Origin of the sequence: Paraburkholderia sp. UCT31, assembly GCF_014397655.1 — a bacterium.
GTDB lineage: Bacteria > Pseudomonadota > Gammaproteobacteria > Burkholderiales > Burkholderiaceae > Paraburkholderia > Paraburkholderia tuberum.
In genome coordinates this window covers 1-56897 of record NZ_VZQP01000018.1, presented here as the reverse complement: position 1 = coordinate 56897, position 56897 = coordinate 1, and the positions used below count along the sequence as shown (strand labels likewise).

Annotated in this window: 52 protein-coding genes and 1 tRNA gene (1 of these 53 running past the window's edge); 21 read left to right on the top strand and 32 right to left on the bottom strand. The window is 59.1% G+C overall.

Features of this window, described 5'->3' with window-relative positions; all coding sequences use genetic code 11:
* Positions 1-666 carry the 3' portion of a class I SAM-dependent methyltransferase gene (locus tag F6X40_RS17050; protein ID WP_187628631.1) on the top strand. 570 nt of this gene lie to the left of the window's left edge, so the window shows 666 of its 1236 coding nt (coding positions 571-1236); its start codon lies beyond the left edge, outside the window; the stop codon is at positions 664-666.
* Positions 667-734: 68 nt separating this feature from the next.
* Here the strand turns inward: F6X40_RS17050 and hfq are convergent, their stop codons facing one another.
* Positions 735-1043: an RNA chaperone Hfq gene (gene hfq / locus F6X40_RS17045; protein WP_187628630.1), complete on the bottom strand. Its 309-nt coding sequence runs from the start codon at positions 1041-1043 to the stop codon at positions 735-737.
* A gap of 269 nt (positions 1044-1312) precedes the next feature.
* Between hfq and F6X40_RS17040 the strand changes: the two genes are divergently transcribed.
* Both F6X40_RS17040 and F6X40_RS17035 read left to right on the top strand, forming a co-directional pair.
* Positions 1313-1618: a S24/S26 family peptidase gene (locus F6X40_RS17040; protein ID WP_187628629.1), complete on the top strand. Its 306-nt coding sequence runs from the start codon at positions 1313-1315 to the stop codon at positions 1616-1618.
* Positions 1619-1776: 158 nt separating this feature from the next.
* Positions 1777-2415 carry a hypothetical protein gene (locus F6X40_RS17035; RefSeq protein ID WP_187628628.1) on the top strand — a complete coding sequence of 213 codons (639 nt, stop codon included), beginning with the start codon at positions 1777-1779 and terminating at the stop codon, positions 2413-2415.
* A 250-nt stretch (positions 2416-2665) separates the two neighbouring features.
* On the opposite strand, the gene F6X40_RS17030 is transcribed toward F6X40_RS17035, so the two are convergent.
* The 5 genes from F6X40_RS17030 to trfA (F6X40_RS17010) all read right to left on the bottom strand — a co-directional run bounded on the left by F6X40_RS17030 (position 2666) and on the right by trfA (F6X40_RS17010) (position 10296).
* Complete coding sequence (locus F6X40_RS17030) at positions 2666-6289, bottom strand: SbcC/MukB-like Walker B domain-containing protein (RefSeq protein WP_187628627.1); 3624 nt, start codon at positions 6287-6289, stop codon at positions 2666-2668.
* On the bottom strand, positions 6276-7085 hold the full coding sequence (locus F6X40_RS17025) for a DUF4194 domain-containing protein (protein WP_187628626.1): 810 nt from the start codon (positions 7083-7085) through the stop codon (positions 6276-6278). The genes F6X40_RS17030 and F6X40_RS17025 overlap by 14 nt, the downstream gene beginning before the upstream one ends.
* A complete protein-coding gene (locus tag F6X40_RS17020) occupies positions 7079-8506 on the bottom strand; it encodes a Wadjet anti-phage system protein JetA family protein (protein ID WP_187628625.1) in 1428 nt (475 codons plus the stop codon). Before F6X40_RS17020 ends, F6X40_RS17025 begins: the two co-directional genes overlap by 7 nt.
* A gap of 160 nt (positions 8507-8666) precedes the next feature.
* A complete protein-coding gene (locus F6X40_RS17015) occupies positions 8667-9119 on the bottom strand; it encodes a hypothetical protein (protein ID WP_187628624.1) in 453 nt (150 codons plus the stop codon).
* Between the two features lie 292 nt (positions 9120-9411).
* Entirely contained in the window at positions 9412-10296 is an 885-nt protein-coding gene (gene trfA / locus F6X40_RS17010) for a plasmid replication initiator TrfA (RefSeq protein WP_187628708.1), read from the bottom strand.
* Between the two features lie 1143 nt (positions 10297-11439).
* On the opposite strand from trfA (F6X40_RS17010), the gene F6X40_RS17005 reads away from it, so the two are divergent.
* Both F6X40_RS17005 and F6X40_RS17000 read left to right on the top strand, forming a co-directional pair.
* Complete coding sequence (locus tag F6X40_RS17005) at positions 11440-11814, top strand: hypothetical protein (RefSeq protein ID WP_187628623.1); 375 nt, start codon at positions 11440-11442, stop codon at positions 11812-11814.
* A 1898-nt stretch (positions 11815-13712) separates the two neighbouring features.
* The gene (locus tag F6X40_RS17000) at positions 13713-15212 is read left to right on the top strand and encodes a replication initiation protein (protein ID WP_187628622.1); all 1500 of its coding nucleotides are present in this window, start codon (positions 13713-13715) and stop codon (positions 15210-15212) included.
* 181 nt (positions 15213-15393) lie between these two features.
* Here F6X40_RS17000 and F6X40_RS16995 read toward each other — a convergent pair whose 3' ends face one another.
* Positions 15394-15654, bottom strand: a complete 261-nt coding sequence (locus F6X40_RS16995; RefSeq protein ID WP_187628621.1) for a hypothetical protein — start codon at positions 15652-15654, stop codon at positions 15394-15396.
* Here F6X40_RS16995 and F6X40_RS16990 point away from each other — a divergent pair.
* Positions 15653-15793 (top strand): hypothetical protein, encoded by a 141-nt coding sequence (locus F6X40_RS16990; RefSeq protein ID WP_187628620.1) that lies wholly within the window; start codon positions 15653-15655, stop codon positions 15791-15793. The genes F6X40_RS16995 and F6X40_RS16990 overlap by 2 nt on opposite strands.
* A gap of 137 nt (positions 15794-15930) precedes the next feature.
* Here the strand turns inward: F6X40_RS16990 and F6X40_RS16985 are convergent, their stop codons facing one another.
* The 3 genes from F6X40_RS16985 to F6X40_RS16975 form a co-directional block, all read right to left on the bottom strand.
* Positions 15931-16332, bottom strand: a complete 402-nt coding sequence (locus tag F6X40_RS16985; protein WP_187628619.1) for a hypothetical protein — start codon at positions 16330-16332, stop codon at positions 15931-15933.
* Between the two features lie 392 nt (positions 16333-16724).
* Positions 16725-17678: a plasmid replication initiator TrfA gene (gene trfA / locus F6X40_RS16980; RefSeq protein ID WP_187628618.1), complete on the bottom strand. Its 954-nt coding sequence runs from the start codon at positions 17676-17678 to the stop codon at positions 16725-16727.
* Positions 17679-18238: 560 nt separating this feature from the next.
* Entirely contained in the window at positions 18239-18616 is a 378-nt protein-coding gene (locus tag F6X40_RS16975) for a hypothetical protein (RefSeq protein ID WP_187628617.1), read from the bottom strand.
* A gap of 657 nt (positions 18617-19273) precedes the next feature.
* On the opposite strand from F6X40_RS16975, the gene F6X40_RS16970 reads away from it, so the two are divergent.
* The 5 genes from F6X40_RS16970 to F6X40_RS16950 all read left to right on the top strand — a co-directional run bounded on the left by F6X40_RS16970 (position 19274) and on the right by F6X40_RS16950 (position 22975).
* On the top strand, positions 19274-20161 hold the full coding sequence (locus tag F6X40_RS16970) for a nuclease-related domain-containing protein (protein WP_187628616.1): 888 nt from the start codon (positions 19274-19276) through the stop codon (positions 20159-20161).
* Positions 20162-20290: 129 nt separating this feature from the next.
* Entirely contained in the window at positions 20291-21169 is an 879-nt protein-coding gene (locus tag F6X40_RS16965; protein ID WP_187628615.1) for a nuclease-related domain-containing protein, read from the top strand.
* A gap of 2 nt (positions 21170-21171) precedes the next feature.
* Positions 21172-21918 (top strand): hypothetical protein, encoded by a 747-nt coding sequence (locus tag F6X40_RS16960; RefSeq protein WP_187628614.1) that lies wholly within the window; start codon positions 21172-21174, stop codon positions 21916-21918.
* A gap of 85 nt (positions 21919-22003) precedes the next feature.
* Positions 22004-22447 (top strand): hypothetical protein, encoded by a 444-nt coding sequence (locus tag F6X40_RS16955; protein ID WP_187628613.1) that lies wholly within the window; start codon positions 22004-22006, stop codon positions 22445-22447.
* A 144-nt stretch (positions 22448-22591) separates the two neighbouring features.
* Positions 22592-22975 (top strand): hypothetical protein, encoded by a 384-nt coding sequence (locus F6X40_RS16950; RefSeq protein ID WP_187628612.1) that lies wholly within the window; start codon positions 22592-22594, stop codon positions 22973-22975.
* 86 nt (positions 22976-23061) lie between these two features.
* On the opposite strand, the gene F6X40_RS16945 is transcribed toward F6X40_RS16950, so the two are convergent.
* Genes F6X40_RS16945 through F6X40_RS16935 form a run of 3 tightly spaced genes read right to left on the bottom strand, consistent with a single transcriptional unit; the run spans position 23062 to position 25846 of the window.
* On the bottom strand, positions 23062-23742 hold the full coding sequence (locus tag F6X40_RS16945) for a glycosyltransferase family 2 protein (RefSeq protein ID WP_187628611.1): 681 nt from the start codon (positions 23740-23742) through the stop codon (positions 23062-23064).
* Positions 23739-25172 (bottom strand): hypothetical protein, encoded by a 1434-nt coding sequence (locus F6X40_RS16940; protein WP_187628610.1) that lies wholly within the window; start codon positions 25170-25172, stop codon positions 23739-23741. The genes F6X40_RS16945 and F6X40_RS16940 overlap by 4 nt, the downstream gene beginning before the upstream one ends.
* Positions 25169-25846, bottom strand: coding sequence for a class I SAM-dependent methyltransferase (locus tag F6X40_RS16935; RefSeq protein ID WP_187628609.1), 678 nt, complete (start codon positions 25844-25846; stop codon positions 25169-25171). Before F6X40_RS16935 ends, F6X40_RS16940 begins: the two co-directional genes overlap by 4 nt.
* A gap of 595 nt (positions 25847-26441) precedes the next feature.
* On the opposite strand from F6X40_RS16935, the gene F6X40_RS16930 reads away from it, so the two are divergent.
* A complete protein-coding gene (locus F6X40_RS16930) occupies positions 26442-27200 on the top strand; it encodes a hypothetical protein (RefSeq protein WP_187628608.1) in 759 nt (252 codons plus the stop codon).
* Positions 27201-27649: 449 nt separating this feature from the next.
* On the opposite strand, the gene F6X40_RS16925 is transcribed toward F6X40_RS16930, so the two are convergent.
* Positions 27650-28105: a hypothetical protein gene (locus F6X40_RS16925; RefSeq protein WP_187628607.1), complete on the bottom strand. Its 456-nt coding sequence runs from the start codon at positions 28103-28105 to the stop codon at positions 27650-27652.
* Between the two features lie 216 nt (positions 28106-28321).
* Here F6X40_RS16925 and F6X40_RS16920 point away from each other — a divergent pair, with 216 nt between their 5' ends.
* Positions 28322-29659: a UDP-glucose dehydrogenase family protein gene (locus F6X40_RS16920; RefSeq protein WP_187628606.1), complete on the top strand. Its 1338-nt coding sequence runs from the start codon at positions 28322-28324 to the stop codon at positions 29657-29659.
* Between the two features lie 304 nt (positions 29660-29963).
* Here the strand turns inward: F6X40_RS16920 and F6X40_RS16915 are convergent, their stop codons facing one another.
* Together F6X40_RS16915 and F6X40_RS16910 are read right to left on the bottom strand one after the other, a co-directional pair.
* Complete coding sequence (locus tag F6X40_RS16915) at positions 29964-31226, bottom strand: LamG-like jellyroll fold domain-containing protein (protein ID WP_187628605.1); 1263 nt, start codon at positions 31224-31226, stop codon at positions 29964-29966.
* A gap of 15 nt (positions 31227-31241) precedes the next feature.
* Entirely contained in the window at positions 31242-31577 is a 336-nt protein-coding gene (locus F6X40_RS16910; RefSeq protein ID WP_187628604.1) for a hypothetical protein, read from the bottom strand.
* A gap of 140 nt (positions 31578-31717) precedes the next feature.
* Here F6X40_RS16910 and F6X40_RS16905 point away from each other — a divergent pair, with 140 nt between their 5' ends.
* The 7 genes from F6X40_RS16905 to F6X40_RS16875 all read left to right on the top strand — a co-directional run bounded on the left by F6X40_RS16905 (position 31718) and on the right by F6X40_RS16875 (position 37201).
* Positions 31718-33259, top strand: coding sequence for a GspE/PulE family protein (locus tag F6X40_RS16905; protein WP_222946099.1), 1542 nt, complete (start codon positions 31718-31720; stop codon positions 33257-33259).
* A complete protein-coding gene (locus F6X40_RS16900; RefSeq protein ID WP_187628603.1) occupies positions 33259-34437 on the top strand; it encodes a type II secretion system F family protein in 1179 nt (392 codons plus the stop codon). The genes F6X40_RS16905 and F6X40_RS16900 overlap by 1 nt, the downstream gene beginning before the upstream one ends.
* Positions 34438-34525: 88 nt before the next feature.
* The gene (locus tag F6X40_RS16895; protein WP_187628602.1) at positions 34526-34921 is read left to right on the top strand and encodes a hypothetical protein; all 396 of its coding nucleotides are present in this window, start codon (positions 34526-34528) and stop codon (positions 34919-34921) included.
* A gap of 68 nt (positions 34922-34989) precedes the next feature.
* Positions 34990-35065 (top strand) — tRNA-Met (locus F6X40_RS16890).
* 110 nt (positions 35066-35175) lie between these two features.
* Complete coding sequence (locus tag F6X40_RS16885; protein WP_187628601.1) at positions 35176-35505, top strand: hypothetical protein; 330 nt, start codon at positions 35176-35178, stop codon at positions 35503-35505.
* On the top strand, positions 35502-36584 hold the full coding sequence (locus tag F6X40_RS16880) for a glycosyltransferase (protein WP_187628600.1): 1083 nt from the start codon (positions 35502-35504) through the stop codon (positions 36582-36584). The genes F6X40_RS16885 and F6X40_RS16880 overlap by 4 nt, the downstream gene beginning before the upstream one ends.
* Positions 36581-37201 carry a sugar transferase gene (locus tag F6X40_RS16875; RefSeq protein ID WP_187628599.1) on the top strand — a complete coding sequence of 207 codons (621 nt, stop codon included), beginning with the start codon at positions 36581-36583 and terminating at the stop codon, positions 37199-37201. Before F6X40_RS16880 ends, F6X40_RS16875 begins: the two co-directional genes overlap by 4 nt.
* 147 nt (positions 37202-37348) lie before the next feature.
* On the opposite strand, the gene F6X40_RS16870 is transcribed toward F6X40_RS16875, so the two are convergent.
* The 6 genes from F6X40_RS16870 to F6X40_RS16845 all read right to left on the bottom strand — a co-directional run bounded on the left by F6X40_RS16870 (position 37349) and on the right by F6X40_RS16845 (position 45574).
* A complete protein-coding gene (locus tag F6X40_RS16870; protein WP_187628598.1) occupies positions 37349-39136 on the bottom strand; it encodes an O-antigen ligase family protein in 1788 nt (595 codons plus the stop codon).
* Positions 39137-39248: 112 nt separating this feature from the next.
* Positions 39249-39710 carry a hypothetical protein gene (locus F6X40_RS16865; protein ID WP_187628597.1) on the bottom strand — a complete coding sequence of 154 codons (462 nt, stop codon included), beginning with the start codon at positions 39708-39710 and terminating at the stop codon, positions 39249-39251.
* A gap of 261 nt (positions 39711-39971) precedes the next feature.
* On the bottom strand, positions 39972-40385 hold the full coding sequence (locus F6X40_RS16860; protein WP_187628596.1) for a hypothetical protein: 414 nt from the start codon (positions 40383-40385) through the stop codon (positions 39972-39974).
* The gene (locus F6X40_RS16855; RefSeq protein ID WP_187628595.1) at positions 40382-41617 is read right to left on the bottom strand and encodes a hypothetical protein; all 1236 of its coding nucleotides are present in this window, start codon (positions 41615-41617) and stop codon (positions 40382-40384) included. The genes F6X40_RS16860 and F6X40_RS16855 overlap by 4 nt, the downstream gene beginning before the upstream one ends.
* Positions 41618-41619: 2 nt before the next feature.
* On the bottom strand, positions 41620-43344 hold the full coding sequence (locus tag F6X40_RS16850; protein ID WP_187628594.1) for a hypothetical protein: 1725 nt from the start codon (positions 43342-43344) through the stop codon (positions 41620-41622).
* Positions 43345-43882: 538 nt separating this feature from the next.
* Positions 43883-45574 (bottom strand): hypothetical protein, encoded by a 1692-nt coding sequence (locus F6X40_RS16845; protein WP_187628593.1) that lies wholly within the window; start codon positions 45572-45574, stop codon positions 43883-43885.
* A 200-nt stretch (positions 45575-45774) separates the two neighbouring features.
* Here F6X40_RS16845 and F6X40_RS16840 point away from each other — a divergent pair, with 200 nt between their 5' ends.
* A complete protein-coding gene (locus F6X40_RS16840; protein ID WP_187628592.1) occupies positions 45775-46053 on the top strand; it encodes a hypothetical protein in 279 nt (92 codons plus the stop codon).
* Between the two features lie 56 nt (positions 46054-46109).
* Here the strand turns inward: F6X40_RS16840 and F6X40_RS16835 are convergent, their stop codons facing one another.
* From F6X40_RS16835 to F6X40_RS16790, 10 genes are all read right to left on the bottom strand, one after another.
* Positions 46110-47237, bottom strand: a complete 1128-nt coding sequence (locus F6X40_RS16835; protein WP_187628591.1) for a hypothetical protein — start codon at positions 47235-47237, stop codon at positions 46110-46112.
* Between the two features lie 45 nt (positions 47238-47282).
* Positions 47283-48293, bottom strand: coding sequence for a type II secretion system protein (locus tag F6X40_RS16830; RefSeq protein ID WP_262421473.1), 1011 nt, complete (start codon positions 48291-48293; stop codon positions 47283-47285).
* Entirely contained in the window at positions 48250-49338 is a 1089-nt protein-coding gene (locus F6X40_RS16825) for a type IV pilus twitching motility protein PilT (protein WP_187628589.1), read from the bottom strand. The genes F6X40_RS16830 and F6X40_RS16825 overlap by 44 nt, the downstream gene beginning before the upstream one ends.
* Positions 49339-49340: 2 nt before the next feature.
* Positions 49341-50192: a hypothetical protein gene (locus tag F6X40_RS16820; RefSeq protein ID WP_187628588.1), complete on the bottom strand. Its 852-nt coding sequence runs from the start codon at positions 50190-50192 to the stop codon at positions 49341-49343.
* A 28-nt stretch (positions 50193-50220) separates the two neighbouring features.
* Entirely contained in the window at positions 50221-50844 is a 624-nt protein-coding gene (locus F6X40_RS16815) for a type II secretion system protein (protein WP_187628587.1), read from the bottom strand.
* 41 nt (positions 50845-50885) lie between these two features.
* Entirely contained in the window at positions 50886-52076 is a 1191-nt protein-coding gene (locus tag F6X40_RS16810; RefSeq protein ID WP_187628586.1) for a type II secretion system F family protein, read from the bottom strand.
* A 10-nt stretch (positions 52077-52086) separates the two neighbouring features.
* The gene (locus F6X40_RS16805; RefSeq protein WP_187628585.1) at positions 52087-53823 is read right to left on the bottom strand and encodes a GspE/PulE family protein; all 1737 of its coding nucleotides are present in this window, start codon (positions 53821-53823) and stop codon (positions 52087-52089) included.
* 4 nt (positions 53824-53827) lie between these two features.
* Positions 53828-54349, bottom strand: a complete 522-nt coding sequence (locus F6X40_RS16800) for a hypothetical protein (protein ID WP_187628584.1) — start codon at positions 54347-54349, stop codon at positions 53828-53830.
* Complete coding sequence (locus F6X40_RS16795; protein WP_187628583.1) at positions 54282-55904, bottom strand: hypothetical protein; 1623 nt, start codon at positions 55902-55904, stop codon at positions 54282-54284. The genes F6X40_RS16800 and F6X40_RS16795 overlap by 68 nt, the downstream gene beginning before the upstream one ends.
* A gap of 20 nt (positions 55905-55924) precedes the next feature.
* Positions 55925-56897, bottom strand: a 973-nt coding sequence (locus F6X40_RS16790) for a type II secretion system protein GspD (RefSeq protein WP_222946098.1), incomplete at its 5' end; no start/stop codon positions are given.

Here is a 56897-nt window from a genome sequence, read left to right as displayed (position 1 = left end):
TTCGAAGGGACGGACGCTCGAGCAAGCATCGTCATCATCCGTGCATGGGTTCCCACCTCCAGGCCCTACCCGGTCCGTGTACTTGACACGCATGGCACGTTGTCTGCACCGTCACTCGCCTATCCAGCCGACGCCGTTAAACACCTCGATGGCTTCGTGCAACGACCTACCGTACCGGGCAGGACACTGGGCGCCTTGCAACCGTCGCTGGTGCGCGGAACGTTCGCCCCTAACCTTCGAGCACTCCTGCCGTTTCCGCTGTTGCATCTCTCCGACCTGCCGTCGTGTCCGCAGGTCTTTGAGGTGCCCCGCGCACTTCGGTTGACTGTACCGCCTGCACAGCACGCTGTCGTCGCGGAAGCGGGTGACATCCTCATCGCTCGCGTCGGGCGAAACCTCCATAAAAAGGTCGTGCTCGTCACAGCCGGCGCGGCTGCCCTGACCGACCATGTCTTTCGACTGCGGCTTGACGTAAGCCTGCGTCAGGAGGTTTTCGCAGCGCTGAGTTCAGTGCGGGGTCACCAGTGGCTTGCCGACGCGGCTCGCGGTGTCGGCGCGCGTCACCTACCGAAGGGGACGTTGTTGACGTTTCCGCTGACTGCTCCTCAGGAGGCACCGGCGGCTCCGCCCAGCAATCCGCTCATGGACGGAATTCATTGGGGCTGATACGCCTGGACCAGTGAGCGAAGCAGCGCCACCTGTCGGTGCGCTAGCGATGCGCTGTTCGCCCCTCTTTACTCGTTGCGCCGGCCCAATATAGTTGAGCGCGGGGTTCGTACCGCGCTGTCGCGCTCGGACAGGGGTGGGCGCTCACGCGACGAACGGCCCGTGTCGGCTTGAATCGTACTGATTGCCGATTTATAGACGAGCTGCACGCCGCTCGTGCTACTGAGCAAGACCGCGAACTTGTCAAAGGATTTGATTTGCCCCGTCAACCTGATGCCATTGACGAGGAAAATGGCCGCATCTTTCCCCTGCTCTATCAGCTGGTGAAGGTACTGCTCCTGCAGGTCCCGGGGTTGGGGCGTATCAGTTGTTGACATCGTATTGACCGACTCTGTTGGGACGCAAGCGCGAACGAGAGTATCTATTCTAACGGCTTCGCCTCTTCTGCGCATCTGAACGTGCCGCGCGAGTCCACGGTCAAGTGGCTTTGCCGGCCAGCACGTGCGTTCGCCCTGGGTTACGCGCACCCGCTTGTCGCGCCCGAGCCAAGGAGAGGAACCGGGCAATGGCCCAAAGTCCGTTGCCAGCTCTGCGAGCTAAACCACTGCGCTATAAGACGCTTTATAACAATTTAACGAGAAAGCCTATGGGCTGGGCCACCAAATACATCGAAGAACTACGCCTGGGAAAGACTATCGTGATACGGCCCAGAGGCCGCTCGATGGAGGGTTTGATTAGCTCCGGCTCCCTGGTCACAGTGGAGCCGCGCGGCATTCGAATTCCGCAAAAAGGCGACATCGTCCTGTGCAAGGTTGCTGGACAGCAATATCTGCATATCGTCAAGGACGCCGACGGGCAGGGTTCTTACCTGATTGGGAACAATCGAGGCGGTATGAACGGGTGGACCTCGCTCAACGAAATATTCGGGTTTTGCGTAGACATCGCGGCGTGACGCGGCGCCTCACGTCGACTGTGGCTTTACAGAAAAGTAAAGCGGTGCCGTGTCGCTTCTGAAAAGCAGGACAAACCGTCTTCATACATAGTGTTTGCAGGCGTTGTAAAGTCAGTATAAAATCGCGCCGTTGCTGACCTCCTGCGTGACTTCACAAAATGCTGACAGACGTTCCTGTTCGTTCCAATGAATTGGCATCCGCCGAAGAGATGGCCGCGCTGCGCTGGTCGGATTACTGGCACGTCGCCTACGAACATCCGCTTGGCTCTGAAGATGGCGGTCTGCACTTTTCCGTGACGCCGGTCCAGGTCGGCGTTGGCACATCGGGCCGCAGGTTCGAGAAACGGCGCCTAACTGGCGCGACCCGTCCGCTTCCGGACGGAACGCTACTGCTGACAGACGAAAATCGAGTGTCTGCATGGCTACCCCATGGCGACCCAGTTCGAGAATTAATGACGTCTCGCCTGCCCCGCCTCATCGACGACCCCTGGGCTGTATTCTCGGCGCTTCGCGTAGCGGAAAAAACGGCAGGATGTGCGCACGGCAGGCTCTCCCTGCCGACTCCGGCGCAACCGGACACGGCCCGTGAGACGATAACCATCCGGCACACGGTGGCACATTGCTATCGCTTCAAGTTTGGGGATTTCGCCCTTGTTCGCACGGTAAGCGAGCTGTCGGTGACGCCGGCAGCTGTTCGAGCAAAAAGCGGCGCGCTCTCGCTAGCCGGCTACGTCGAGCAAACACTATTGTCACGTGTTCTTGCCTGTACGCCAGTTCCCCATAGACCCGCTGCCTGACGACACCGGCCGCTCGCAGCGGCCAGCCCAACCCGCGTAATTCATTCGGCTGCCGCGCACAAGGTCCGGAAAACCTATTATTTGAGCGCCCCTGTCCGTCAATCCGGTTGGCGGCGTCCGGCGATTAGCTCACCGCGAAGTGCTGACAGGCACCCCTGCTACTGACCGGCGGCGCCGGACAGAATTTCCGGGTTCGGCCGCCTTCAGTTGCAAACAGGGGCCGGTGGCGTGGCCGGCCCCTGTTTCGGCGTTAAGCAGCCCGGGAGTCCTCGACGAGCGGTGCCTGCGCCTCAAAGGTCAGGGCAGCCTGCTCCCGGACATGCTCTCGGCGCTTCTCCCACAGCTTGCGCAGCTCGTCCGGGCGAAGGTCCCGCTCGTCCACTTCCGCGACGACATTCAGCTCGCCGTTGTTCGCCGCCGCCGTGGCGCTGAACGACCACTCCTTGTTGAACTCTGGTTTGACCGCGCCGACGTGCTTGGTCGGCATCGCGCTAATCAGCTGCATACCAAGGGTGTTCCGAACGAAGAAAATCATGCTGCGAGCTCGAGCTTCGTCAGTCTTCGCGAACGATTCGTCATTGACCAGCAGCTTCAGGTGCGAACCCTTCTCGAAGTACTTCAGCCGGTTCGTCAGCACGGCGGCACGCACAATGTACGCCGGCGTCTCCAGTTCGCCGCCCGAGCCGGTGCCCCACGTCGAGAGGGCGACCAGATTGCCGTCATCGGACTCACGCCAGATTTCGTACCGGCGGTAATTCCGGTAGTCGGCGATGCGAGCCAGTTCCGATTGCGCTTTTTCCTGGTCTTCTGAAAGGAGCAGCTCGACCAGCTTGTCACGGACTTTTGCGTTCTGCGACGACAGCGCGGTGGATGCAAAGAGGTCATGAGACTCCTGCTCGCTCATCTCACAGGCAGCGCCGAAGAACTCATAATACTCGCGGAACTCCGGTACCCATTCGTTCCAGTCGATGCGGAATTTGTCCGGGCCGAACTTAAGCTTCTCGAGTTCGACATTCAATGACCGGAGCGTCGTCACCCCCAGGTCGACCGCGTTCCGAATCTTGTAGCAGAACTGCTTCGTGAAGACGTCCTTGAACGACGATTCCGCCTGGCGCAATTCAGAAAGGTTCTTCACCGCGCCGATTTCGCGTTGAACCGACAGTTGCGCGTGAACGTCGCCGCCCAGGACAATAATCGCGCTGTAGCGCACGCCGAAGCCGTCGCCGACCGTTGCTTCGGTGTTGAACGCGACGCGCTCTTCGCCTCGTGCGATAGCGTTGTAATTGACGACAGCCGCCTCCGCCTGCGCGAAAGCGCGCTCGCCTTCCTGGCGCTTGCTGCCCATGAGGCGTTGCACGTGGTCAACGCTCAGGTCACCGTCCGCCAGCATCGCGTCGACCTGCTCGAGCCACCTTGTCAACGACAGGGCTGGATTCTTTGCCACCAGCGCCTCGAGGTCATCCATCTTCGCTTGCGCGCTTCCCTGCTTTTGCGCCAGGCCGTCCTGAATCCGCACGATTGCCTTCTCGAGCGAATCGATGCGGCCTTGGAGGGCTCCAATGCGCTGGTCCGCTTCACGAATCTTCTCTTCGACGTCGCGGATGGACTTGTAAAGGGCCTTCGAGTCCTCTTCCAGCTTCGCCACTTCCGACAGGTCCAGACGTGCGAGGTCCTCTCGCGTCGCAGCGATTTCCTGCGCCGCGCGCGCAAGCGCCGCGTCCCCACTGAACGACGGAAGGGTGACGCGCCCCACGAGCGCAAGCGCGCCGGCCAATTCGCGGTGATAGTCCTTCAGCAGCTTGAGGTCCTTTTCAGCCTCGGCGTGCTGGCGCTCCGCAGCCTCGCGGTTGCGGCGCTTCGCGTCGACGCCGAACACCAGCGTGTGTGCGTCGGCGATGTACATCGACCGGCCGCCAGACGCCTTGCCGTCTTTGGTAACCCCGCGCGACGTGTGGCGGAGTTCCTGCTCGTCCTCGACCTTCAGTACGTTGCCATAAAGGTCCTGGAGGTAGGCCTTCGCAATCGGATGGTCCGTACGCAGCTCATGGATGATGGAATCGCCGGCCACGCGGTCTGAGCGCGCATTGCGCAAGCACAGCGAACCCTGAATGATGTTCGCGCGCACATTGTGCTTTCGCAGCAGCCGGATAGCGTCCGACTCCCACTCCGGTTCAACGACCAGACCAAAGCGCGCACCGCCCATGTAACCTTCGATAGCCGCCTGCCACTCGCTACCCGGTTCCGGCTCAATCAGGTCGCACAAAACCTGCACCCGCGAGGTCGGAAACTCCTCCCGAAGCAGATTCAGGGCATTGCTCGTGTCGCGCGGGTAGTCAGTCTTGCCGCCAAACAGCATCGCCTTACGTGCCGCCAGGTCGCGCTCTCGCTTCTGGCCGTTCTCAATCTGGTTATTGACGAGTGCAACCTGCTGGTTCAGCGCCGCTGACAGGCCGTTCTGGGTGTCGGCGATAGCACGATGGAGCGCGCTGAACTTGTCGTTAAGCCCGGCGAAGCTCTTCGACACTTCCACGGCACGCTCGACGTCGAGCTCCTCCGAACGAAGCAACTGCTGCAGCTCTACCTTCAGGTCACCGAGCGACTTCGAGTTTGCGGCCTTCAGCGCGCTCGCTAGCGTCTCAAGAGCATCGCTCACCGCTGCCTGGCCGGCCGGGAATTTCATCCCCGTGAACATGTTTGCCGTGCTTTCGAGCGTCTGGGCCGCTACGATTGCCTCAATCAGCGAAGTGATGGCGGTGCGCGCATCGTCGGCAGCGCCGTCCATGCGTTGCTCGATGCGACTTTTCTGGTCGGCCGCCGGGATGCCGCTGAGAGCCGCCTGAATCTGAACCTGACTGCGGACCAGCCCCTCTTTGCTTTGGACGAGCGTCTCGACGCGGCTTTGTTCTTCGTCAATCTGACCATTCAGACTATCGATTTCCGCCCGATGCTTGACGACAAGGTGCTCGTCCAGGACGAGCGCCTTTTTTGCCAGAAGCAGCTCGAACTGCGCCAGCGACTCGAAGGCGTCGGCTGCCTTCTTCGCCTGGGTCTGGATGGTTTCGAGCTGGCCGATATTCTTCTCAAGCCGCTCGCCGTCGCGACGTAGGTTCGACACCTGGCGCATCAGGTCGCTGATTTGCGAGATGCCTTCGGAAAGCTGCGCGGGGTCATTGTCGAGAATCTGCGTGCGGACCAGAGCGTCGACGCTTCCGATGGGCTGATAGACGATGGAGCCGACCCACGCCTTGGCGGCGGCCTCCGCTTCGCTGAAGCTCACCGACTTCACGCCCCGGAAGCGCCCATACAGCTGGCAAAGGTATTCCCGCTTCGAGTCGCGGAAATTGACGACGGCGCAATATTTGGCCCGCAGGCGCTTTTCGATTTCGCCAACGGCCACTGCCGTCATTGCGCCATCAGCGCCGAAACTCGCGAAGTCGTCCATCGACACTTCGCAGTCGTCGACGATGATAAAACCGAGCTTGCCCTGCACTGCGACTCGGTTCTCGATGAGGGCGGACGCCGATACGAGCGCCGTGAACGGCTTGCTGGTTTCACCTTCGCTCGGGCGGAAGACCGCCGCGATATAGCCATGAGCGCCGTCCGGGCGCGCGAACAAGTTGCCCTTCTGCCCAGCGATGTATGACCACAGCGTGCGCTTGGATTTCCCGTTACGCGCCGACTGACTCGTCTCCTCTTGCCCCGGGTTGTAGCTGAAAATGTGTGTATAGACCGCGCTCATGACCGTCTGCAACGCATCGAGCATGGACGACTTGCCAGCGCCCGAGGGGCCGGTCAACATCGTCATGTTGCCCGCGTTGTATTCCTGGGACGGCAAATTGCCCCAGTTCACCAAAATGAGCTTACCGAGCTTCATCAGCGTTCTCCTGTTCGTTTTCGACTTCGTTATTGGCCGCGTCCGCGCCGACGTCGACCGCTCGCACGGCGCCTTCGCTCGCTGCAGGGACGGCTTCCTCGGCTACGGGAGCATCCCCCTCGACTGCATCCGCCGCCTCTGCGCCGGCCGCCTCACGTTCGGCGTCGTCTGCCTCGAGCGCGGCTTCGAGCACTTCATTGCTGACGATGCCGAGGATGGTCGGTCGAATCGCGATGTACGCGTCTTCGTCCGTCACGGAAAAGTTCGCCGCGTATGTGATGAGGCGGTGGCGCTTCAGCTCGGCCAACAGTTTCAGCTTGTCGGTGACGGTGGCCGGAAGCTGGCGCTTGAGCTGCGTTTGCAGCGTTGTTGCCAGTTCTTCGAATCGAACCAGCACTTCGCCGGTGTCCGTCAGACGGCTGCCGCCTTCGCACAGACCTTGGTTGAAGTGAAACCGGAGTGCGAGCGCGAGCGCTACAAAGTCGGCCGACAATTTCGCCCGCAGACCTGGCACTTCTTCAAGCCCATCCTCAACCTCGCCTGGAACCTGCGCGCCAGGCGCATAGAGCCGGAAGTAGGTATGCCCGTGCGAGTGGACGAGGCGAAAGCCGGCGAGATGAAAGAAGTCGGTCAGCGCGTCCTCGATGCGCAACGCGTCGTCGTACAGCTTTTCCTCCACGCCATCTTCGTCCCGGACCACGATGCCCTGGGAGAAGAGGCGGTTCGTGATTTCCCGGAAACGCTCGGTCGAGATGTTCTTTGCCTGCAGGATGTCGGTCAGGGTCGCGCTTAGCATGTTTCCTCGAGTGTCAGCTCGTAGTCGGAGCCGGTCCAGAAGTTGTTGGAGACTTTGGTAGAAAGGCGGCGCGCCAGGATGCCCGTTGGGTCTGGCGCGCGCACAGCGTCAATGGCTTGCATCAGATAAAGCAGGTCCAGCGCAGTCACAATCTTGAAGTCTGAGAGCCTGAGCGGTGATTGGGCTGCACGCAGCTGGCCGCGCAAGTAGTCCAGAATTTCTTCGTTCGAGATGGCAAACGCTTCGTCCTCAGCCCGCTTGATAGCGGCGGCAAGGCGCGCTTCGCGGCTGATGATAGGGGCGGACGTAACTGTTTGGGCTTTGCGGCGTTCGGCCGATTTCCGAAGGCGGAAGGTCGCCGGGTCAATCAGGCGCACCTCCGCGCATGCCATCGCGTCGCCGATTTTTGCGAGCAAGCTGTCCTGCCCTTGCTGCGGCAACTCGGACATGCGCTTGATTGCCTTTGCAAAGCCTTGACGGTCGTGCGCGCCACGAAGGCTGAACGCCTGCTGCACCAATGTGGCGGCGCGGCGCATGTACCCGTTCATCGACTTGATGAGGTCGGGAAGCTTCGACTCGCATGCGGCCTCAACCATCTCCTCAATACGCTTGAGCATCCACTCAAGTGAGGTGTCGGTCGTACGCTGGTCCTTCGCCCACAGTGCGGCGTCATTCAGCTGGCGCTCGAGCGCGACGGTCCGGTGCTCATCGAGAGAGCGCAATTGCTCTAGCGTTTCACGGATGTATTGACGATGGCGCTCGACATTGTCGGCTGTCAGCTGCTTCTTGAATTCTTTCTCAAAACGCTCGAGGAAGCCGATGAAATGGTCCCAGGGCGTACGCGCCGCCTCAGCGACCACATGGCGCATCAGCTCCTGAAAATAGTCGACACCCTCGCTCAGGTCGGCAATCACGCGCTCGGCATGGTCGTAAGCGTCAATCAGGTCGTAAGCGTCGTTGTTGCGAAAAGCCGCTTCGAGCGAATTGCGGCAGCTGCGCATGCTGCGCTGACGGGTGCGCGCCCGAGGGCGCTCCAACTGCCACAGTACGTCCGCGTGAAGCTTACCCGCGCGCGTGAAGCGGTAGGCGGTCACAAGGCCCGCACGGTCTCCAAATGTCTCGACCCACCCGTCGCGCAGCAACGCCCGGATGATGGCGCCCGTGACCTGCTGTTCATCGGCGAGGTCCACCGCCGCCAGGTCGTCGTCGGACGATAGCGCCTCGTGCACTGACTCGGCACCGAATAACTGCACGACTGGCGACAGAAGGTCTCGCAATGTGTCGCGGGTCAAAGCGGATGAGTAGTCGGCCCCCGGTCCGTGCAGACGGTCGAACAGCAGTCGCAGGCAGGCTGCCACCAGCTCACGCCGCTTACCGCTCAATGGGCGGTAGAAATGCTCTCTTTCAGCCTCAAAAAACATAGAAGGGGGACCTGATGGTAAAGGTGCACCGAATCCCTGCGGAAAATGGGTCGGTATTTGTGCGTTCAGCAATTGTAAAGGATATTTAGCCTTCTGCCAAATTGTGAAGGCTTTACAACCAACGCTTTGCCGGCGGGGAGAGAACCCCTGTGCGACCGCTTTACATTGTGGGTAGCTGTCGTAGACGCACGGTCAGCTCCCATCCACCCACCGGATAATCCGCGAGGGCGCGGGTTCCTGCCTCGATGAGCGCGCGGCGCGCGGTGAGGCGCGCCTCCTTCGGCATTCGGCCTTCCGCATACCAGACGTCTAGCCTGCGGCTCACGAAGTACGCCAGATACCGCGCCGCCAGACGATAGGATAGAAGCTCGTGTTCGTTGCTCCACTCCGCTACGGGGCCGACCGCTGCCCAATACCGAGCGTTATAGTCCGGTTTGACAAACGGTTGGAATGGGTGCGTGACTGCGCGAATGCCTGTTGTTAGTCCTTCACCCACCAGGCGATGTAGCATTTCAAGGCGTTCCGGCCGGACCGGGCGGTTGAAGGTGCCATTGACGGCGGCGGCGAGTGGCTCAGACAGGCGCGCGGCAAGTTCGTCGCGAATCTGCGCCATGGTAAGGGAGTAGCGTCCCGGCGGCTGGCACCAGTGTCGATTTGCCGGGTCGGTCAAGGTATTGCGGTACGCGCGAGGAGTGGGTACCTGTATAACCATCGGGGCGCTACCAATGCGTGGGCATTTGGCCGCCGCGCTGGAGTGGGAAAGGCGGCGGTAAGCCGCCCGCGCGGAGATGGGAATCCGACATGACTTTCCCGGTCGTACGCCGGCGTGAGTCTAAAACTAGTGGTGGGGCCTCCTCTTGAGGCACGCCCCCATTACGCGGCCGAACCGTCTGGTCGATGTTTCCTCAGGCTGGAATGGTCCTTTTTGCCCGCACGACCTGCACCTTGTCGGTTTCATCAAGATACCCTTCGGCGAGGAAGCCAACTTTCGTGAGTTCGTTCAAGGACCGTCTTAGGGTGACACGGAAGTGAGCCAACGACTTGGCCTTCGAGCCACATTGCTGATGGATATATCGAACGGACACGGCATAAGGAACCGCATGGGTGTGGTAAAAGCTGTGCAGCCACTTTGAAAGTTCGGACTTCAGACGCAGCCGCTGCTCTCGCGAAAGCCGCGTGTAGTCGTCGTGACTAAAAAGGTGGGCGATTTCCGGCTCGATGTACGCGGTCCAGCGGGTATTCCCGTCGGTTTCTGTCTCGTCGCCACCCTTCCACAGAAACTTGCGGACCAGCTGGCCCTGAAAGCCCTTCTTTTTTCCCTCGAAGGACACGTTGACCGTACTCTCCTGCAGCCGTTCGATGGTCTTCATCAACCGCTTGTATCCTTTGCCCGAATAATCCCATCCCAACATCTTGAGCATGGCATACCCTGTGAACTCGACCCGCTCCGAAATCTGAGTGTCACGTGCAAGATGCAGGATTTCGAGGAATACATCGGCGTCATCCTGACGAAGCTCCTCTCCCTTGAGTGTGATTGTCGTCCCGTCGACGCTCGCGATTTCCTTCTTGGTGTACTGCTCGCGCGGGGCCGACGCGCGATTTACGTTGAACAGGGCCGAACGCGCCAGAGAGTTTGGCATCCCTCGAACATTCGAGGGCCACAGGGGAATCTGGGTTGGCGCGGCGCGCGCGACAATCTCGTTCGCGGGCGCCAATTCCGCACTGGCCTTGGCCCGTGCTTTCTCTTCGAGCTGTTTTGCCCGCTCCACGGCGGAAATTCGCGTCGTCATGGCGGTCAAGTATATGGAGACCTTTTTTTGTATCAAGTGGGCACTATCGGGTTTCTAACGATGATTCGGCATATCCGCTACGATGGAACTAGGGTCATCGCTAGAAACCCGAGGATGGTTCGCCAAATGCCTGTCACGGTCTCTCGGGTTTCTAGCGATAGCTCCAAGGCCGATGAGTCCTTCGACCGGCCTGCCGAATCGGGTTCCTGGCGATGACACGGCCGGTCGATGCCGTATCGGGTTTGCAGCGATTGTCGAAAATACAGCAACCCTCGGGCTTCTAGCGATGATTTCTGTCGCGCCGGCGCCCGGGTTTCTAGCGATGAGGATGAATCGCAACGATGGACCTACATTGTCCTGTGGATAAGTGTCGGGTTCCTAGCGATGGGTGCCTATCGGGTCTCCAGCGATGCCGTTAGGGTCTCTAGCGATGATGCCCCGGGTTCCTAGCGAGGCAAGCTCGGGTCTCTAGCGATTTGGAGGCTCTTTATTTGTCTTGCAAAACAGGTAGTTAGAGGTTGAACCCACAGTGCTTAATCAGATTTTAATCTTCCTTAATCCCGGGAACCGTCGCTAGAAACCCGAGGCCTCCAATACCAAATTGCTCTCAGAGCCTTGATTGGTGCCGCTTTCAACAGGAATACCCTGCGAAAACCATCGCTAGAAACCCGACCTGCTCATCCAAGAGAAACCCCTCGCTAGAAACCCGTGCCCACAACCCCCTGGTAAGCAATCACTATCGCCAGAATCCCCGCTCGCCAAGGGACGAGCCTGCTGCCCCCGCTTAATCGGTCGTGGACCGCCCTGGTGGAAGGGCGCCACACCCGCCCACAGGCTCCCCAAGGCTTCGTCTTCGGCGTGACGCGCCCCAGCGGAGCTTGCCCCCGCAAGAGAAATATCGATTCAGCACCCGCTGGCGCCCGCGTGCAGCAAGACCTTCGGGCTTCTAGCGACAAGCCACCGCCCCTCCCTAAAGAAGGCTGACCGGTCCACCCTCGCCAGCTATGTTGTCGTCGTAGAGTCGGGTTTCTAGCGATGGCAACGCTCGTTCGCAAGCTCTCCCTGAAGCCGGGTGGACAGCCCTTCGTCCCTATACTTTGCGAGGGAGCAACCTTAACGTACCAGGACAAATGAGAGGGCGGCATGAAGCTGAGTTTCAAGCTAGAGTTTTCTGAGGACCACGACGGCAACGCCGTTTTCGGTTTCCACCACGACGGGTTTTACATTTTTGACCCGTTTCTGGACACGGACGGCATGACCCCCGCCGACCCGATGCAGTACGGCATCTCGCTCGACGAGGCCGCGTTTCTCGCCAAGCTGAACGGCGCGCTCGAGGATGCGACCGAGGCCGCTTTGAACGCCGGCTGCCTGCGCATTCAGGACGCTCTTGGTGTCAAGCATGGTGACTACGCGGGGATACACTTTTCCGGTGGGGTGGCCAAACAGCAGATTCGCCAGACATTGGGCGAATACTTTAAAGCTGAGCTGGAAGGTGGCGACGCTCGACTGGACGACTGATTCGGAAGCGCCCTTGACAACCATCTCGGGCGCTTTTTTTTCGCGCCGCTGCGACTCTTCCTATCCTTGCTCTTGCGCGACCGTCGGGCGACCACGACAGGACTACGCTTATAAGAGTAGGCTTTGCATATGGACGTAGGCCGTATCGCATATAAGCGTAGGCCTGTGCCTCAATATGAACGTAGTCCATGAGCTCAGCGACTACGTCTATATTGGCCGCGCGCATATATCCGTAGTCCCTTGTCCGGATTCTCCTTTTCAAATCAGAGACTTGCCAGTCGTTAACGATTAGATTGGATTTCTTTAACTTAAGGATTCGATTCCTGCCGAAGAAAGAAAGCCAAGAAAAAACCGCACCCAGTGGGCTGGCCCTCCCGCCTACCTCGCATGCAGAGAAGTTCGATGGCCGCCTACCACATCGGACTACGTTTCTATGCGGTGATAAGCGAGGCTCGTCAGCATATTACTGAAAGGACTACGGCTATATGCGAACGCCTGCCCCGCGAACTAGGCGGTTCGAGCGTGAAGCCAGTTATCGGCCTACGTTTATATGCGGTGTGGCGTCGTTGCAGCCAAACAGCCAATACTGTACGGCGCCGGTGAGAACGCACGAAGGCCTTGCCGGTACGCCAGGAGGTCTGCTCGAACGGACTACATTTATATGCGACCAATCCGCTCCTCACGTCCCTCGACTGGTCGTCTTCCCTTAACCGGACTACGTTTATATGCAGGTTTTGACGTGCGGCCAGCTCGCGGCACCAGTCCCCTAGCGGCCCAGTCCTCTAAAAGCCTACGTTTATATGCGGAACGTGGGGGTTGGCCACGATGGGGAGGTCGGACGGGGTCACCGGCAAAGTTTAAAGGACTACGTTCATATGAGACTCGGATGCTCGGCGTCGCGGCAGGGCGCGGCCTTCTCACCGCCGGCCGGCGAACGGCCTACGTTTATATGCGCGAAACTGAACCCGTATCCAGCTGAAATGTGCATTAGGCGCCACGTTTGGTATAAATTTCTATCTGCCGTCGCTCATTCGTGGCAAAATACGCTTCGTTGTAGGCGGAACAGCTCGATACCTCCACGTGCGGCACCGTTTCGACCGGCTGATGCCTTACGCCGCGACGGCTGCTGGTGCTCCGAAGCCTCGCTAGTGAGCGGTTACTAACCGCACCGCTTCGCATATAGCCGTAGTCCTTTCGCAGAGAGCCAAGAGAAAAGCCTATTAAAACAGCGAGTTAGCTCGATACCTTAACGCGGAAGCAGAAGGACGGGTGCTGGGGCAGCGCATATAGCTGTAGTCCATTGAACGAAATCCGCCCAGGCTGGGGCTTGCATTTCCGCATATAAGCGTAGTCCCTTCGCGTTCGACTCGACAGTAAATATAGTTAAAACAACGAGTTACCGACCATTTTGCATGTTGTTTCGAAAGAGACGATGAAGTAGCCCGGGGTCGAGGCCGCCGATTGCGCCCGCGCGCGACGAGCGGACTACGTCTGTATGAGCCTCGAACGTCCTTCGGTGCAAATTCGCCCGCGACCGGCGAGTCCAATCGCTGCGCCTGACAATCCCTCCTTTTCCTCTAAAAAGTTAACCGGCCCAGACACTTACGGGTCGAGGAAGCGGCCTCCTCGGGATGTGTCATATCCCCCACATTGGCAAAATTTTTTCGGCGTCGAATGGGACTACGTTTATATGCGTAGGTCCGTGAAGGGCTTGACGGGCTGAATGCCGAAGCTTGCGCTGGTTTAGCCTTGGCGACCAGCAGAGACCGGCGCTCAATGGACTACGTTTATATGCGCAGGAGCGCTCCAGCACGGGCGAAAGGACTACGTAGCCGGTTTGACAGTGAGACCTTTCGGCTGCATAGTCCGTCGCAACGATAACTGAGAGGACAAGAAAAATGCCGCGAAAAAGCGCCAAGGCCTCCCCGGCGCCATCTGCGTCCATGGAACTTGTGGCATCCTCGGCTGACGTAGCGGCTGGCGGCAAGACGCCTATTGAGCTGCCGGCAATACCGGGGTTCCTTCCCACCGTCGATGCTGAGGTGCTCACAGCGGAGGACCAGGCCGCTTTGGTCGAAACGCTAGCGTCGGATGACCTCGCTCGCTTTTACCTGACCAACGAGTCTGAGGGCCAGCGGCATTACCAGCGCAGTCTGGACCTCTTCGGGGACAAGGTCTCCATTATCGACATCAAGGAAGAGCTTCTCCTTAAGAAAACCAGCGAGCGGATGCGGTTCATCAATCCCCTGAAGCTCCTGCAGCGCCAGCTTTACAACACGCTCCTGTTCGTCGCGCGGCCGAACATGCGCACCAACGAGGTTTTCACGGTTTCGCTTGAGTATCTGAGCTGGTCGGTCGAGCATTCGGTCAACGGGTACGCTTACCTGAAGCAGTCGCTGGAAGAAATGCAGCAGTCGTTGGTACAGGTCTCGATGGGCGGGAAGTGGCTGTCGACACAAATCATCCACGAAGTTGTCATCGACGAAGACACCAAGACATTGCACTATAAGTTGCCGCCTGTTCTGCAAAAGCTGTACGGAGCGCCCGAAAAGTACTATCACGTCTCCATGCGCATGAATGCGCGGTTCAAGAGCAAGTACGCGCATGCGCTTTACGAAATACTTCTGGAAAACGTCTGGCGAGGCGAAACCGGCTTTATACCCCTGCAGGATTACCGCGAGCGAATGGGTATCGTGACAGGCGAGTATCAGGAATTCAAACGGTTGGCCGCGCGTGCAATCCAGTTCCCCCTCCAGGAGCTGGAGGAGCTGGCGGACTACTGCGCGGAGGTGAAGTACAAGACGGAGTCGCGGAAGGTGGTTGCCCTCAATTTCATCATCCGCCCGAATCCGAAGAACATGCTCAAGATTGGCGAGGAAGCCAGTCTGTCGCCAGACACCTTTGCCCTGTTGCGTGAAGAATTCGGACTCAACCCGAAACAAATCACGGAACTCACGCGCGGCTTCAAGGTTGAACGCATAGACGAAATCTGCGACGTCCTCTTTTACCGCTACATCCTCAAACAGAAAGCGGTGAAACACGGGTTTCGCCTTTTCGTCAACGCGCTTGAGGACACCGAGGGGAAATACTTCCTCACGACGCGCGAGAAAACCGAGCTCGCGCTTCTGAAGGAGCGGCGCCAACAAGCCGCGAAGGAAGCCGAGTTTGCAAAACTGCAAACCCAGAACCATCGCAGTCTCTCCGAGCGCTTTGATGAACGCTGGAAAACGATGATTGACGATGAACGGCAAACGCTCTGGACCGCCTTCCTTACAGCGCCCGAGAGCGCCCCACTGCGTCAGGCGCGTAAGCTGCGCGCCGGCGACCCGCCAAACGTTGAGCGACCGTTCGTGCGCGCGTCATTCATGGCGTTCATGGGCCGAACGGGACAACTTTGAGCGTCGCGGCCGTGGGCACCCTTTCTCGTCGGCGCGGATAGCGGCTCAATTGACGCGCGGCACGCCGAGGCCGTGGGTCAATGACTAGGTGTTCGACCGGCGGCGCGCATGGACAGCCCGGTGCGGGTCCTCTGAAATGAAAAAGCCCACCAGTTGGAACCGGTGGGCTTGAATAACTCGTTTAATGCGCGGGGGTTACCCAGTAGCAGTACCCTGCTGCCGTGAACGAAAAGGCGTCCGTCTGCTTCTTCGCATACTCAATCGCGTCCTTCAGCACGCTTTCTTTTTCTTCGTCCTTTTCTTCGCCCGTTGCCATCGATTCGAGCGCGTCGTCGAGCCAGAAAACGATGTTGTCACGAGCGGAGTCGAAGGTTTCGAACTCTGCTGGTTCCGAATCGGGCATGTAACCCGGCATATTGTAGCCGGCAACGTAATTCGTCATGAGCTTGTCCTCAGTGTTGTACGGCATTGTTTCCGAAGGCTCGCTGCGCTTGAGCCTGCTGAACAAACTCGCGAAGCTCCGGAAAGCTGACGAGTTCATCGATGTGATTCACGACTTCTACCTTGATAATCTGCAGTGACCGCAAAACGCACGCGCCGCCCCGAATGGCGTTGGCTGCCGCGTCGAAGACGGTTTCTCCGACGCAGGACACGTACTGACCGCTGAGAAATGTGACCCGTGAAAATGCCATGTTTCTGTTCCTCTTTTTGCCTTGGTTCAGATGCCCAGCCGCTCCATTGCGGCGCTAACGTCCCAGCTTTCTGCGCCCGGGATGGCGTCGAATCGTGCTACCAGTTCCTCGACCGTCATCTCCGCGACCTCGCCCTCTTCCAGGGCGTCGACAACACGGAACCCGTGACGAACATCGAGCTCGTGATAAACGTGGTCGAGTTCCTCGTCGAGCGCTTGACGTGTTTTACGCTGCAGCTCCGGCAAACCAACGTCTGCCGGGATGAAGTACTCACCGCTCGAAAGCTTCGACTTAATGCGCTCCTTCTGCTCCGGCGTGATTGCTCCGCACAGATGGATATCCGTGAATTCCTTCCAGTTGGCCGCGTCGCGGTAGAGGTAGTGCACCGTCGTGTACCGCTGCGGCGGCGACGAAAATGTTGCGTTCATACTGATGTCCTCGGCTGCTCAGTTTCGGAAGGCGAGCGGGCAGACTTGCTCGCCGTACAGTTGCCGGGAGTGTAGGAACCGAGGCGGGTGTGATGGCTGACGCTGAGGACTCCCCCTGCGCGCCGCAGCGGTGACCCTGTCGCAGGTGCGGCGCGTCCAGGTAACTGCCGCCGCTAAATCGAAAATGGGCCGTTGACGGGACGCTTCCTCGCAACCACGACACGTAATGGACGGAGTTATCCGACTAGTGAAGCCCCACGTAGGTCGCGATAACGAGACCGAGGCCCACGGTGCGGATTGCTCGCATTAGTTCTCCGATAGCGCCGAACACATACCGCGATTGCCATGAAGACCGTGTCGATGCCGCCGGTTTATGCCGGCGCTTTCAACTGTCAGGCTGGCACAGCATCAACTACCCGCGATGGCGTCCCCGGTACGCCGGGCACCGGCGCGGGAAACTTGTTGCCGGCCGCGCGTGCGATGTGCACGTAATCCTGCACGATATCGAACCTGTCAATGAAACCCACTTCCTGCAGTTTCATGAGCGCCAGCTTCAGCCTGCGGCGGAAGTCCCTAAGGTCCTTAGACCTGCTACCAGACAGTTCCGCATATTTGGCGACTTTCATGGGGATTGGCTTGCCATGTGTGCCGATGAAGTAGTGGAGCCACTGCGCCAGCGGCGCCCGCCCGCCGATGTTGCGGCGGACTTTCCAGTCATAGAGCGTGTACGTGTCCGGCTGGAACAGGCCCATCATGTTTTTCGTAAGCGTGACAACCCAGTGCTGCAGTTTCTCACCGGCGGCGTCCTTGTAAGCGAATTCCGAGATGAGAGAGCCGGTGTAGCCACCACTGCCGTCGTTCGGGATGAGCTTAAGCGAGGTGAACTGCAGGCGCTCACAGCATTGCCGGAGATGGATGTACTCTTTCTTGTTCAACGACCACCCAAGCTCCTGAAGCATGCTGTAAGCCGTAAATCGAATCGGCTGGCCCAGGGGAATGCTACGTCCGATATGCAACAACGTCATGAAAACGCTTGCGTCGTCCTGGCGAAGTTCAGTCCCTTGGTACGTGACCCGGTAGTTTGCCAGGCTTGCCAGTTCCCGTGGTTCTCGAAAGAACTCGCGCGAGTCGTCACCGTCCGTGCGTGATGCTGTAAAGAGCGAAGTCCGGGCCATTCCGTTCGGAAAGCCGCGCAGGTCTTCCTCCCAGATTGGCAATTGAATGGGGCCTTCGACCACGGGTTTGGCCTGTACAGCCGGCGTGCGTGCCGCCACTGAGGCCGCGATTTCGCGGACCCGGTCGGCGGGGCTTTTCACTGCCGACGCAGTTGTGCTGCGTTTGTTCATTCAGAGAGCTCCACGTGTTCGCCTTCGCTGATGACGCTCACAGGTCGTCAAGCCGTGCGTATCTCGACGGCGACTGTGCAGTCATCGGCGGTCGTTACAAAGCACGCTTTTCAGAGTTGTACGTCGTAGGGGCTGCATTGTATCAGCGTTTTTAGCCTTTGACACTTTTGTTACGCAGGCGGTCATGTCAAGGCCGAAGCAGTTTTCTTGTAAAGATTAAAGTAAAGATTAAAGACAAGATTAAGGGGCTTTGAAAAGCGTTGTTTGTAAAGGAAATTCGGCCTGTTGCGTGACGAGGAAAACTAATAGTCGTGTGGCCCCATGACTATTAGTTTTCGAGCCACATGACTATGCCTGCGTGGGCCAATCCCTATGCCTGCGTGGGTCGAAGACTAATAGTCTTGGACCCGACCTAGTCATCAGCCCACGCGCCAAGCTGACGGTACGTCGAATCGGTGAAAAATCAAAGAGATGGCCTGTGGATAACCGTGCACACGCTGCGCGCGGCGAGCCGTCAAAATCCGGAATTCACGTCACAGGCGGGTCGGGAGACACTAAACCTAGTCATTGGCCCACGTTTCCCCTTCGTCGGAAGCCCCGCAAATGCTCTGTGTGGCCGGCGTTTGCGGCAGTTCGTACGGCGGGTCCGCGCAAAAGATAACCCGTTCTAGAGGCGCGTGACGTGCTTTACAAAATCGGGGGATGCAGTCGTTGGGAACCCCGATTGAGTCTTTATGATTCGTCATCGCCAGGTGTTGGTCCTTGGCACGAAGCACGATATTGCGCTCGGTCGAAATGATTTCTACCGCAAGTCCCTCGCTTGAAACTAGCCGTCCGTACGCTGAGTTCGGCTGGAGATAGACGCCGAGCTTCTTCCCCGCCGCCTGAAAGACACCGGCGAGCTGTCCATAGCTGAACGAACTGGCCGGCATGTACATGGGGATGTCGCTGAGGACAAACAGCTCGCCAGGGCGTAGAGACGCGACCGGGGGGAACCACGGCCCAGCGGTATATCCGTTCGCCGAGGCCGTACCAGTAGTGAGCGTGAACGTCGGGTCGCAAACGGGCGCCTGCGCCGCGTGGGATGCGTTAATGCGCGAATAGAACGAGTTGATAGGGGTTCCGAGGCACAGGTGGTCGAGGCAGTAGTGCTGGACGCACAAGGAGCTTTTTCGCGTTGAGGGCCGTTGCGTTCACTGACAATCGACACAGTAGATATTCCCGCCGAAGCGTTGCTTGTTGCCCCGGCAGTACTTCGCCACCCCTACCCCGACCGGTGCGCGGCATTTGAAGCATCTGTAGGGGTTGTGCGGAACGCGCGTGTCTCTGGACTCCTTCTCGCCCGGGACCAGAATGTCGACTCCGCGTATGCGACGGCGCGTTCGGGAATGGGCTTTGGGCTTCGGAGTGGTCGACTCCGCTGGCGCGAACAATGAGAGGAGGAATTTCAGCATAGTGGGTGGTCGCAGGGCTTGATGGAGGCACTGCGATGTATAGCCGCGCCGCCGGCTAGTTTGCGGGATAGTCGGACACCGACTGCGGCGATAAATCGGCGTACTAGACGAGTCTTCCCCGAGTCCATTCGAATAACCGAGATGATTATCAAAGAGCTAGAACCCTTTCATGGCGGAAATATCTTCGAAACAGCAGGTCGGCGAGCTGAGGAGCAGATGGCGTTCTACCTTCGTCGGGAGTTCGCCAACAACCCGAAGGTATTTGTGATTAACGGGCTGCGTATCGAGCATGACGGGGAGGTAGCTCAGTTAGACCACCTTGTCATTTACCCGGAAGCGTTCGTGGTCGTCGAGAGCAAGAGCGTGTCGACACAGGTCCGGGTCAACGAATTGAACGAGTGGTCGAGACTCGTTGATGGAGTTTGGCGGGGCATGCCTAGTCCTATTGAGCAGGCGAAGCTGCAGCTTGATGTTTTGTTCAACTTGTTGAGGCCCCACAACTCAACGCTTTTGGGGAGATTCTTGCTTCTCCAAAAAAACTGGGGTGCGTTCCAGCGGGAAGTGGTCGTTGGCATTTCGGACAGCGGCATTGTAGAGCGCTCGTCCGCTAGCAGCTTTCCGAATGTGCTAAAAGCCGACCTTGTTACGGGATACCTGGCTGCGATGATTGAAAGGCATGCTAGGGCTAGTGCATACATGGGCTTTAGGAGGAAAAAGACTGACGACGTGGTGCTCAACAACTCGCAAGACGAGTTGTTACGGACCGTTGCGTTCCTCCAGCGCGCTCACAAGCCTCTACTGCGTTCGACCGCGCCCAGCGCACCGGTCGCTATGGCTTCTGCTCCGGTGGCACCCGCTCCGTCTGAAGAACCGGCGATGGAGTCAGGGAGTGACGACAAGGGGAAAAAGCGCTATTCCTGTCAGAAGTGCGGATGCGAAGTAAGTCTAAAAGTCGCACGCTTCTGCTGGTTCAACAAGCCCCGTTTTAGTGGGCTGGTTCTCTGTATGGAGTGCCAGAAGGTGGGGTAGCGCGCTTCCTCGTCGGTGCGCTCCGTATTCTGCAGACCTCGCTCAGGTGTCCGCCCGGCTTTCACGACTCCTCGCATAAACGGCGGCGCTAGAAAGCCCGCCCTCTTAACGCTCTATCAAACCGTCATCATGATTGTCAAAGAGTTGGACGTCTTCCCCGGCGGCGACATTTACGAGGTTGCTGGACGGAAGGCCGAAGAAAACATGGCCTACTATCTTCGCAGGCGTTTCGCCGACGATTCAGAGGTACTCGTACTCAATGGCTTAAGGCTCGAGCACGAGGGCGAGGTCGCACAAATAGACCACTTAGTCGTCTACGAACACGGGTTCTTCATCATCGAGAGCAAAAGCGTGACAACGCAAATCCGAGTCAATGAACTGGATGAATGGTCCCGCATGGTCGACGGCGTGTGGCGAGGGATGCCCAGCCCTATTGCGCAGGCTCGCCTACAGTACCTCGTTCTGGTCAAGAAGCTTGACGTTCGCAGCAACGACTTCCTCGGTAAGCTGTGGAACATCGCACAAAAGAACTTCAGGGCGTACTTTCGTGAGGTCGTCGTGGCTATCTCGGATAGTGGTATCGTGGAGCGCCCTCCCGGCAACGCGTTTCCGAACGTTCTCAAGGCCGACCAGGTATGTGAATATATCCGTACGAAAATAGCTGAGCACGCAACTGCCCATACAGCCCGGTCAATCTTATTCCGCGCGCAAGACAAAATCGCAATGAAGTTTTCTGCGGACGAGATGCTGAAGGCGGTTGCGTATCTCCAAAAATCGCACACGCCGCGCGTACAGAAAGCCGCCCTGGACAATGCGGCACCCTTGCAAAGCGAAGTGATTCTCTTGCCGAGCGAGGTTCCGCCCGCGCGGCAAGAAAGCCAAACGAACCAGTACTATTGCGCGCAGTGCCGAGGGCACGTCGGCATCGGTGTCGCGAAGTTCTGTTGGGGGAACCGAGCGCGTTTCGGTGGACGCGTGTACTGCATGGACTGTCAAAAGCGAGTGTGACAATGAAACTCCCCCCCAGCACCGAAGATTTTCACCAGTGGGTGGAAAATGCAAACTCGTGGCGTACCCGCTTCTTGCGGCGCTTCGAGCCCAAGATAGCCAACGCTTTCGCGGCGAAATTGGCTGCACTCGCGCGGTTCGGTTGGTACATCCCAGGAGAGGATTTCGCGGCTGAATGGTTCTGGGCGGCAGGCGCCGAGGCGGTGGCACTTGAGAAGGCCGCCCGTTTCGACGATGCGGAAGAGGTAGACCGGTACATGTCGTCAGCGGTTCAACATTATCTGAAAACGCTGGAGGACGAGTTGTTAGCGGCTGCGCCGGCAAGGGCGAAGTTGATTAAACAGACGTTCTGCGCGTACGAGCTCCAAATGTTTTCGTTGGCCATCATGGGATTTGTGGCAATAGCGGAAGGGTTAGTTGTTTCGCAGACAGGATTAAGCTTTCATGGGGCCGAAGGACGTGAGCTGAAAAAACACCTGATGGCCAAGTCACCCTTTCCAAACGAGGTACAGCTGCTAGCGCCTCTGTTCTCCAACATGGCCGCGATGACGCTTAGCAGGGGGCAGCGAGAGCAGCGTCCAGCGGGCCTTCCCCGGCTGAGTCGAAACGAGGTAATGCATGCGTTGGTGGAAGACTATGACAGCGGACTGTCTGCGCTGAAGACCGAGTGTTACGCTGCTTACGTTGTCCGGGTCTGCCTCCCGGTCATCCGAAAGTATTCAGACGGTGAGAAGTGGGGCGCTTGTTAAGCGGAGCCGTGTCCTTTAAAAGCCGCCGCGCGTTTCGTGTAATGCCCTGGGTAAGTGCACGATAAGTCGCGTGGCTACACGCCGCATGAAAAACATCTCTCAGTCCCTCAACATTTTCAGCGGAACGCCCGGCCTTGGCGGCGCGCTCACCGCGCCGACTGAGCTTGCCTATCGTAAAGGCAGCATCCAGGCACGCTACCCGGTGGAATACGCCGGCAAGCGTTATCCGGATGTCGAGCTTGCGTACAAGGTACTCACGGCCGCAGGGACCGACGACGAGGACGAACTGTTCGCGAGTCTACTGGCGCACCGATTCGAGCAGCATCCCGCCCTGCTTAACGAGGTTACCCGTCGCGGGGGTGTCGGATTTCTAGAGCGGTGTTCCCACTTGACCGGCGGTAAGAGCGTCGATGCGCTGTCGTGGGAGGGAACCGGCCGTGCCTCGCGATATATCACTGTCCTCATCCGAGCGTACGAGATGGCGATGAGCGGCGAGGTTGAGGCGAAAGGCCAAGTCAGCCTTTTCTAGGCGCGGGCTGTGTGCGGTAGCCCACATTAAAAGTCTTGCGAATGAGCAAAAATGACGCGCTGAATCATCAGCGGAAAGAATGACGTTGCCGTGGGCGGTCCGTCCCGGTACCCTACTAGGGTAAGCCCTAACGGAGCCTTTAGCATGTCAAATGTGCCGCACGTCCTGCCCACGGTAAACGACCACAGGGTTCGAGTGTACGTGCTCACGGTCCTCAAACCGGCACTCGTGATAGCGGTCATCTATTGCGTGCTGTCATCGATGGCCTTCCAGTCTTCTTTCGACGGCTCGTTCCTGATGTACCGGGCGGCCCAGCTCGGGCTGGTGAACTCGACGTATGCGGCGCAGCACGAAACCGACGTAGTGCTGTTCAAGCAGGTCGGGCCGGCAACTTTTGAATACCGGGTGCGCCAGCCCATTTTCGGCTATGCGGGGATTCCGTGGTTAGTTGTGCACCGGACAACTATCGACTTGGATAGGCTCTGCGACGCCCCCGGGGCCACTGGATGCGAACTTGCGCGCGAGTAACTGTCGAGAGCGCCCGGCTCCGCGATTTACCCGCGAGAAGTTCATCGATACCGGCACGAAGATTTCACTCGAAAATCCCCCTAACCTCACGATGGTTGGAGGTGCCGGATGGGGGCAAGCGCGAGTCGCAGCAGCGTGAAGAGGTGGTAAAAGCGAATCTTCTTGCCCTGCGCAGTGGTCCTCGGAGCGTAGCGGACCGGTGCTTGTCCCAACGGCACGCGCGCCGCCAGTAACGCGACGGTCATTTCAGTTTCGATGCCAAAGCCCGTTGACGTCGTATGCAAGGCCGTGAACTGGTCTCGACGCATGCAGCGTGTCCCGGACAACACGTCGGGCACCTTCACCCCGAAACGTCGAAGAAGCAGCTCCTGGATGAGGCGGTTCGCCAGCCACGACGACCAGCGCAGGTTTTCGAAGGAAACGACGCGCACCCCTATCGCGGCGCCATTCTGGTCCATCGCGGCGTTGACCACCGCGCCGGCGTCGCGAACGTCGTACTCGGGGTCGGCGTCGTGGAAGAGGACAAAGGTCCCCGTCGCGGCTTCCGCCCCGCTGCGCATAGCAAATCCTTTTCCGGGGCGCTCGTCGCAAATCACGCGCACACCTTCGACGGTCAGCGCTTTCGCGATGGTTTCGTCGGTCGAGCCGTTATCGACAAGAATGAGCTCGGCGTCCGGGAACAGCGCGCGCAGCTTCAACAGGACGTCAGCTACGGTAGCTTCCTCGTCCCGAGCGGGCACTACGACGCTTAATGTCTCGCCGCTCATTGCACGACCTGCCAGGCGCGCCAGCCGCGTCTTATCGCTATCAACCTAAGGCACGCTGGGATTTGCGTCAGATGGTTTTCAACGACATGAGTAAAGCCCTGCGCACGAAGCTGGTCACAAGATAGCTTCCCGTGTGTGAGTTGCGCTGCGAGAGCCTGAACTTCGTGGGTATTGGCGCCCAGCTCCATCGAGGGTGCAACCTGGACTCTGCCGGCGTTGAAGTATGGGACCGCAAAAGTAGCGGTGTCCATCGAAGTCAGGACGTACGCCCCGGCCGGTAGCTGGAAGGCCGGCAGTGACCCATAAGATGCCGCCTGCGAAAAGGCCGTCGCCGCGCAGAAGAGCGGGGTGACTAGCAGACCCGCGCGCAGCGCCAGTGGACGGACAGACTGGTTGGCAAGCCACGGCAGTATCAACATCAACAGCAAGCCGACCCATACGGCCACGTACCGCACCATCCCGGAGAGGGCAAAGAACGCTATCAACGCAAAGACCGCATAGTCCCGGCCAGTGAGCTTGCGGGCCGCGCAGGAGACGGCGGCCAATAGTGAGAGAGCAGCGAAGTAAGGGTTGAGCAGCAGCTGAAGAAAGCTCTGGGTCTCCTGAATCGTCGTCAACCGGTTGGCCGTCCATACCGACAGGAGGCGCAGCGACGAAAGGTAGTCGCCGTTGGAGATGAGATGCCAGTAGCCGAGGTGGAATCCGAATAGCAGCACCAGCACTGCCCCCTTCTGCTTCCACCCAGCCCGCAGCAGCAGCGCGAATGGAAAATACAGCGCGGCGAGCCAATAGCCAGTCGAGCACAATAGGCCACCGGCGACCCAAAGCGCGATTCGTCGAGGGGTCGTCGCCAGCGCGGCCGCAAGGCCCCACGCTGTCAGGAAGATTTCTGGACGGCCCAGAAACAGACGGCCCGAAAGCGGCGTGGCGAACGCGACGGCGAGCAGCGCGTAGTGTTCCGCACGCAGCTTCACCGACGACTGCCGACAGAGAAACACGAACAAAGACAGAAACGACGCGACCGCGATTGCCTGAACGGCGTGGAGCGTAGCTCTTGGCCCTATGTACGAATTGAGCGCGCTCAGAGCATAGTCGAATCCGAGATACATGTCGTAGTTGGGCAGAGTCGTGCCCGGGTACATCTTTCGGTAGTCAAACCCGTATGCCCCGCTCGCAATATCCCGAAGAAGGTCATCCGCCGCGCCGGGCGGGCTGATGAGCGCGTACCCGATAAAGAGAACCAGCGCGAGGCATGCGCCGCCCGCGCCACTGTCATGTTCGAGACCGTTCACGAAAAGAGCCGTGGCCTCGCGCCGATACCAAAGCGTGCCGAGGATGGCGACCGCGAGCGCCGGATTGCCGATGAAGTCCCACAGCACGGCAGCGCACGCCCAAATCAGCGTGAGTTTGAAGAGGGCGGCGCGGTTCACAGCGCCCCCTTCGTTGCGACAACGACCAGATTCTTTCCGACGACGCGTGATGCGCCGGCGCTGTCAAGAAACCGGGAGAGCGGAAACGCGAAGCGGTCGTACAGGCGAATCGCCACCGGGTTAAGCGCGCCGCCGGCGCGACTAATTTTGAATAACCACGACGCGAAATATCCGAGAACGTCGGCATACCGCGCGTGCTCGACCACGAATCCGGCGGCGCGCAACTTCGACATGAGTTCCGCGCGGCGGTAGCGGCGCACGTGCCCGACGAGCGTGTCCATCGCCGAGAAAATCTCCGGTCGGGCGGGGACATAGAGAAACAGCCGCCCTCCTCCCACTAACGTGTCGTGGATGTCCCGCAACGCTGAGTGGTCATCGTCGATGTGCTCGAGCACGTTCAAGCTTATGGCGTAGTCGATGCTTGCTTGAGGGACGTCGCCAACGCTTTTGTGCAGTAAGGCGCTCGTAGCACTCAACGCCGGCCAATATTCCGGACAGGGTTCCACGGCGTGAACAGTGTCGAACCGGACCGTCAAGGCTTTTGTAAAGGTTCCGAGTCCAGCGCCAAAGTCGAGCGCCTCCGTGTGAGCATCGGGAGGAGCGTAACGCTCGATGAGCTTCGCCAGCCACCCGTTGTAGCGCGCGGCCTCGCTCATGGCTTCAAGATTGTGCATGGAACTCCCGTAAGAAGATGACCGGCTGACCCTGGGGAGCGAGGCAGGCTTCGGTCTCCCGAAGGCCGGAGCCTCCCGGTCGCATGCGCTCCGCCGGCGGCCCGGTGACCGGTAGCCTGTGTAGATAGGGCTCAGCCGGCCCCTGACATCTAGGCGCGTCGTTTATTGCGCGAAAAGCTTTGTGCGTTGCCCTTCGCGCGTAAGCCGTCCTTCCCGAGCCTCGTGTGAAAAGAGAAGCTGCCCCTGCGGGTGCTCATCGTCATTCACGCGCGCATATCGGCCTCAACATCGTCCGGGTGGAAGCGCGGTTCAGGCTTTGCTTGACCGCGCGAAGCATGCGAACAAAGGCTGTGCTTCACACCTAACCCAGAAAAAATCGGGCGCAATTCAAAACGTCTCTTTCTCGTTACCTACACGTGTATGGCTGCAGCCGCCTGTCGTTTCCGGGCCCTTCGGGGTATGGCAAAGCGCTGTGCAGTACCCAATCCTCCTTGAGTCTTCCCACATCCATGGGCGATGCAAGGCGAATCGACAATCCGGAACCTCGAAACGTATTCCAACGGCCATATCGCCCGTGGGAAATCTGGAGAACTTTGTGGACATTAATTTCATTAAGGCAAAAGCAACCGCAGCAGTTGAGTTTCTGGCTGGCCAAGGTGTCGAAGTGCAGCACACGGCCATCCTCGAGATGTTGTCGAGACTGGAGGGCTTTCGTAACTGGTCTACCTTCCGTGAGCAGCTGGCCGTCACTTCTGCGGTGTCCAACCCGCCAACGGTGCAGCAGGCCCTGACCATGTGCTATCGCTGGATGGCTTCGGCTCCAATTGAGGAGCTCGAGGCGGTCGAAAGCGCGCTCGGTGAGAACGCACCGATGGCAATGGCGGCCGAAGCGCTGAAGGCAGCCGGGACGAAGGCCGTTGAAGCGGACTCCAAGGCGCGAAGCGCCTCCACCGAGTGGTCTTTGGTGATGGGTGCGATGACTGACTCGCAATACGTCGCTCGGCGCGGTTGCCGTTGCCCCGCCTGCGGGAGTAACAGCGTCGTCAGTCGCGGTCGCCTGGAAGGCGAGGGTGGTGGGGCTGGCCAAAACGTTGAGTGCAGGGAGTGCGGCGCGAGCTGGACCGATTTGTATGCGCTGACCGGTTACTCGGACCTTGAGGGTGGCTTCGACCACGAGGGAATCGAATCCGTGGTCGAAGACGTGAAGGGCCGTGCTGAAGAGTACGGATTTTCCATCGACAGCGAGTCTCAAGCTCGTGAAGTGGTTGATGAGTCGTGCGACCTGCTCGCCAACTTGAGCGAGGCTGAGAGGAAAATTGCAGTGATGCAACTCACTTCTGAACTTCGTAAGTGATTTTCAACCGGTAATGATTTATCCCGCGAGCCTCACGAGGCTCGCTTTTTTTCACTGGCCACCGTTCGGGTCGAAACAGCCAATGACCTGTGTGCGGACCATTTCCTTCGTCAAGCCGAGCCGCTCTGCCGAAGTATTACCGGCCGTGGCGCGTAGCAGTAGTTTCCGAAGGTGCGCCGGCGCAGCGGTAGTTTGTTGGTAATCTGCGGATGTACGAAGCGTGACGCACCTAATGCGGCCAGCCGTGCTCGAACGGACTGATGCAGCCCATCGCCTCCCGTGGATGTTTCCGGTAAAGGCAAATCCCCCGAACTCGCGTTACGGGGGATTCGACGGAATCAGACTCGATTTTCCAACAACCTTTGTGGGACGGGTAGCTGAGCGGGCGGCCCTTTCGAATACGCCCCGCGCGCGCTAGCGGGCGAGCGGAGCGAGACGACTACGGCTGGTTACTCTTCTTCACTGTCTACCGGCGCTATTCGATGTTTGACTGCATCTGCCGTGAGATAAAAGGCGAAAAAGCCCTGACTATCGCCCATCAATGCGGTGTCGTCGTGCCCAATGCGAAAGCCAAAAGCGCCGTACCCGTCGATGTAGGACTGCGCCTCAGGACAAGCATCGGCGACGAGCTTCATCATCAAGGCGTTGTAGCGGGACTCAAGCCCGTCCGGAGTCGTCTCGAGAAGGTCATTCACATTCCTGTCCTCAACCAGGGGATGCCGCAGCTTTTTAAGCTTCTGGATGGCGGCCTGGGCTTGCGGGCGGAGTTTCAAGTCCGCGAAAAAGTACACGGCTATCGGCGCAACGAGGTCGAACTCGTCGGCAGGCGCAAGACCCGGGAACTCCTCGAAGTCTTCGATGCTGAAATGGTTTGGCGTAACGCAACTATCGAGATTCAACGGCATGGTTTGTTTCCTGTCAGAGAGCGCGCCGGACGGCGCGGAAAGTTGGCCTGTGCTCGGCTGGAACGCCGGTCTAAGCGTGTAGCACCCGATACGGCAGCGCAGTGCCCTTCCGCGTCGCGGCTCGGGAACGTGACCCATCAAAAACGATGAATTTACCGAAGAAAAGCTAAAACGCGTCCCTAAACGACGACACCTTTATCGAGCGGAGTGAATTGCGTGAGAGTCGTCGTCGTGGGAACAGGGTATGTTGGTCTAGTCACAGGTGTCTGCCTGGCGCGCGTCGGAAATGAGGTCATCTGCATTGACAAGGATGCGGCAAAGATTGAGCGTCTTCAGTCCGGCCAGATACCGATTTTTGAGCCGGGCCTCGACGCATTGGTGCGCGAGACGGTGGAAACGGGCTGCCTGACATTTGGTACAAACCTTGGGTTGGCACTACGCACCGCAGCTGACTTCGTATTCATCGCCGTTGGAACGCCGCCCGGCGAAGATGGCTCAGCGGACCTGAGCCATGTCGTGTCGGTCGCCGAAGAAATCGGGCAGTACCTCACCTACCCCACGGTCATCGTCGACAAATCCACGGTGCCCGTCGGGACGGCAGATAAGGTGCGCGCTGCCATTGGCGCAGCAATGGCGCGGCGAGGCGCGGCGGTAGCCTTTGACGTCGCGTCCAATCCCGAGTTTCTGAAGGAAGGCGCCGCTATCGCGGATTTCATGCGCCCCGCGCGCGTCATCATTGGCACTGACTCCAGCAAGGCTTCCGCCGCGCTGAGCACCCTGTATGCACCCTTCACCCGAAACCACGAGCGACTCCTTGTGATGGGCGTGCGCGACGCCGAGATGACCAAATACGCGGCCAACGCAATGCTTGCGACACGCATCTCCTTCATGAACGAGATGGCAGTCCTGTGCGAGAAACTAGGTGTCGATGTCGAAAATGTTCGGGCCGGCATCGGCTCGGACCCGCGAATCGGGAGCGACTTTCTCTACGCCGGCGTCGGGTACGGGGGTTCTTGCTTTCCCAAGGATGTGAAGGCGCTCATCAGGACGGGTCGGGATTCCGGCGTCACGATGGGCATACTCGAGTCGGTCGAGGCCCGTAACGAGAGCCAAAAGCACCACCTGACCAAAAAAATCAGTGCGCGCTATGGACACGACATCGCGGGCAAGCATTTCGCGCTGTGGGGTCTCGCATTCAAAGCGGGAACGGACGACATGCGGGAGGCGGCCTCTCATGAGCTCATCCGAGACCTCCTCACTGCAGGTGCCTTCGTGACGGCGTTCGACCCGGTGGCGGCGCGCACGGCGCGCGCGGCATTCCCGAAGGAGTGGCTGGGGTCCGGCCGCCTCAGCATTGTTGACTCGGCTGATGCCTGCTTGTCCGGTGGAGTCGACGCACTCGTGGTGATTACGGAGTGGATGCAGTTCCGGTCACCGAACTGGACGCTACTGGCGCAGAAACTGAAGGACCGCGTGGTGTTCGACGGCCGCAACCTCTACAAGAAGGAAGAGGTGACCCGCAGCGGCCTGGACTACGTCGGTATCGGCCGCTAGAAGGTCGTGTCCGGTTGTGCGCGGCGCGGTCGGCGCCGCGCCCCCTGAAACACCGGACTGCGGTCGCCCTGCGAGATACCCTTGAAAGCTCTGTGAACGACCTCGGCCTAAAGCCCGAGCTTCTCGGGCTACGCGGGGTGCCCGTACGGGCTTTGCCCGCTTGCGCCTCTTACTTCCCGCTCAGGCACTCGCACTTTGGACCGTCCCGGCCCAGCGCTACGTTCTTTCGCCTGAAGGCCGTTTTCTTCGTCGATTTCTGCGAGAAAACGGTCACCGCGACAACTGCGATGACTGAGCACTCATGTCAGCTCGTGAGCGAATACAGCGACCACTTTTTGCCGAAATAGTGATTGAGCCGCGAGCGCTCTGCTGCTGTTAGCGGGCGGTTGTAAATGGCGATTTCCCCAATGACGCCGTCGAGGAAATAAGCGTTATTAGCGCCGGCGTAAGGACGCCCAATTTCGATGGGGTAATTCACTGGTGCCATTGCCACACTTTGCGATGCCGAGTACATCTGCCCGTTCTGGGCGACCTGAATTGAGCCTCCGCCGTAGCTGCCCTCCCAGAGCGAGTTGATGTTCAGTGCCGAGGTCGCGGTTCCCGGCTCCTCGAAATAGTTTGTGGTGCCTGCCCCGATATTGAAGGCGATGCCGTTGTCAACAGGGAAGGAGCCGCCTACATCGTTCTGCCCAAGATACCAGGCATAAACCGGCACGTTGCCATTATTGGTCGTCTGCGCCGAAATCAGCGTGCTATTGGCTCCGGAGGCAGTCATGGCGCCTGCAACGAACGTATCGACCTGCGTGGTGCGCATAGTAGCCGTCGCCGCCATCTCGAGAAACTGAGAGTTGGCGCGAGAAAATGCGACGCCGCCCTTCCCCTGGAAGCCGGTCGAGCTGTAAAGCGGTTGCGTTCCGCTGACCGCGTTTACCGCGTTGTTTCCATTTCCCGACTTGTCGAGCCATTGCGTTACCGCGTTGCCAGAGCCGGATAGTGTCGAGGCATCACTGGCGTCGAGCCACGCGACCAATCCGGGAATGGCTCGCGGATTGAAGTACTGCGGGTTGCTGACGAAGAATGTGAGAGCGACGTTGGAAGTGTAGGTCGACGTGTTGATAGACGTTGTGGTCCCGCAGTTCGCCGCGCCGCCCTGCGTTACGTAAAGCTGTGATGAAGGGAGTACGCGCGTTGCGCGAACAAAGCCTGTGAACAGCGCGTTGGTAGCCGCGCTCGGATTAGTACTCGATAGGCAAAACCAGTTCTGCGCTCGGGACGCGTTGTAACCATAAGACCAGGCATATCCCAGAGGGGCCTGCGGGACAAACGGAAGGTAGTCGCTGAATACCGTCGACAATCCGCCGTCAGTCGCGCCAGTAACGGCAGGGACCGCGCCCTGATTCGCGTTCGAGTAGTTGACGTAGGCGTTCTGCAGTGTGTTAAGCGACGACTGGACCAACGTGCTCGTCTCGGCGATGAGCAGGGCCGACGCAGGCGTGTAAATCGCCGTCGCGAGCGCGAACGCCGCTGCCAGGACGATGGCAAGCAGAACGAGGATGAGCTGGTACATGGACGCTCCGGTTGATTAGCGCTTGGAAACCTTACGGTTTTCGTGCTTGGCGAGGCGCAGTAGCTGCTCGCCAAGTTCCTGCCCTTTCCAGGTGAGGACGTAATAGGCGGGGCGACCCCGTGCGTCGAAGTCCCACTGGGTCAGCCCGTTTGCTTCGAGCTTGAACAGCGTGTCTGGGGATTTTCGGGTCCGTTTTTCCGCGACCTTGCGAGGAAAACCTGTCGCGCCGCCCGTGGTGAGAATTTCGACGATGAGCTGCTTTTCTTCGGGGCTTAGCCACGCGACCTCCGCAACCGGCGCTACGGTCTTGAGAAGGCCCAAGGCATCCAGCTCCTTTCCTGTCATTTCCACAACGCGCTCCTGGTCAGTTGGTCAGTACGCCGTATAGCCAGCGTTTTAAGCGACAAGGGTCCGAGTTGCCGAAAGTTGACGTCGTACGCGCGCTAAACGACTTCGCTATACCCTCACTCTGACCTCACCTCGTCGAACCCATGCAAGAGAATGCGGCGCAAAAGCCGGAAACCACAGCGGTAGCGCTGTCCTTCGCAGAATATCTGCTGAACGAAAAAATCGTCGACAAGCAGATTATCGAAGCGGCATTGGCGGAACAGAAAATCACCAACGAGCGGTTGGGCCTGATTCTGCTGCGCGGCGGGTTCATGACGAAGGCGACGCTGCTCGACATCATCCTCAAGACGAACCCCGGCGAAATCCACAAGGAGTTTTACTATTCCGTGCGAGTGCCGGCGGAGGTGCTCACGGAGACGAAGACGATGATTGTCGCTGAAATCGACAGCACCGTTTATCTGTCGACGCTCGGCTCCGAGCGTGTTGTTCGCACTTCGGTGTCGCCGTACTACCGCGACATGACCCTTGAGTTCGTTGCATGTAACCACGAGAAGCTCGACAACTATCTCGAGGACCTCGAGAAGATGGTGTCGAATGATTCGAACCTTGCCGAACGGCTGATTCGCCGAGCACTACGCGAAAATGTCTCGGACATTCACATCATGCCGCGCTACGCCTCCTATAGTGTCTTCTACCGACATCTTGGCGTGAAGCACCTAGCACACGAAGGTTCACCGGACGAGTACAACATCCTGACATCCCGTATCAAGGATTTGGCCAAGATGGACTTGGCCGAGCGGCGGGTCCCGCAGGACGGCGGCTACCAGATTGACTACGACGGGAAGCTGGTTGACTTGCGCGTCGCGACCGTGCCGACGGTAAACGGCGAGACCGTCATCATCCGACTGTTGGACCCTGACCGAGTGCGGCCGTCGCTGGAGGGGCTTGGTATCACGCGAGTGTCAGAATGGCGCAAGGGCGTTTCACGTCCTAACGGACTGTGCCTCATCTGCGGTCCGACAGGGTCGGGCAAAACCACTACGCTCAATGCGTCCATCCGGGAGATGGACCGTTTCGGACAGGCGATTTATTCGGCCGAAGACCCGGTCGAATACCGGATTCCGTACGTGGGTCAGGTGAATATCAACGCATCGGTCGGCTTTGACTTCGCCCGTGCAATCCGCGCCTTCATGCGAGCGGACCCGGATGTCATCATGCTCGGTGAGGTACGTGACGTCGAGACCGCTCGCAACGCGGTAAAAGCAGCTGAAACGGGCCACTTAGTGGTGGCGACGCTGCACACCGGTTCCATCTACGGCGCCGTCCAACGGTTGAAGGACCTTGACGTGCCTGCCTATGAACTCAGGGACCTGTTGCGCACGGTGCTGGTGCAGCGCTTGATGCGGACAGTGTGCAAGCACTGCCACGGCGATGGATGTGACCACTGTGGCGGTGGCGGTTACGCCGGGCGGACGCTCGTAACCGAGTGCGCTTACTTCTCTGGCGAAGCTGACGTTACCCGCCTGCTCAACGGGGACATCTGGTGGCCGACCATGATGGATGACGCCATTCTGAAGTTCGAGGAAGGCATCACAACGAAAGCCGAGGTCGTACGTTGCTTCGGCATGGAAGCCGAAGAAATCATCGACAAACGTGCATCAGAGCGCGCGAAGGAGATTGCGTAATGCCAACCTATCGGGGAACCGTATCGACTCGTGAAGGCGTTAAGAACTTCACGATGAGCGCGAAAAGCGAGTCTGAGGCGAAGAAGTATTTCGAGCGCTCCGGGCGAGTGATTGCAGTCAGGCGAAAGATGACCTTCAGCCTGGGCACGCCGTTGAATGTCAACGACCGGCAAATTTTTTTCACGCGCCTCGCGTCCATGCTCGCCTCGCGAGTAGGCACGTCCGAAGCGCTGCGACTCATCCGGGACAACTTCAGCGGCAAAATCCATGATACGGCCGGGCGTTTGCTGAACTATGTTGAGGCAGGCGAAGACCTCTCGTCGGCCATCGAAAAAATCGGCGCACCGGACTTTCCTGAATCGACGGTCGCGCTGATTAAGGCGGGGGCTCGTTCGGGCGAAACGTGGAAAGCCATCAAGGATGCAGTCGCGTTCGAAATCCAGCTTTATCAGGTCAATAAGAATGCTTCGAAAGGCCTTTGGAGCGGTGTCGGTGCCCTCTTTTTTGCCGGTGCACTCACGGTTGGCTCTACCCTTTATGTGGGTCCAGCCATCATGAACTCCGACCTTATCAAGTCCTCTAACAAGATGGGCGAGTCCATCAATCTCGACTGGGTCAATACCTCCGGCATGGTAATTGGCGCCATCATCGCAGTTCTGCTTGGTTTCATTGTGCTCCTCGTTCTGCTTGCGTCACTTGGACGTAAGGTGTCGCCGGTGGGCGCTGACAAGCTTATTATGTGCATACCTTACTACAAGGACCTTGTTCTATCCCGGAACAACTTCATCGTGCTTTACGGACTGAGTCTGCTGGTGAGTTCCGGCGTCCGGATGGTCGAAGCGCTGCGCCTTTCGGCAGCAAATGCGCCGCCGGGTGCACTGAAGCGGGATTTGCTGTCTGCGCTACAGGCAGTACAAGACGGACAACCGTGGCCCGCGCAGATGAAGACACTGCACGCGACAGATAAGGCCGCACTCGCCTCGGCATCGGACCGCACACAGATTGCAAATACGCTGAGTACTCTCGCGAATCAGTATCGGGAACTTTACGCTCAACGTCTTGGGTCGTTCGTTCCGACCATCAATATGCTCGCAGCCGTGTTCATGTCACTAGCTGGCGGCCTGCTTTTTGCCGAATCCATCATGCCAATGCTGATGTCGTCAAAAAACATGCTGTGAAGTTACAAGCACTTACACTTTTGTGCCTATACCTGTTTAATGCTGGTCATGCATACACCGGCGCGGAACAATTAAAAGGAGCGTTTCCATGTTTTCTCTGCTTGTAACTGTCATTTCCATTGCGCTGGTGGTCGTACTCGCCGCTGCGACCATGTACTACGGCGGAGGCGTCATCTCGAACAGCGGCGCGGCCGGCAACGCCTCAAAAGTGTTGAACGAGTCGACTCAAATCACCGGTGCCATCCAGTCTTACCAGAACGACAATGCGGGTTCGCTGCCGGCGTCGATGTCTGACCTGATTACTGGTGGCTACCTGGCGTCGGCCCCCTCGCAATCGTGGAGCTTCAGCACTGACGCGGTCATCGCGCAGCAAATGGCACTCGGCTCGTGCAACAAGACGAACGCGGACCTTGGCTACAACCTCTCGGCTCCTCCGTCGTGCAGCGACCCGGCGTGGCAGAACGTTACCGTCTGCTGCCAGTAAGCAAGACGGTTGCTATACATCGCATTGATGTCTGCAAATGCTGTAGAACTATGTGTTATCTCGTCGGACGCGGGGTGGAGCAGCTGGTAGCTCGGGAGAGTCATTATCTTCAGGTCGGCGGTTCGAGCCCGTCCCCCGCAACCAATCAATGTCAATGAAAAGGCCGCCTTGAGCGGCCTTTTCATTTCAGTTCGCCCGTCGCTAAAACAGGAGCCTACACGATGAACCGATAAACCCGATAACCCGATTCAGGTATGGACAAGTTCATCAAGTTCTCCCGCTATCTCGACTTTCTCGGAAGTCTAGCCGTCCTCGGATGGGGGCTTTACACCCGCAGTCCATGGTGGCTCGTTTCAGGCTGCGTGGGCGTTGCCGTCGCGTGGTATGCGCCGGCGTCGCGCATCAATGCGCGGCTAAAGAAGAAGTTCCTCGGAGGTTCGCCGGTTTTCGCCGCTGCAGGCACTTCGGCCGCCGCACCCAGGGATTCCGGCAGTTCGGCGTCCGCTGGTTCGGCGGTGGGCTCAGGCCGCCCCGACTACAGCCCCCGCTGGGACGCGTTCATGGGGCGAAAGGCTGCGCAATGAAGATTCTCCAGGTAACCGAATCCTACGGCGCGGGTGTCATGAACTCCGTCAACCAGCTGGCGGAAGGCTTGCGCGACCGTGGTCACCGGGTCGTTCTCGCGGTCAACCCGCGCGCTGAGGCTCCGAAAAATTGGCGCGAGCTGGTTCCGGCTGGCGTCCCGGTCCACACGCTCGTGCTGCGTCGGTCTTTAAACCCGTTGCGCGACTCGGCGGGCATGCTCCAACTGGCCTCACTTTTCGTCAAAGAGAAGCCAGACGTTATACACCTCCACTCATCGAAGGCGGGTTTTGCCGGGCGAGTAGCTGCACGTTTGACTGGCTATGGCGCGCGCACGTTCTATTCGCCGCGCGCGTTCGCGCATCTGACCGAGGGTGCTGGCATCAAGGCTCAGCTCTATCGTCACCTTGAGGTTGCCGGAGCCCGGTTTGGCGGCGTCGTGGTCGCCTGCTCCCAGGATGAGTACGAGGAAGCGCAGCGGCTGGGGGTTCGGGCGACACTCATTAACAACGCCATCGATATCAGTGGACTAAGCCGGTTCACAGCGGGCGTCGCGAAAGCAGCCTCACCGCTCGTTCGGATTGTGACTGCTGGGCGCATAACAGAGGCGAAACGTCCTGGCCTTTTCGTTGCCGTCGCTGACGAGCTGGCGCGCCGCAAGCTTCCTTTTTCGATGACGTGGATAGGCGCCGGAGACCCGCTGCCCGCGACGCCGAACGCTACGTCAACCGGCTGGAAGACTCGCGCGGAAGTTGTGCAGACTTTACAGTCAAGCGCGGACCTCTATGTGCAGACGAGCGCGTACGAGGGGATGCCTCTTGCCGTGCTTGAGGCCCAGGCGCTGGGTTTGCCGGCCGTTGTCACTGACGTGATTGGCAACCGGAGTGCAGTCGCACATGGCAAGACAGGTTTCGTCGTAGCGTCGAACGTCCAGGCCGTTGCTGACGCGCTCCAGATGCTAATCGAGCGCAAGGTTCTCTACCGAGAGATGGCCGTTGCCGCTCGGATTCGGGCGGAGGCAGAGTTCGATACGCCTTTGATGCTCAGCCGTTATGAGGCACTCTACCGAGATTTTCTGTGAGTCCGTATCGCCGGGTTAAGCCCCTGCTGGACCGGGTGCTGGCGGCAGCGGGCATTGTCGTGTTGGCGCCGCTACTCACCGCTATCGCCTTGCGCGTGTATCTCGACGACGGAGGTCCGATAATTTACCGGCACCGGCGTGTCGGTCACAACGGTGTTCCCTTCGATTGCTTTAAGTTCCGGACGATGCGCGCGGGTGCCGACCGACTCATCGAGCAGTGGCGCGCCGAAGGAAATCAGCTATGGAAAGAGTTTGAGGCCTCAAACTACAAGCTTCAGCACGACCCGCGCGTAACCCGAATCGGCGAGTTCCTGCGCCGCTCGAGTCTCGATGAACTGCCGCAGCTATTCAACGTCCTTGGTGGCGCCATGAGCCTCGTGGGTCCTCGCCCCGTAACCGCCGAGGAAGTCGAGCTCTACGGGCAGTCGAAGTGCAACTATCTTAGCGTGGTGCCCGGTCTGACAGGGGCATGGCAGGTTTCGGGGCGCTCGGACACCTCGTTCGAATTCCGCGTGCGTTGCGACGACGCTTACTGCAAGAATGTGACTTTCGTGAACGACCTCTTAATCCTTCTGCGCACCGTTTGGGTGGTCGCAATGCGGCGCGGCGCCTATTGACGCATATGCGACGGGCAGGTCTATCCTCCGATTGGCCCGACCCCCTTCTGTCACCAGCGAAGTGCGCTGCTTGCTTCTCGCCGCTGCAATAGAAAAGGACCCGGAAGTCGCTTCCCGGGTCCTCTTTCTTTTGGCGGTGCTGTCAGCTTACTTGACGGCCCCTGCCTCGATTTCGGCACGGAGGTTGCGCATCGGATTCTTCCACTGTGTCGGCTTTCTGTCCTGAGCGTTCTGGACCGCCGCGAGCGCTTCCGCTTTCTTGCCATGCATCATCAAAAGCTTGGTGTACCCGCGCAGTGCGGCGAAGTCGCTCGGGTCGATGTCGAGCGCGGCCTTAAGATACCCCAATGAGCGGGTATAGCGTTCGTCGGCAGGCAGGCCCGGATAAATGCCCACGACACTCGCTTTTCGGAACTGAAGGAGTGGCGAGGTTGCGTCAAGCGCGCTCGCCTTGTCGTAGTAGAACAGCGCGCGGTCAAGAAGCGCCTTTTTCTTCACTGGGTCCTTCTCAAGCGCTGCCTGCATGTGCGCGATGTGAGCAGTGACGAAGTACGGGTCGGACGCGAACGGGGACAGCTTGTGGATGTTCAGAAGGGCCTGGCTGTCGAGAATCCACGGGAACATCTTCGCTTCCTTGCCGGCGGGATTGCCAATGACAAGGCTTGGAACCAGGCCGAGATAGCACGACGCCGCGAAAAACGCGAGAACGGGCATCATCAAGGCGGCCGCGATTTGCTTGGGTGGCGACATCGGTGCCGACACTTCGTCCGGCTTCGAAAGCGCTATGAGACTCCCAAGCAACACACCAGACACGGTAACCATCCCCATGTCATGGAAGACAAAGTTGACGACGGCTTGAATCGCTATCACGAGCGTGCCAACCGCAAGGCCCGCCTCAACGCGCGGCGATGTCCGGCTCGCGGACTCACGCAGGCGGCGAATGGCGAAGAACGCGAGACCCGGCACGGCGAGGATGGCGAATAGACCGAGAAGGCCGCCGTCCGCTGCAGCTTCGAGGTAATCGTTGTGGGCGTGGTAGCCGGCCGAGTCGATGTCGGTGACGAGGCGATAGCGGGGATAGAAGCGATACCAAAGGCCAACACCGTGCCCGACCAGAGGGTGGTCGGCAATCATCTTGCCGGACGACTCCCACATCGCGACGCGAGAATTAAGAGAATCGCCCAAGCCCTGATGCTGCGCTAACTCGGTAACGGTCTTGTGCCGTGTGGAGACATGCCCAACGCCGAGGGAGACCGCTGCCGCGAGGACAATGACGATGACCTTGACGCCCAGACGCTCGCGCAACGCGAAGCCCGCGATAAGAATTGAGGCAGTGAGCGCAACCCACGCTCCGCGCGACATCGCGAAGTAGACGCAAACGAAGCCAAGTACCGCGCATGTTCCGAAAACGATGCGTGTCAGGCGACTCTCACTTCCTTTTGAGATGCCCAGCCAAACCGCCGAAAGCGCGAGAATCAGACCTGCGAACATGTTCGGGTCAGTAAAAGCGCCGTTGGGAAGGCCCTGCGCCGTGCCAATCTGGTAGATGGCGAGAGCGACAAAAACCATGAACGGTACGAGCAGCATCCCAAGGCACCGACGGACGACGTCGTGGCGCATATGGGAGAAAAGAAGCACACCGCCGAATAGCAGAAGCTGGTACTGGAATTCATACAGACTTATCCAGCGCGCGGGGCTGACAAAGAGGACGAGTCCGAGAATGGAAAGGAGCGCCAGCGCCGGCCACGCTACCTCGGGCGTTCGCAGCCGAAGTCCGCCTACTTCGCCGCGAGCGATTGCGCTGAAGGCTACGGCGCCGGCAAGCAGAAACGTCGGGACGGCCAGTTCCCAGTGAAATTCGTGGGCGAAGAGCGATAGTGTCGCGAATATGGCGAACAGCACCGGCGTCGCCCATCGTTGCAAAGCGAGGGTCATGAGTTCCTTCTGCACTGTAAAGGGAAGCAGGTATAGCGTGGTGATTTATTTGAGGCACAGAATACAAAAAACCGCCCCGAGAGGCGGTTTTTTGAGCTTTCGCTACGCCAGCTTAGTTGCTGGAGAATTGGAAGCTGTACGGTGCCGAAGCGCCGTAGCAGTCGACCTGGCGGCCGGCGGTTGCGCCGCTCGCAATCGTCGTGCTCAGGCCGGCGTTCTTCAGGATTGCCGTGCAGATGGACTGCGCGCCCGAGCCGTTCAGCGACAGCGTCACGTTGTTTGCTGCGGCGCCAGCGATGGCCCACGCGCCCGTTGCAGCAGCTGCCGGCGGCGTCGGCACCGTGCTGAGGTAGCTGCCGGTCTGCAGAGCAGCAGTCGTCGCGGCGAACGTGCCTGCGTTGTCGTTCGCGAACAGGGTGTTCGCGCCAGCGATTTGCTGAGCTTGCGACACGACCGTCGAAGCTGCGGCCTTAGCCGAGCCTTGCGAGAACGCGGAACCGCCGTAGTACAACGTTGCGAGTGCCAGGAGCGCAACGAGTGCGATGGAGATGATGGTGATAATCAGGGAAAACATTCAGGACTACTCCTTGTTCGGTTGTCGGATGCTTGCGTTCGTGCGCAAGACAAAATCGTATAGAGGCGCGTTCCCGGGTCGGGCGGCGTATTTTTATACACGCGCTTTTTTGGGCGTTCTTCGACGTTTAGAAGTCCGCTAAATGTAAGCAATAACGAAGAACGAAATTTTTTTGAAAAAGATGCGTCGTTTTGTTACCAGGCGCCCCGAAAACAAGAAGCCGGCCTCGCGGGCCGGCCAAAGAGGGCTAACGGCTTGCTCTTACTGCGGGTTTGCCGTGGTCGACGCATCGAGCGCGAACTGAACACCAGATTGCGGATTGCCTTGGGCGCCGGCCTTCACGCAGGTAAGGCCCATGCAGAAAGACTTCAGCGGCATGTGACACATCGCGATGGCCATCGTAGCTTCCTGGAGCTGGCGCTTGGGTTCGTCCTTCAGCCCCGTAACGGACGCGAAGATAACCTTGCCGTCGGCGCCTTCTGTCGCGTGAAATCCTTGTGCAGCCAATGCGTCCTTGCATCCCTTTTTATCGGGTATCCGCTGAACGTACTTTGACTCTTTCGCCGGAGGCTTGGTGAGCGCGAGATAGCCGGCCATTCCGAAACAGGAGAACCCTGCCAGCACGAACAGAACAGCAGCCGCAGTGTTCGCGGTTTTTAGCGCTTGAGGTGTCATTGCGTCAGTCCTTGGTTCGGTTGCGTGAGGCTCGTGGTCGCCGGGGGCAGCGACTTGTGAGGCGGGACCGGAGTCGCAGGCCGCTGCACACCTGCCACCTTCGCGGCTTGCAGGTTCTTAACAGCCTTGGCCGCTGGCGACGCGCTTTCTCGGTCTTGCGCACCCGACGTAGGCGCAGCCTCCGGAGCGGCCCGCTTTGTTTGCTCGTCCTGCTGAGGCTTTGGCATGTGCTTGGCGCCGGGAACCACGGCGGTATCGGTTTTCCACTTCTTCCCGTCATAGCGCAAGGCCGTGACGTATGTGTCGGCCGGACGCTTCAACAGCATGTCCCAGCGGCCAATCGGCGAATCCGGGTACGAGACGACGTCTTCCACAGCTGGTGGCGGTGGCTCGTAGGGCTGATACCTGGTCGCGTATGCGCCAATGAGTGCCATTAGCGCTACAGAAAGAAAAACGCCGGCCACGACCATGAGGCCCGTGTTTGTGCCGGCAATAGGCGCAAGCTTTTTCTCGGGGATGAGTCCCTGAACGAGCCAGTCCGTTTCAACGGCCTTGTAGCTTTCAGGTAGCTGGACGCTAACGAGGCCATCGGGCGTTTTGAGGACCTGCACCATACGAGTGGATGTCGCGATGTACACCCCGGTAAGCTCCTCGTGGATGTTTGGCGGCAGGCCCTCGTAGTACTTGAGAATTTTCTGAAGGTACGACCGGCCGTGGCCTCCTTCATGAATCTCGTAGGCGTAGCCTCCTTGGTACGGGTAGACCCCGAGATACGTGATATACGGCGACTCGCAATGCTTGTCCGCGACGCCGACCGCGAAGTACTCGGCGTCCTTCAAGCTCACGCCGGAGACGAAACCGATGAGAATCCGAATCGGCTTGTTCGTCTGCACGTAAGCGAGAAACTCCGCCGTCCCTTCTACGCTCTTCGTGTCGGGCTTCGCGAACCGCAGACGCATCCTGCGAATGCGGGCTGAGAGAGTTTCCTTCGGCTCGAGTTCCAGCACCCGCGCGATGTGCTCCTCATCTCGCTCGGGTTGCTCGAGCACGACATCGGCCAAATCGACGTTCTTGATGCTGAATTCCGGCGCCTCGCGTTGAGTAAGGCGATTGGCCGCCTCACCCAGCTCGATAGCCTGCGCAGCAAGTTCGGGTTCCACCGCGTCCATGGGCGCGCGCTTAACAGGCAGCAGCTTTTTGAACAGCGTGGTCATCGAATTCCGTTTGGACATGTTTACTCCTCCGCCGCAGGGGAAGCGGCGCTCAGCTTGTCATCCTGTTTAGCCGCCGCCGAGTGCCGGTGGGGCCTTTTCGCCGGAGCCGGAGTGGAGTCAGCGGCGGGCATCAGCTCGTCGCCGCCTTTTTCGTCCGCCATGGAACCGAGCATCTTGACTGTCGGGCGAATCACAATGAACATCGTTTGATGCTTGGTGGTGAGTGCCTTGCTCTCGAGCGCCGTATCGCGCAAGGCAAGGGGGGAAGTTTGGTTGCGTACCACGCTGTCATAGCTCAGCCCGCCAATGACGACCGTCTGTCCGGGATAGATGCGCAGAACGTCATTAAACGAACGCGTCGCAGTCGTCGGCTGTGTGAGGTTCCCGATTTGGTTACCAGCGCTCAGATTGTTGAATGCCAGGACCGCCTCGATATCCAGATTGAGCTTGAGGCTAACCATCATGGCGGCGGCGTCAAACGCTGGCGTTAGGTCCAGCGTGATACCGTCGTTAGCGGTAGCCGTCATGGAACTCCCCATGAGCGAGCTGCTGCCGCTTGAGGACGAGCTGGTGCCGGTCGATGACACCCCCACACCTGAGACGTATGGAATTTGCGTTACGGACTTCAGCGTGACCTTGTTGCCAGCCATCGTTTTGAGGACGACGTTCTGCATCGTGCTGGTCGTACCGTACGTCCCCAGGAAGTTAATCATGCCGGTCAGACTGAACACCCCATTGGAAACGATAGCACCCGCGCTGGAACCGGTCATCAACGCGGCTCCGTAAGTCGCGAGGGTGGTCGCCCCCGTGGTAATCGTACTGCTTGTATCTGACCCCGAGGTACCGCTATTTCCGGTGCTGCCGGTACTGGTTCCGCTGCTATTGACGTTGCTCGACCCGGAGGAAGTCCCCGACCCGGAGTTCACCGTCGAGCCGCCGGAACTGGTAATCGAGGTTGTCGTCCCGTTCGAGCTGCCGGTCGAGGGGGGCGTCCAGAGCGACTGACTGCCTTTACCAATGGCCAGCTGCAGACCGCTCCAGTCAATCCCCGTAGTGTCGTTCTGGTCCGTCTCGACTGTCACAACCGCGACCTGTAGCGTCACGAGCGCGGAGTTGCGTGCGACACGGTTGATATAGGCCTTCAGTTTCGTGAGGTCCGAGGGCGTAACTTCAAGCGACAGCATGCCGGCCTCAGACGAGACGAGCGCGTCTCCGCCGATGTTCATCGTCTTAAGGCCAGCGGCGATGGCTTTGGCCAGTGCATCGTCCTGCGGCATCGTGAAAGCGATGTGCTGCTTCTGGGTCACAACGATGACGCCGTCCTTCCAGGTGAACCATACGTCTGCGGCCGTACTGATGGCCGAAAGCATGTCACCAAGTCTGCCCTTGAAGTGAGGCATGAAGAAGGTCGCGTCGCCCGCTTTCGTGTCGCTGATAACGACCGAGAGGCCCAGATTACCGAGAATAGCCGTCAAGTCGCGAACGGTCGCATTGGGCTGAAAGTCCGCGTTGATTTTCTCCTTCTTGACGTCTTCAGGGAGCGAGAGCGGCGTCGTGATGACAAGCACGGGACGTCCTTCGCTTTCGAAGGCAGCCTCTGTCCACCGCTCCTCCGCTTCCTTTTTTACGCTTTTAGCCGTCCCAAGTTCGCCCTTGTGGCGGGGAACTTCCTTCAGAGGCGCATTCGAGCACCCCGCCAAAATAGCGGCCGAAACCGCAATAGCGCATGCTTTTTTTAACATCATGAGTCGGTCCGTTATTGGTTGGGCGCGGTAGGCAGGGGGCTGAACTGGTAGGAGTCGTCGATGCGAACGACGGTGTTTCCATTGATAGTTCCAACCTGCTTGATAACAGGGCCGCTCATGGATGCGCCTGGGCCGCCGGGCATGCCCCCCATTGGCGGCATCGATGGCATGCGCTGCGGAGGTTGTGCAGGCTTCGGCTCGGGGGCCGGCGCAGGGATGCCGCTACCCTTTGGTGCAAACGGATTTTCATTAGGCGGAGTCCCGGCAGGTGTCGCGTCGGCAGCAGCGGCATTACTGCCTGCGCCCGCTGCCATCGGCAAGGCATTTCCAGGACCCTGACCGGCTGCCGCCGGAGCTAGAGGAGGCGTGGGCGGAGGCGGCGTTTGGGCGCGTGCGCCATCAGCGAGAACAAGTCCCAGCAAGAGCAAAGACACATGTTTTTTCATTTGTAAAGCGGTTCTCATATTTTGGCGATGAGTATAGGGACGCGGGGGCACCCGTGCTCGGCACTGTTCCTTCTAGGGAATAGCCCTCTGATTTAGCCTTCCTTCCCAACGTCGTTCATTCCGTCGCCAGGGTGCGCGACTGGTTCCTCGGGTGCACTCGGCGAGGGTGAGGCGGACTCACTGGCCGGGGGCGGCGCAGCCGGCGGCTTCGGCTTGCGTAATAGCCCGGAGAGGTCATCCATCGAGAAACCGCCTGACGTGCTGACCGGCTCCTTCTCCACCGCGCGCTCCTGACTGCGCGGCGTGGTAGGCGCTGGCTGGGCCGCAGGCGCACTGGGGGCGGCGGGCGTCTGCGCGGGAGTGACCGGAGTCCGTGACGCGCCACCCGGCTGGGCCGGTGTAGCGGGTGACGGCGATACGGTGCCCCCGATAACAGCATTTGTGAAAAGCGGTCCCGCCATCGTGATGGCGTAAATCGAATCCTTGGAGGGAAGCTTGTCCTTGTGTTCGGCCGGGATGTCAATCACCAGGACGCCTTTGTAAAGTAGCTTCCCGGCGGTGATATTCCACAACGCGTCGCGGGGCTTGAGCTCGACGCCATCGACTTTCGTGACGAGCCAGCCGCGATTGTGGAGGCCTTTCATTAACTCAACGGTAAACGGGTGCAGCCCGCGTTTTTCCTTGGCGGCCAGTGCCTGACGAACGTCGTCGGGTAGCTTCGGCATAAGTGTTTCGCGCAATTTGATTTCCAGCATGAAAATCCGGTTGCCGACCTTCCAGCCAATTGCTTTCACGCCCTTGGGCAATCCGTCCTGAAAGCCGACCTGATTGAGCATGCCGAGGAAGGTGTCGAAAGCCAGCTCAGACGTTTCCTGCTTGGTAAGGACGCGTTCCAGTTCCTGGGTCGACGCCTTTTCGGCTGCCGCAACGGCCTTATACATGAGGCTGCGTGCGAGCCGGAGCTCCGACGCCCCACCCCCCGTGTCAATGAGCGAATCAGGCACGCCCTGATATCGCACTGCAAAGCTGACAGCCTGGCGGTCTTCCTGCGGTAGATTCCACCACGATTCCAGATTCGCGAGGTGGAGGGCGCTCTCCCGTTCCACCTGCTTCGTCCGAATCCAATTCCCTCCGCCATCCTTTCGGTACGCCGAGATATAACCAAGTTGTGAGGCGGCCGCGACGATGGCAGCGAGCGATGGGCGAGTTTTGTGCGATAACGCTTTTTCGACGGAACTCAATGCCATCTCGACGAGCGACACAGCGTGACCCTCGCCAGCAAACGCGTCAGGGTGAGCGGACAAAATACCGAGGATGTCGTTCAGCAAAGCGATTTCCGCCGGCGTGAACGAGGCAAACACCTCGTTGTCAGATGAGCCAAGGTCAACCGGTTCGCATTTGCTGCGAGGGGGGTGCGGGAGGTCGCCCAATGTAATGTTAAGGCCCCGAAACTTTCCGGTGCTGTTCTTCTCGCGCCTTTCGCGCTCGTCAGCTAACTTTCGGGCGCCGTACCACACGACACCGTTGCCTATCAGCGCGAAGACGGCGACGCCTGTCAAAATCGGTATGGTCCAGTAAGTGAGCACCTGCTTCTGCATGCTCAGGGCGTCGAAAATCCCGGCATCGCCTTCGGGGACGTGGAAGTGGACGAACGGGAACAACGCGGCGAGTGCCTTGAGCGATTGCAAATTGACCGCCGGCTGAGAAACCGACCAGTACAGCGCCGCCACTGTCCACCAGAAGCCAGCGACAAAAAAGAAACTTCGAAGGAGCTTGGAGCGCATACGCGGAGTCCTGCGGATTGAATGAAGCGTATAGGAAGGCGTCGGGCCAGTAACCGTAGCAGCCTGTCAAAAAATTGGCTTTACAAAAATGCACCACCCATTACGTTGACACGAGGCTTTACAATTGCTACCCTTATGAGATGGTTTTGTAAAGCATCGCCCAAGTGCGTTAAATCATTTCCCGTGAGGAGAGAGAGTTCATGTCGCAGGTTAAGAAGCGAAAGGTCGAGGCTAGCAAGCCGAAGAAAAAGACTGAGTACTGTTACAAGCTATATCGCGTAAAGCGCGACGATGGCAAGAGTACGACTGTGTCGATGGACCCGGTGCTGGTGATGCGGGCGACGGCGACGCTTGGCGATGACAAGGCGGTCGGTAAGGTAGTCCGCGAAGCGAGCCTTCGTTACACGAAGTCGACCGCGAAAACCAATCGCTCAGCTTTCTGCTCCGCACAACTGCTCAGGAGCATCTCCGGCCTGTAAGCGGCGAACCTTGGCGTGCAATGAAAAGGGCTCCTTATCGGAGCCCTTTCGCTTACTTAGCGGGTCGGCGGAAGTGGCGGCGGTGGCAGTGACGACATCGGCACGCGAACCGCAGTCGGGTTCGCCACGCCGGCGGGCAGGCTGCCCGGATATCCGGACTGAAGCGCTTTCGGGTCCACAGGCTTCGGGTCCGAAACCACTACCCTGGAGAGCGTCTCGTCGTGCACGCGCAGCATGCGGGAACCTACGCGCACGGTCTGGGCGTCGATTATGCTCAGCGTGCCGAAGGGAGTGCTTTCACCGTTCGCCACGACAGCCGTGTTGCCGTCGATGTTAAGGACGGCGGAGCCGTCGCCGTTGTTCACGATAACGCTGCTCAGCGCGACGGTAGGCTCTTTCACGACGACCGTTTCCGGTTGCTTTGCCTGCGTTTTCCCGCCACGCGCTGCTTTGCGCTTCTTTTTTGGTGCCGGTGACGGCGCAGGTTTCACCGGAGCGGGGGCGGGTTGCTGGGCGCCGGGGAGCTGCATGATTTCGGCCCGCTTTTTGATGGGCAGGTTAGCGATGTCGGCCTCGATAGTCGCCTGTTTAAGGTCCTCCTGCAGCAGTGCAGTGGTTTGTTTCGACAGTTCGAGGCGACGCTGGATGGTTTCGAGCTGGCGGGACTTTCCCGTGAACGGGTTCATCTTCGCGTCGCTGCCATCATTGGTGTCGTCGGCTTGCGGCGCTGCGTTGTCGGCCACGCGTTTGGCAAGGACGGCGTCGCTAGGCACCTGGCTCGCAGTGGATGCCGCAGTCGTAACGGCCTTAGCGGGCGCTGCTGCTTGCGCGGGCTTTCCAGCCGGTGCCGGCAACGGGGCTGCGCCTAGTGTCGCGGTCTGGGTCGCTGCCGGCGTGACCAGCGGGTGGGCCACCGGCGGGGGCGCCTGTACGGTTGGATGAGGAGGCGCAACGTTCGACACGGCCGGCGCAGGGCGAGGGTCGGTGGTTGCGCGCGGGGCGACCATGGCGCCATAGCTTGCAGGCGAGGCGGCTGTGCTTGCCGGCCCTATGCCCGTTGTGCTTGCGGCAGTCGCGACGGTGGCCGTCGGCCGCGCGTCGGTATTGATGGCGATGTCCATTTTCTCTGCATTGGCGTGTGCGGCGAGGCCTGCAAGAGCAACACAGAGCAGCGTTCGTTTCATGTTAGGTGGGCTCCACTTCGATATGGGGTGTATAGCGCTTCGCTTTTAGTAATTTCCCGAGACGACTTTCATCGCGAAATTGCCGCCTGGCCCCGGAACCGGTGCGTACAGGATTGCGGTGAATGGTGCGGACCCACCATTCCAGTTGGACCTCACGCATTGGCCTGCTGGACACTCGTTATAGTTAGCAAGGTAAATCGTGGTGTTAGTCTCATAGTCGGTCTGGGTGTCTTGTGCGGTCACGCCAAGTACAGAGAGCGCCGAAAAGGCCGAATAATTCTCCTGGCCCGCTGTGCCCTGGACCGAGCCGCTTGCAGAGTCCCACAGCCCGGTGGGGTTGGCCGCCGCGAAATAGTCAATGCTGATGTCGCGCGCCGAATTCGCAAGGTACTGCGTTGTGAAGTACGTGCCGTAAAGCGTTGCTAGCGTATCCAGTTTGTTTTGCGTCGAGGCAAGCTTTGCGACTTGAATCGACAGGCCGCTCACCATCACCCCCGCGTTATCGCCACCTAAGGACAACGCCCCGGTAGATGGGTCCATCCCCGTTCCCGGGTCGAGCATACCTCTGACGCCGGTCGAGACGATAGCGATATTGTGATAGTAAAGCGTCACGCCCGACTGCTGCGTTTGCAACTGGGGAGACACGAAAATGCAGAACTCATTCGAGCCTCCGTCCAGTCGGGCGGTGGTCGGACCTTCGGCGAGGTACGGGGCCATCGCCTGCCACGTCGCCGCGCTGTTCTGGCAGCGGCGGTCGCCCCCTATCGAGGAGGAGACAATCTGTCCTCCCGCCGCTAGTGATACAGCCGCGCCCGACGAGTCCTCAGCAGTCATCGCGTTCGCGCTATAGAGCAGAGTCAACGACGATTGAAGGTCGGACAGCTTGTGGTCGGTGTCGATTTTCTGCTTGAGCTTCATCCACGGCCCGAGCGTGCTCGCGAGCACGACGGAGATAAGCGCCATCAGCGCCATCGACACGACGATTTCGAGTAGCGTGAAGCCTCGTTGAGTGCTAGTACGCACCGACAAGCTCCTTGTCAAAAGCGTCCGGGTCATAAGAAAAGTAACGTGCGTCATCTACCGAAATGTCGCCCTTGCGCGCGCGCTCAAGCAGGTTACGGTTGAGCAGGACGTGCCCATCACCCGAACCTGTCTCCATGATGTTGAACAACTGGGCCGGCTTTCCTTCCTTGATGACCGAGCGCGAAGCGGGCGTGTTCACAAGGAGTTCGTAGCAAAGCGCCCGGCCTGTCTTGCCGCTGTCCGGGTTCACAGGCACGAGCACCTGCGAAAGGACGCCCAGCAGCACGGACGCGAGCGTCTGTTGAACATAGCCCTTCTCTTCAGCCGCGAAAAAGCTTGTAAAGCGCTCGATGGTTAGCTGCGCGGAGTTGGTATGCAAAGTCGCCAGGACCAGGTGTCCAGTGTTCGCTGCGCGCAAAGCCGCGTCGACCGTTACCCGGTCACGCAACTCGCCAATCATGATGACGTCCGGGTCTTCGCGCAAGGCCGCACGAACCGCCTTGTCAAACGTATCTGCGTCCTTGTGGCGCCCTACTTCGCGTTGGTCCACCTTACTGGACTTATGGCGGTGGCGATATTCAATCGGGTCTTCAACCGTGATGATTTTTAACCGCTTGTTCTTGTTCAGGTAATCGATTCCGGCTCCGAGCGTAGTCGTTTTCCCCGAACCGGTCGGACCCGTAACGAGCAACAAACCCTTGGACTGTACGAGCAGTTCGATAAACTTTGCAGGAAGGTTCAGGCTTTCGGCAGTCGGAATCTCTTGCGCGAGCTTTCGCAGCACCACGCCGAGCTTCCGTCCGTTCTGAAACAGAATGTTGCCCCGGACGCTGTAGGGGCCGACCTTCGTCGCGAAGTCGCGGTCGCCGCCATTCTTGTCCATCTCGCCGATGAGTTGCTTCGCATCCCCAAGTCCAACATCCGCCATGAACTGCTCGATAGCTTCGCGCGTCACGGGGTCGCCGTCGGAGCGATGCATATCGCTTACGCGTCGATACCAGAGTGGCTCCCCTTCTTCGATGTGAACGTCGGAAATCTCTGCGTCTTGCAGTATCGTGGTCAGCGTCGTCAGTAACATGGTTATATCGGTTGAAGTGCAAGCACAGTGTAGGAAGCGCCCCACGGCGTCGAAGTCCTGAATGCCATGCTGTAGGGTGGTGCCGCGCTGCTAGAGTCCTGAAGGTTCGACGTCTCGAGAGGCAGGCCCCACGGGTTCATCTGCGTACTCGCAGGAATGCCTAGCAGCGGCGGTACAGCCGTCGACCCAACAGCCGTGTATTGGTCGATGCAGGGCATCTGGTTCGGGTCGTCACAGTTACCATCAGGCGCCCGGAAGTAATTGATTCCGATGTCGTGGTCCGGGTCAAAGAGGGCCTTCGCCTTGAAGTACTCCTGCTCTTTTGCGGCAAGGTCGTTCAGCTGCTGCAAGGCGGACTGAAGCGCTTGCTGCTGCAGAGTGAGACCACTTACGAGGGCATAGGCGCGAGGGGCGCATGGCGCGGCCGCGTTCGGGCAGGAGTTGAACGTTCCCGTGGTGGCATCAAAGCTCGGCGGGTTCTGCGTGTCAGTGCTCGTGGGTATCCAGAGCGCGACTACCGTGTAGGCGACGCCGCGAGCGGACAATACGTTAGAGACGGCGGCCTGCATTCCCCACTTCGGAGTGATGCCCGCGAGCGATAGAAATTGAGATGGATTTCGGAAGCTGCCGCTCGTCGTGGTGCCGTCAACCTCGGCGAGGTTTGCGACATAGGCCGCCTCAACCTGAGAGGCGGCCGATGCAATAAAGGCTTTCTGATTCGTAAGAAGAGCGGCAACTTCTTTTTTTGCCAGCACGGTCGAGTAGCCGACGACGAAGCTGAATGTGACGACCGAGAGCAGCGCTACGAACGCGAGCAGGACGTAACCCTGTTGTCTGGCGGGGCGAAGAGCCATCTGGTCATCACTTTGGTCGAAAAACCGGTTAGCGGGTTTCGTCGTACAACAGGTCGAAGGTGCCGGTGGTACCGCCCGGAGACGCGCGGCACTTGGCAGTGTCAAACGTCACCGTAAGGTCCTCGCTGCCGTTGCACTCCTGGACCGCCTGCTTGATAACGTCATCAGGAATGTTGGTCGCATGCACGAAATACCGCGTGCCGGGGCCGCCCGGTTCCTGACCGAAGCTCAGCACGGCATTGGCCGTCACCGTGTCGACGGTAGCGTTGCCCGAGGCGTCGGCTGTAAAGCGCGTGACGTAGGGGCCATTCCACTGGCTGCCGTATGTTCGCGCGCAGTAGTTATTCGCGCTGTTCTGCGCTGAGGTGGTGTCGTACAGTGCGAACGGAAGGTTGACGAAACAGCCTGTGTCGACTTTCTGCCGCTCGTTTGCGTTGCCCAGTTCGCCCATCGCCGTGACAAGAGCCTGTGCTTTGGCACGCGAGCTATCGAATTTCATGCCAATAAGCGCGGCCATGATTGAGAGCAGAGCGAGGGCAATCACGATTTCCATCAGCGTGAAGCCGCCCTGCTTGCGAGAGTTTTGCATTTCCGGACTCCGGTTTTTGTTAAAGTGCTTGTTTGTATAGGAAGGTTTTTTAGATGGCGGCATTGCACTTGCGCGCCGTGGGACGCACGCCACGCAAGGACACTTTACAGCGCCGACAGCACAGTGGAGACGAGTGGGTAATACGTCACGGAGAACAAAAGGCCAACGCCGGCGGCGGTAATCATTGTTGCCATAATTTTCACGTTCTCCTTCAGCGAATCGGTAAGCGCCACGACGTCCTCATCGAGGTTCTTCACCATGTCACCGAGTCCGTCGACAACGTTGCCACCAGACACGGCCGACTTGACACCGGTGGAGACGAATTTTGGAAACCCAGCCAGAGCAATGGACTCATCGAGGGTTCGGCCGGACTCCATCAGTCGGCCGAGCCGCAGAAACGCTTCCCTGCTATCCACCCGCTTGGCCGACCGCGCGCACATCGCGCATGCTTCCCGTGCCATCATATTAGCGTTGTAAAGCAAGGCATAGCTGTTCCACAGGACCGCCTGGTCTGACTTTTCTGAGATGGCGCGCAGGCGCGGCCAGCGGTCCTTCATTCGAGAGAAAGTCGGTGATTTGAGGAAGGCGACAACGAAAAACGGAATTGCGACATAGACACAAGACGCAATAAAGATGTTGGCGTTGAACCAGGTCGCGAAGTCAAAGTAGCTCTGGTTGAATGTATCGAGGTGAAGCTTGAGATTCGTTTGTGCCAAGAACTTGATGGTGTTCGGCGCGACAAAAATCAGGGCGCCGTAAAAGAAGCCATACATCAGGAAAGCCATGAATGCAGGCATTTTGAAAATCGCGCTGACTGAGCGCCGCAGTTCGTACGATTGGCGAATTTCGCGAGCGAGCGACTGGAATGCCTGACCGGTACTCCCCGAGCTCTGGGCCGCCGCGATGACCATTGCGTCGCGCGCAGGGAGTTCGGCCGCAAGCATCGCTTCGCGCGGGTCCTGCCCTTCCTGCGAAGACTGACGCATAACCATGATGGCCTGGCGCAGTTTCTCGTCAGACACAAATTCGACGGCCGAGTCGAGTCCCTCGAGGAACGAACGATTGTTCTCAATACGCCGGCCCATCGTTGTGTAAAAACGGGCGAGGTCTGGCGGATTGAAGTCGGGGTTTATGAGGTTTTTGACGGTCGCGCCGAGGCTGAACGCCAGCCCCTGCGGGGCGAAACCGTTCTTCTTTAGCTTGCCGAACGCCAACGAGCGATTCCGGGCATAGACCACTCCCGAAATTCCCTTCCCGCGCGGCGTGCGCGCCTGATAGATGAACGCTAATTCCATAAAGTTTCCGTCATTCTTTTACTGCGACGCGCAGCACTTCGTCGAAGGACGTCAGCCCGTCGGCGACAAGGCGCACACCGTTCGACCACATGTTTGTGTAGGGTTTCATGCCTGCGGCGGCAATCTCAGAGGGCGCGGAGCCCTTTTCAATCAGGCCGCGCACGGTCGGAGTAACGCGCAACAACTCATAAATCATCCGCCGGCCGCGATATCCGGTGTAGTCACAGTGCGGGCATCCTGCGCCGGCCATAAATGGCGTCGCGCCTTGGGTGAGATAGGAAGAGTCCGCGAGTTCGCGCCGTGTCATCTCGCGCGTGTCTTCGACTTTGCACATCGAGCAAAGCAGCCGCAGCAGGCGCTGAGCGAGGATGCCGAGCAGCACTGAGGCCAGGGTCTGCTGGTCCACCTCCAGCCGCTTCAACCGCGCGAGGGCGAGTGATGCAGAGTTGGTATGCAAAGTGGTGAAAGCCAAGTGACCTGTGTTCGCTGCGTCCAGCAGGATTTGGGCAACCTCTGCGTCACGAACCTCGCCCATCAGAATCACATCGGGGGCATTGCGAAGCAGCGCCTTCAGCCACTTCTGGAACTCGGCACCTTCATTGGACGCGTCCTTGCGGATTTCGTATTGCTGCCAGAGGCCGTGCCGGTACTCAATCGGGTTTTCAATACTTTGTATTGAGCGCTCGACTGGGTCGATGCTCTTAAGCGCCGCATAAAGCGTCGTTGTTTTGCCGGAACCCGTCGGTCCGCTGACGATGACAAGGCCCGTCGCAGAGTTACACATCTGGGTAAGCGCCAGTTCGGTATCGGCGTCAAAACCGAGTTTCGGCAGCTGCGTCGCCGAAGACTGCTTGTCCAATACTCGAACAACTGCGTTCCGGACGTCCCGCGATTCCGTCAGTTCCAGCCGGAAGTTGTACCGGCTGGTGATGTCTTCGTATTTCCGCCGGTCTTCGTCGGAAAATTCAAGCACCGACTCCTGTGGCTCGCGGCGCAGGTCATCGACCTTTGCCCCGTTGTCTGTCACCAGTTTGTTCAGCAAGCGGTCGAAAAGGTCGGGGTCGATGGACCGGAATATGTTGCCCACGCCATTCACCTTTAGCTTCACAATGCCCACATGCTCGGACTTGTAAAGGTAAAGGTCGGACGCGCCCGAGTAGCAGGTGTGCCGAAGTAACGCGCCAAAGACGTCGCGAACGAGGCTGGAGTCCTCTTCCTCCCCTGCCCCGGCCCGAGAAGCCGCCTCCATGAAACGCTGGACAGCTTCATCAAAGACTGACTCCGTGTTGGCGAAATAGCGGCGGTAGATTGCCTGAATCGTGTGCTCGGATGCGATGACGAAGCGAATCGGTTCCCTGTAGTATTCGTTGCGGGCGTAGTTGGCGACCGTATCGTCGGGAATCGCTACGAGCAGGACGCCGTCGGCGGCCCTGCCGACGGGAACGAACCGCCTGAATTCGCCGAGGGGTATCTTCTCGAGTACCGAGCGCTCAAGGTTGTCCATCTCCGAGGCGGGAAAGAGGTCGAGGCCCGTTACCTTCGACATCGCTTCCGCGACCTGGTCTCCCGAAAGGAAGCCGAAGTCGGACATGATTCTTGGAAGTGGCTCGCCGGTAAGTCGTGCGCGTTGAATTGCGACGCGCACGTGCGACTCCTTAACCCCCAAGCCGAGCAAAATCTCCTGCATGGTCTGCAGGTTCATGAAGTCGGCGCTGACCGACGTCGGTTTGAGCAATTCAACAGGCATTTTCTTAGTTTCCGTAAACGCGCAAACCGAGTTCGAAGTTCTTGCCTTCGACCTTCAAAGCAACAATCGCAAGCGGCAGCGTGCGTAACGCTTTCAGATAGTGCGTGAATCCATCAAAATCGTTGTAGCTGCCGCGCACGTTCACACGAATCGACTGAACCCCCGTGGTCGGGACCTTTTCCTTCAGGAGGTCGGTTCGGGACATTCCCGAGGCGCCCGCCCTTTTCGCAGTGCTAATCGTGCCAACGGTGACGTCATATTCGAGGCGGTTTTTCATCACCTCGATGAGCGTCTCCGATATCTGTGTGTCGAGCACCACGCGCTCGGTGTCGGCCGGGTTCATCGTTGCCGCGAGTTCTTCGTAAGCGTGCGTGACGCTTCGCTCCTGCTGTTCTGCGTGTTGACGTTTAGCGGTCAAATCGGCAACCTGACTTTGCAGCCTGTTTCCGTAAATGACACTAGTCGTTCCTAAAGCCAAACAGAGGAGGATGAGGGTTTTGGCAGACCACTGAGACTTCGATTTCATTGAGGTTCCCGGATACGGATACTACGTCCCGACGGCAGCCATGCGGCGGCTGGATGTTAATCACGTCCAGAATGTCCGATGGTCTGGCCGTCGATTCGACGCTTGGCTTGTTGTTGAACATCTCTCCGTTGGTAACGGGGACGCGAACCACGTATTTAAACGAGTCCTGGTCCGCCGTCAGCTCGACTGTGGACCCTGGTCGCCAGAGCGCTGCTGCGCCGTTAAGGGCACTGTCCGTGTCTAGCGACATGGTTTGTGCAAAACGGTAGATACTCCCGGCTATCACCCCGCTGGCGCGCTTCTGCGTATCCTGGACCCTCGCGGTAAGAGTGTCGATTGCAGTCGTATTGGTGAGTACGCGCACATATGCCTGGCCCGCCCACACCATCGAGCCGGCTGCTCCTATCGCGGCAAGTGTTGCGACAGCCCGTACGACACCCGAAATGGGTATCCCTCGCCATACCCGCTCGTGCGGATAGAACTGGAGCGCGCCCGCAATGCCTAGAAAGTCCGCGTTGTCGAACAGACGCAGTTCCGCCTCAGCGCGCTTGATACGCCGGCTGGCCGCGAACTGCGTCAGCACGAACTCCATGTTGTCCGGGTTCAGCGTGACGTGCGGCTTGCCAATGCTCCCGTCGACATTCAGGCTGTTCAAAATCGACACGGAGGCGCCGCTTTTGGCATCGCGGAAGAGGAAGCCATAAATGAGAGGCTTTTCGGTGTCTGTGCGAGACTTGACCAGCATGTCCAGGGCCTGCTGGCCGGGCGCCATCTTGAAAGGCTTCTGCAGTGCGCGCGCCTCCAGGGTGGCATAGACGAAACCTAGGTCCTTCGTCCGGTTAACGATGTGCACCGGCTCCGAGATTGTCTCCACGGCGAGGTCCTCGGCGCCCTTGTAAGGGAGTACCTTGAGAGACTTGATGGCCCAGTCATCGCCGGAAAAGGAATAGACCTGCCGGGCTTCAGTCGATTCGATTTCGGTGAAGCCGTCGCTTGTCAGCTTCCAGAAGAACTCACGGTTGTTTTCCGCAAGGTAGATGCAGCATTCACCTTTCGTCGACGCGGTTTTGCGCCCGCGCACGAGCTCCTTGTGCATCGGTGCGTTGTCTTTCCGTTTTTTCGGCGCAGGTTTTTCACCTGAAACGGTCTGGCCGTCCGCAGTTGTCGGAGCGTCGGCGGCAGGTTTTGCCTTGCGCCGTGAAAAGAGTCCACCGCGCGTGGCGCTGCCCTTCCCTGCCCCAGATTCCGGCGCGTCGGTAGCGGTCAGGTCAGGCAAGCCTCGCTTGAGCTTGAGTCCGAGGACGGACTTCGTTTGCGGTTGCGCGTCCCCTTCAACCGGCAGCGCAGGCGCAAGGTCTTCAGGGACTTCATCGACCGGCAAAGCGGGCTCCTCGCGCGTCGTACTATCCGGCTTGCGGATGAGCTTGAGCAACGCGTTTTCCGGGCGGGCCGGCTGGGACTCGCCGGACGCGTTTTTCTTGCGACGCAGGGCGAATTCTTCCGAACCCGCCTTCGGGTCTGTCGTCTTGCCGCCGCCCTTCCCCTTACCGAACATTTAACGGTCTCCGTTTAGTCTTAGATAGATTCAGAGATAAGCGGGTCGTACGCCGGCGCAGGAATGATGTTCGTGCGCAGCAGAATCACCACCTCTTTTTCCTGGGTCGTGTTGTTGCGCCCGTCGGTCAGTACCGGCACTGGGCCGGGAGCGTCTTTCTTTACCGTCTGGCTGTAACGGATGCCGCCCAGAATGACGGTCTTTCCCGTTTCCGCCATCACCTTCATGAAGGTTTGCTTGCTCTGCTGAACCGGGGCCGTCAGCGTTCCGCCGTTGTTGCCCAGATTGAACGTCGTGAAACTCTGGATGGTCGAAATGACCGGCATCAGGGTCAACTGGACGTGCGTGTCATCCAGCACGTGGGGTTGAACGGAAAAGGAGATACCGTCAACCGCGAAGGAAGTGTTTCCGCTCGTCTGGGTAGTGCCTGAGACGCCCGTGGTCGTCGAGTTAACGCTACCGAGATACGGCATGCTGGTGCCATCAAAGAACGTGCTTGGCGTGTCATTAACCGCGAGGATGCGCGGCTCGGAAATGACCTTGGTGTCGGTGATGTTCCGCAACGCCTGGATAACCGCATTGATTTTGGCGCCGGTAAATTGGGCGGTCAGCGACGGATTCGTGATGGCTGAATTCCCGAAGCCGGCCGTAAGCGACCCGGCGCTGCCGAGGATGTTGGTCGCGCCGAGCACTCGCTGCCAGTTGATGCCGAACTGGAGGTCGTCCTCAAGCGACACCTCAACGATTGAAGCCTGAATGTCGACCTGCGTCATCGCATCGCGCGAAAAGTCCCGCAAGAAGCGGTCGACGCGCCGCAAGGCCTGAGCGTTCGAGCGCACCGTGATGATGCCGATGTCGGAAACGTTCACTTCCGCGTTTTTGCCAGCGACGTCCTCGATGACTTTCTTGATGCTCGCGAAGTTACTGCCTTCCTTTCCGTCAATAATGAAGTTGGCAGTCATGCTCGAGTTGGAGCCGCCGGAGCTTCCGCTC

Bases quoted from the DNA above. Each gene is read 5' to 3' on its own strand.
- hfq (WP_187628630.1), bottom strand. From the start codon at position 1,043: ATGTCAACAACTGATACGCCCCAACCCCGGGACCTGCAGGAGCAGTAC.
- F6X40_RS17040 (WP_187628629.1), top strand. From the start codon at position 1,313: ATGGGCTGGGCCACCAAATACATCGAAGAACTACGCCTGGGAAAGACT.
- F6X40_RS17035 (WP_187628628.1), top strand. From the start codon at position 1,777: ATGCTGACAGACGTTCCTGTTCGTTCCAATGAATTGGCATCCGCCGAA.
- F6X40_RS17030 (WP_187628627.1), bottom strand. From the start codon at position 6,289: ATGAAGCTCGGTAAGCTCATTTTGGTGAACTGGGGCAATTTGCCGTCC.
- F6X40_RS17025 (WP_187628626.1), bottom strand. From the start codon at position 7,085: ATGCTAAGCGCGACCCTGACCGACATCCTGCAGGCAAAGAACATCTCG.
- F6X40_RS17020 (WP_187628625.1), bottom strand. From the start codon at position 8,506: ATGTTTTTTGAGGCTGAAAGAGAGCATTTCTACCGCCCATTGAGCGGT.
- F6X40_RS17015 (WP_187628624.1), bottom strand. From the start codon at position 9,119: ATGGCGCAGATTCGCGACGAACTTGCCGCGCGCCTGTCTGAGCCACTC.
- trfA (WP_187628708.1), bottom strand. From the start codon at position 10,296: ATGACGACGCGAATTTCCGCCGTGGAGCGGGCAAAACAGCTCGAAGAG.
- F6X40_RS17005 (WP_187628623.1), top strand. From the start codon at position 11,440: ATGAAGCTGAGTTTCAAGCTAGAGTTTTCTGAGGACCACGACGGCAAC.
- F6X40_RS17000 (WP_187628622.1), top strand. From the start codon at position 13,713: ATGCCGCGAAAAAGCGCCAAGGCCTCCCCGGCGCCATCTGCGTCCATG.
- F6X40_RS16990 (WP_187628620.1), top strand. From the start codon at position 15,653: ATGAGCTTGTCCTCAGTGTTGTACGGCATTGTTTCCGAAGGCTCGCTG.
- F6X40_RS16995 (WP_187628621.1), bottom strand. From the start codon at position 15,654: ATGACGAATTACGTTGCCGGCTACAATATGCCGGGTTACATGCCCGAT.
- F6X40_RS16985 (WP_187628619.1), bottom strand. From the start codon at position 16,332: ATGAACGCAACATTTTCGTCGCCGCCGCAGCGGTACACGACGGTGCAC.
- trfA (WP_187628618.1), bottom strand. From the start codon at position 17,678: ATGAACAAACGCAGCACAACTGCGTCGGCAGTGAAAAGCCCCGCCGAC.
- F6X40_RS16975 (WP_187628617.1), bottom strand. From the start codon at position 18,616: ATGTACATGCCGGCCAGTTCGTTCAGCTATGGACAGCTCGCCGGTGTC.
- F6X40_RS16970 (WP_187628616.1), top strand. From the start codon at position 19,274: ATGATTATCAAAGAGCTAGAACCCTTTCATGGCGGAAATATCTTCGAA.
- F6X40_RS16965 (WP_187628615.1), top strand. From the start codon at position 20,291: ATGATTGTCAAAGAGTTGGACGTCTTCCCCGGCGGCGACATTTACGAG.
- F6X40_RS16960 (WP_187628614.1), top strand. From the start codon at position 21,172: ATGAAACTCCCCCCCAGCACCGAAGATTTTCACCAGTGGGTGGAAAAT.
- F6X40_RS16955 (WP_187628613.1), top strand. From the start codon at position 22,004: ATGAAAAACATCTCTCAGTCCCTCAACATTTTCAGCGGAACGCCCGGC.
- F6X40_RS16950 (WP_187628612.1), top strand. From the start codon at position 22,592: ATGTCAAATGTGCCGCACGTCCTGCCCACGGTAAACGACCACAGGGTT.
- F6X40_RS16945 (WP_187628611.1), bottom strand. From the start codon at position 23,742: ATGAGCGGCGAGACATTAAGCGTCGTAGTGCCCGCTCGGGACGAGGAA.
- F6X40_RS16935 (WP_187628609.1), bottom strand. From the start codon at position 25,846: ATGCACAATCTTGAAGCCATGAGCGAGGCCGCGCGCTACAACGGGTGG.
- F6X40_RS16925 (WP_187628607.1), bottom strand. From the start codon at position 28,105: ATGCCGTTGAATCTCGATAGTTGCGTTACGCCAAACCATTTCAGCATC.
- F6X40_RS16915 (WP_187628605.1), bottom strand. From the start codon at position 31,226: ATGTACCAGCTCATCCTCGTTCTGCTTGCCATCGTCCTGGCAGCGGCG.
- F6X40_RS16905 (WP_222946099.1), top strand. From the start codon at position 31,718: ATGCAAGAGAATGCGGCGCAAAAGCCGGAAACCACAGCGGTAGCGCTG.
- F6X40_RS16900 (WP_187628603.1), top strand. From the start codon at position 33,259: ATGCCAACCTATCGGGGAACCGTATCGACTCGTGAAGGCGTTAAGAAC.
- F6X40_RS16895 (WP_187628602.1), top strand. From the start codon at position 34,526: ATGTTTTCTCTGCTTGTAACTGTCATTTCCATTGCGCTGGTGGTCGTA.
- F6X40_RS16885 (WP_187628601.1), top strand. From the start codon at position 35,176: ATGGACAAGTTCATCAAGTTCTCCCGCTATCTCGACTTTCTCGGAAGT.
- F6X40_RS16880 (WP_187628600.1), top strand. From the start codon at position 35,502: ATGAAGATTCTCCAGGTAACCGAATCCTACGGCGCGGGTGTCATGAAC.
- F6X40_RS16870 (WP_187628598.1), bottom strand. From the start codon at position 39,136: ATGACCCTCGCTTTGCAACGATGGGCGACGCCGGTGCTGTTCGCCATA.
- F6X40_RS16865 (WP_187628597.1), bottom strand. From the start codon at position 39,710: ATGTTTTCCCTGATTATCACCATCATCTCCATCGCACTCGTTGCGCTC.
- F6X40_RS16860 (WP_187628596.1), bottom strand. From the start codon at position 40,385: ATGACACCTCAAGCGCTAAAAACCGCGAACACTGCGGCTGCTGTTCTG.
- F6X40_RS16855 (WP_187628595.1), bottom strand. From the start codon at position 41,617: ATGTCCAAACGGAATTCGATGACCACGCTGTTCAAAAAGCTGCTGCCT.
- F6X40_RS16850 (WP_187628594.1), bottom strand. From the start codon at position 43,344: ATGATGTTAAAAAAAGCATGCGCTATTGCGGTTTCGGCCGCTATTTTG.
- F6X40_RS16845 (WP_187628593.1), bottom strand. From the start codon at position 45,574: ATGCGCTCCAAGCTCCTTCGAAGTTTCTTTTTTGTCGCTGGCTTCTGG.
- F6X40_RS16840 (WP_187628592.1), top strand. From the start codon at position 45,775: ATGTCGCAGGTTAAGAAGCGAAAGGTCGAGGCTAGCAAGCCGAAGAAA.
- F6X40_RS16835 (WP_187628591.1), bottom strand. From the start codon at position 47,237: ATGAAACGAACGCTGCTCTGTGTTGCTCTTGCAGGCCTCGCCGCACAC.
- F6X40_RS16830 (WP_262421473.1), bottom strand. From the start codon at position 48,293: ATGACCCGGACGCTTTTGACAAGGAGCTTGTCGGTGCGTACTAGCACT.
- F6X40_RS16825 (WP_187628589.1), bottom strand. From the start codon at position 49,338: ATGTTACTGACGACGCTGACCACGATACTGCAAGACGCAGAGATTTCC.
- F6X40_RS16820 (WP_187628588.1), bottom strand. From the start codon at position 50,192: ATGGCTCTTCGCCCCGCCAGACAACAGGGTTACGTCCTGCTCGCGTTC.
- F6X40_RS16815 (WP_187628587.1), bottom strand. From the start codon at position 50,844: ATGCCGCCATCTAAAAAACCTTCCTATACAAACAAGCACTTTAACAAA.
- F6X40_RS16810 (WP_187628586.1), bottom strand. From the start codon at position 52,076: ATGGAATTAGCGTTCATCTATCAGGCGCGCACGCCGCGCGGGAAGGGA.
- F6X40_RS16805 (WP_187628585.1), bottom strand. From the start codon at position 53,823: ATGCCTGTTGAATTGCTCAAACCGACGTCGGTCAGCGCCGACTTCATG.
- F6X40_RS16800 (WP_187628584.1), bottom strand. From the start codon at position 54,349: ATGAAATCGAAGTCTCAGTGGTCTGCCAAAACCCTCATCCTCCTCTGT.
- F6X40_RS16795 (WP_187628583.1), bottom strand. From the start codon at position 55,904: ATGTTCGGTAAGGGGAAGGGCGGCGGCAAGACGACAGACCCGAAGGCG.